Below are 57,386 nucleotides of genomic sequence, written 5' to 3'. Positions count from 1 at the left end.
TCGGCAGCCTGTCGCCGCGCCTGACGATCCGCAGCCTGATCACCGAACCCTACCGCATCCAGGGCATGAAAGACCGCGATCTGGACGCCGAAGCCAAACGCCTTCTGGAGATGGTGAACCTGCCTGCGCATTTCGCCGACCGCTATCCCTATCAGCTGTCCGGCGGGCAGGCACGGCGGGTGGGCGTGGCCCGGGCACTGGCGCTGGAGCCCAAGCTGATCCTGGCGGATGAACCCACTGCGGGGCTGGACGTGTCGGTGCAGGGGGAGCTTCTGAACCTGATGAACGACCTGCGCGAACGGCTGGGGCTGGCGATGGTGATTATCACCCACAACCTGAACGTCGTGCGCCACGTGGCCGACCGGATGGGCATCATGTACCTGGGCCGGCTGGTCGAGGAAGGCACCACCGAGGCCATCTTCAAGGAGCCGCGCCATCCCTACACCCGGTGCCTGTTGTCGGCGAACCCGGAACCCGACCCCGATGCCCGGCTGGAGCGCATCGCGCTGAAAGGCGAGCCGCCCAGCCTGCTGCGCCGACCCAAGGGCTGCGAGTTCCGCGAACGCTGTCCCTTCGCGCAGGAGGTCTGCAGTCAAACCCCGCAATGGGAGGTCGAAAACGGCCACGGGTTGCGCTGCCTTGCGCCCTTGAGCTGACGGCTCTCCGCCCGAAACCCCTCAACACCTGAAAGACCATGACCAGCACATTGTACTTCAACGGCGCTGTCCTGACGATGGACGCGGCCAATTCCTGCGCCCAGGCGGTGCTGACCGAAGGCGAGATCATCCGCGCTGTTGGCCCTGAGGCGGACCTGCGCGCGCAGATGCCTGCGGGCACCGATGAAGTGGATTTGAGGGGCCAGACCCTGATCCCCGCCTTCATCGACCCGCACGGGCATTTCCCCGATCCCGGCTTCATCCGGCTGTTCCGGGTCAACCTGGCCTCTGCCCCCAGCGGCGACTGCCCGGATATCCCCACCGCGCTGGACCGGCTGCGGGCCAAGGCAGCCGAAACCCCTGCCGGGGAATGGGTGATGGGGGTGCTGTTTGACAATACCGCCATTGCCGAGGGCCGAATGCCGACACGCGCCGAGCTGGACAGTGTCTCAACTGAGCATCCCGTCTGGGTCATTCATGCCTCCGGCCACAACGGCGCGGCCAATTCGCTGGCGCTGGAGCGCCGCGGTGTCAACCGCGACACGCCCGATCCCTTGGGCGGCCGCTTTGGCCGCGACCCTGATACAGGCGCGCTGACCGGGCTGATCGAAGGCCTGTCAGCGATGGGGGAGATGGGCGATACCGATTTTCTGATTGACCGCGACCGCTTCTGGGCCGGGTTCAACAGCTGCCGCGACGAGTACCTGGCGCATGGCGTCACCTACGCCCAGAACGCCTGGGCCACGCGGGATATGCTGGAGCATTTCGCCTCGCTGCCCGCTGATCAGGACCCCGGATATGACCTGATGCTGCTGCCGATCGGGAAACTGGAACCAGCGCTGAGCAAAGGCCCCGATGCGCTGGACTGGCCCGGCAACCCGCATTTCACCCTTGGGCCGCGCAAGCTGTTCACCGACGGGGCGTTCCAATTGCAGACCGCCTTGCTCAGCGCGCCGTACCACAAGCCGGTGGATCCGGCGCACCCCTGCGGAATGTCTTATGCGGATACCGCCGAACACCGCCGCGAAGTGAAGAAGCTGCATGATCTGGGCTTCCAGATCCACTGCCATTGCAACGGCGATGCCGGGGCTCAGATGTTCATCGACGCGGTGGCGGCGGCGCTGCAAGACAATCCGCGCGCCGATCACCGCCACACCATCATCCACGGGCAAGCCTTGCGTGACGACCAATTGCAGCAGATGGCAAAGCTCGGCATGACCGTCAGCTTCTTCCCGGCGCATGTGCATTTCTGGGGCGACCGCCATTACGACACCTTCCTGGGGCCTGAGCGGGCAGAACGGATTTCCCCTTGCGCGTCGGCAGAGCGGTTTGGCGTGCGCTACACTATCCATAATGATGCCTCGGTAACGCCGACGCGGCCCATCCACCTGGCCCATTGCGCGGTGAACCGGCTGACCGCCAGCGGGCGGCGGCTGGGCGAGGCGCAGCGGATCAGCGTTCTGTCAGCTCTGCGCGCCCAGACAATCGACGCCGCCTGGCAGGTGTTTCAGGAAGGCACCCGCGGCTCCATCGAACCGGGCAAGCTGGCGGATTTCGCAATACTGAACCGCAATCCGCTGGAGGACCCGGACGCCATCGAAACCACCAAAGTCGCCCGCACCATCCGCCGCGGGCAGACTGTCTGGGGGCAGGAACAGGCATGATGCAGGCCAAACCGCGGATCGCCATTGCGGGCTTTCAGCATGAAACCAATTGCTTCGGCACCACCAAGGCCGGGCTGGCAGAGTTCGAGATGGCGGATTCCTGGCCAGCCATGCTGCGTGGCGACGCGGTAATCGCCGAGACCCGCGGCATGAACCTGCCCATCGCAGGCTTTGCCAGCGCGGCAGAGGAGGCGGGTATGGAACTGGCCCCGATCCTGTGGTGCGCGGCGGAACCCTCGGCGCATGTGACCGATCACGCCTTTGACACCATTTGCGGCATGATCCTGGACGGGCTGCGTGCCGCCGGGCCGCTCGATGGCATCTTCCTCGACCTGCACGGCGCGATGGTGAGTGAAAGCCACCCCGACGGCGAGGGCGAAATCCTGCGGCGGCTGCGCGCCTGGGCTGGGCCGGAACTGCCCATCGCGGTCAGCCTCGACCTGCACGCCAATATTTCGCCTGCCACCGTGGAGCTGGCGGACTACATCGCGATCTACCGCACCTACCCGCACCTCGACATGGGTGAAACCGGCGCCCGCTGTGTCCCGGTCCTGCAGCACCTGCTGGCGGGTGGCACGCTGCACAAGGCGTTCCGGCAGATGGATTATCTGATCCCGCTGCATGCGCAGTACACCAGCGCTGCACCGGGGCGGGAGCTGTATGCCGTGCTGCCGCCGCTGGAGCAGGCAGGCGTGCTGGCGGACATCGCGCTGGGATTCACCGCGGCGGATTTCCCGGACACACGACCCTCCTGCGTGGCTTATGCCCGGACTGCCGGGGCCGCTGCGCAGGCCGCGGACCATATTGCCGGCCTGTTCGCCAGGCTGGAGCGGCAGTCCAGCCACCCGATGCTGACGCCGGAGCAAGCGGCGGAACTCGCCTGCCAGCCGCACAGGGGCAAACCGGTGGTGCTGGCGGATGTGCAGGACAATCCGGGCGCAGGCGGCACATCCGACACCACCGGCCTGCTGGCCGCGCTGGCCCGGGCCGGGGCGCAGCGCGTGCTGATGGGGCTGTTTCATGACCCCGCGGCCGCCGCGGCTGCACATGAGGCGGGGCAGGGCGGCAAATTCCGCACAGCACTTGGCGGACGCTCAGGCGCGGCAGGCGACCAGCCCTTTGACGCGGAATTTCAGGTTCTCGCGCTTGGCGACGGCCGCTGCCGCTATACCGGAGAGATGTACGGCGGCGGGGTGGCCGCGCTTGGCCCGACGGCGGCGCTGCGGCTGCTGGGGACCGGGGCGGACATCACGCTGGTGGTGACCAGCCTTCGCAACCAGTGCCTGGATCTGGCGCATTTCACCCATATCGGGCTGGAGCCTGCAGAATACCGCACCGTCTGCGTCAAAAGCACCGCCCATTTCCGCGCCGATTTCGAGCCGCTCGCCAGCGCCGTCCACCCGGTTGCCGCACCGGGAGTATTCCCCTGCGATCTGCGCACGGTGCCCTACAGAAACCTGCACCCGGAGGTCCGGACCGCTCCAAAGTGAAACCTGGCGCGGCCCGGATCACAGTATATCGAGCGAAACCTTGACCCGGTCCATCACCACCGAGGAGGTGAACCGGCTGACATTGGATTCATCAAAGAAGTATTCCTGCGTGAAGGTCTCGTATTCCTTGATGTCCTTGACGATGACCACCAGGATAAAATCCGCCTCGCCGGTGGTGTAATAGCACTGCTGGACCTGCGGCGCCTGCCGCATCTTGCGCTTGAAGGCATCCAGGTGCATCCGGCTTTCGCGCTCCAGCACCACCTGCACGATCACCGTCATCTCGCGGCCCAGCTTAGCGGGCGACAGGACGGCGATTTCCTTCGCGATCACGCCGGTATCGCGCAGCTTCTTCAGCCGCTTCTGCACCGCAGGCGCCGACAGGCCAACCTCCTGGCTGATCGCCTCGGCGGTCAGTTGCGCATTCGACTGGATCAGCCGCAGGATGTCGTGGTCTTTTTTGTCCATGGCTGATTTTTGGTCCGGTTTGGCGGGAATGACAACGTGAAAACCCGCCGCAGGCGCCGCCAGGCAGCCGCCGCGGCTTGCTTTTGCGGAAACTTCACTGATGTGAAGTCACCGAATGTGAACACGGCCCAGCCTGCCGGTTTGCGTCAGCCCCGGCGCCCGCGAACCAGGATCCATTGGGCAGAATAGCCTTAGCGTAAAGGGCTTGCTGCCAAGAAACCGCCGCCCCGAGGCACGATTCAAATTTGCGGCATCATTTCCGCGGAAATTCCGGAAAACTTCATTTGCGGGCCGTTCACGGTACACACTTTCTTCAGGACTTTCCGGGTTAAGTCTCCTCAAGGCCCCGGTCTGCCCGGGCGCCAAAGACCGCAGGAGACCCTGGCCAATGCCCCGACTGACGAAACTGCCGCTGAAACTGAAACTGCCGCTGATCATGGTGGCGCTGACGGGTGTCTTCCTGGTCACCGTGTCGGTGCTGGTCTATTCCATGGCAGAGCGCAGCATCCGGGAAAACGCCTTTGCCGCCCAGGAGATCGAGGCCAAGTCCGGCGCCCAGGCGCTGGCGTTCCTGATCAAGGCCGCGCGCTCGGATGTGTCCAGCCTGGCAGGCCAGCCCGCGGTTTTCCGCGCGATCAGCAATTTCGAACGGGTGATCGGCATGGTCGAGGAAGAGGACCCCATCGCCTATCTGAAACAGACCTATGCCGCTGGCAACCCCAACCCCGCAGACCAGCGGGAGGAGCTGACGGATGCGGGCGACGGCTCCTATTACAACCAGTCGCATGTCACCTACCACCCGACCTTCCTGCAAAGCCTGCGCTTGAACGGCTATCAGGACCTTTACCTGATCACCCCCAAGGGGCAGGTGGTCTACTCGGTCAAGAAGCAGGGGGATTTTTTGACCGGCATAGAAGAATCCCCGGGCAGCGGCCTTGCGCAGGTGTTCCAGACGGCGCTGGAGGCTGAGGCAGGCAGCGTCGCGGTGGCGGACTTTGCCGCCTACAGCCACAGCGCGGATGCTGCCGCCTTCATGGCCGCGCCGGTGTTCGCCAAGAATGGCAAAATCGCCGGGGTGATTGCCATCCAGCTGGGCAGTGCGGGCATCATCAAGGCGCTGACCAGCAACCTGTCGGGCGGCACCCACCAGAACATCTATGTGGTCAGCAGCGACGGGCTGGCCCGCAGCCCGTCCTCTGTCGGCGGGCTGTTCCCGGTGCTGCAGCAGATGCCTAACACGCCGCAGATCCAGGCTGCCAAGGCGCGTGAAGCAGGCCAGTTTGCGGGGGTTGCCTCCTCGCTGGGGGAACGCGCCATTGCCCAGGTGATGCCGCTGGACCTGCCGGGTTTCGACTGGTCGCTGGTGCTGGAAACCGATGAGCACACCGCCTTTGCCGTGGTGGAGCGCATCCGCATGATCGCGGCCGCGATGATCGGCGCCGCGCTCCTGGCGGCGGTTGGCGTCTCCTGGCTGGCGGCGCGCAGCGTGACCCGCCCGATCCACGCCCTGCGCGAGGCCACCAATGCGCTGGCCGACGCCGATTACGACACCGGAATCCAAGGCCTCGCCCGCGGCGATGAGCTGGGCGACCTGGCGCGCAGCCTCGACACGTTCCGCGGCAAGCTGAAAGAGGCGGATGAGGCCGCCGCCCGCGAGGTGGAGGCCGCCCGCCACACCGCCGCCGTGGTCGAAAGCATGAGCGCGGCCCTGTCGGAACTGCAGCGCGGCAACCTGGCCTGCGATATCCAGGCACCGTTCGACGGCCACTACGAAACCCTACGGGAGAACTTCAACCGCAGCCTGGAGCGGCTGCGCGGCTCCATGGCTGAGGTGGTCGGCGCCGCCGGAAACGTCGGCCGCTTCTCCGAGGAGCAGCGCGGCGCCGCCACCGAGATGGCGCACCGCACCGAAAGCCAGGCCGCCACGCTGGAGGAAACCGCAGGTGCCATCCGCGAGCTGACCGGCGGCATCCGCGACACCGCCGACCGCGCAGGCCGGATGGACGAAACCATGCGCGGCGCCCGCAGCGAGGCGGAGCAGAGCACCGACGTCGTGACTTCCGCCGTGGAGGCCATGGACCAGATCCAGCAGGCCTCGGCGGAGATTTCCAAGATCATCAACATGATCGACGACATCGCCTTCCAGACCAACCTCTTGGCGCTGAACGCAGGCGTCGAGGCCGCCCGCGCAGGCCCCGCCGGCGCAGGCTTCGCCGTGGTTGCCTCCGAGGTGCGGGCGCTGGCGCAGCGCGCGTCCAACGCCGCCGGCCAGATCAAGGGGCTGACCTCCGCCAGCGAGGAGCATGTCGCCAACGGCGTGGCCATGGTGGGCCGCGCAGGCGATGCGCTGACCAGCATCATCGAGCAGGTTTCGGCGGTGTCCGGGCTGGTGACGGAAATTGCCGACGGCGTGCGCGCGCAGTCGCGCGGGCTGGAAAAGATCGACGGCGCCATGCATCAGCTGGACAGCATGACCCAGCAGAACGCCGCCATGTCGGAAGAGGCTGCCGCCGCCAGCCAGCTGCTGCAGAACGAATCGCAAAGCCTGACCGACATCGTCGGCCGCTTCGATCTGGGCGGCGCCGGAGCTGCTCCGGTTCACGGGTTCCAAGGCGAACCGCACCGCCTGACCGCCTGAAGACGCATTCCCCCGGCGCCTGCCGGGGGAAACCGCTCAGCAGAACCCGGCGTTAATTTTACATAAGTCTGATTACAGGCCGCATTCCTTTTTCCTGATCCGCTGCGTACTCTTTCGGAATGCCGCAAGATTGGGGCGGGTCTTTCATCGCCGCAGAATACGCCTGCGGCCACGCTCTGCTCTCGCTCTATGAAATTGGTTTATTGTCCGCTGGACAGCGCACCTGAATCTTCGCTCTGCGGTGCGCTGGCGGCTGTCCTCAAAGAGACAAAGATGCCCGCGGGGCCGTCAACCAAGATCAATGGCAGCAACTAAATAATTGCAAATGCATATTGTTGGACTGGCAGCGGGGTGCCCAAAGGGCAGCGCTGCTCGCACATGAAAACTAGAATCCGCACCCTGGAAGCCGCGGAAACCTAACCAAGCGCACATCTTTTAAAGAATTTTCGAGCCTGTTCGCCTGCTACGCGGCCCAGTCCGGGCACCCGCTGCTAGCCGCAAACAATGCATCCACAACCAAGGCCACGCTGCGGCCCCGGGAATTAAACCTCTTGGAAATTTGCAAATACATGTATATTCCTCGTGGAAGTGCTTCACCAAAAGCACGAAGCGGCGTTCAGACCGCGCGCAACAGGAGAGAGAACATGACTGCAGCCAATGCACTGGACGGACTGGGCGCGATGATCCTGTCGGGAGAAGTCGAAGTGGTGGACTGCTCCGGCACCTTGGGGCCCGAGACGCCGATCCTGCGCCTGCCGGAGGATTTCGCCAAAAACACGCCCAGGGTCGAGATCCACAAGATCAGCGAATATGACGAGGACGGCCCGTTCTTTGCCTGGAACTGGATGGTCTTGGGTGAGCACTCGGGCACCCATTTCGACGCCCCGCACCACTGGATCACCGGCAAGGATCACAGCGACGGCTACACCGATACGCTGGACGTGCAGCGCCTGGTGGCGCCGGTCAATGTGATCGATTGCTCCAAGGAGAGCAGCGAAAACCCCGATTTCCTGCTGACCGCCGGCCACATCAAGGCCTGGGAGGCGGAACACGGCGACATCGACGCCGGCGAATGGGTGGTGATGCGCACCGACTGGGACAAGCGCGCGCATGACGAGGACGCCTTTCTGAACGCGGATGAAACCGGCCCGCACAGCCCCGGGCCGACGCCGGATGCGGTGGAATATCTGCTGTCGAAGAACATCGCCGGCTGGGGCAGCCAGTGCATCGGCACCGACGCAGGCCAGGCCGGCGCGATGGAGCCGCCCTACCCGGCCCACAACCGGCTGCACCGAGACAACTGTTTCGGCCTTGCCTCGCTTGCCAATCTGGACAAGCTGCCGCCCAAGGGCGCGCTGCTGATTGCCGCGCCGCTCAAAATCAAGCGCGGCACCGGCAGCCCGATCCGGGCCCTGGCCCTGGTACCGCGGACCTGAGGCTGGCAGAAAGGACAGATGCATGACGGCAGACAAAACCGCAGCCCCGCACACACCTGCAGAAGAGAACAAACCCTTGCCGCGGCTGGGGGAAATCGGGCTGGAAAACTTCCCGCCCTACCTGATGAACCGCATCATGGGCCGCTACAACGCCGCGCTGCGCGCGGAAATGGCCGCGCATGGGCTGACCACCGCCAAGATGCGGACGCTGGCGGTTCTCTCGGTGCTGGACGGGCTGCTGATCCGCGACCTGTCCGTCTATGCTGTGGTGGAGCAATCCACCCTCAGCCGCGCGCTTGACGCACTGGAACGCGACGGGCTGATCGAGCGAAAAACCGATCCCGACGACAGCCGCGCCACCCGCATCTTCATGACCCGGCAAGGCCGGGAAACCCACGAGGAGCTGTGGCCGCATGTGGCGTCCGCCAGCGCGCAGATGTTCGACGGCATCAGCCCGGACGAACAGCGCTCCTTTACCGCCACGCTGCAGAAGATCCTGCGCAACGTGCGTGTGAACCCGTTCTGACCCCGGAAACATTGCTCCGGCACATCCAAGGAGGCGCCGATGGCCGAAAGATCATTCAAGGCTGAGGTCGAGCATCTGCGGAAGGGTGCGGGCAGCACCTTCACCGGCGAGGGCATTCTGGCCATCACCAAGGCGCTTCTGGAAAACGGTGTCGGCTACGTCGGCGGCTATCAGGGGGCGCCGATCTCGCATCTGATGGATGTGCTGGCCGATGCCGAGGACCTGCTGGGTGAACTCGGCGTGCGGTTCGAGGCCAATGCCTCCGAAGCGGCTGCCGCAGCGATGCTGGCCGCCTCGGTCCATTATCCGATCCGCGGCGCGGTCACCTTCAAGGGCTCTGTCGGGGTCAACGTCGCCTCCGACGCGCTTGCCAACCTGGCCTCCTCCGGCGTCAATGGCGGCGCCATCATCATCGTCGGCGAAGATTACGGCGAAGGCTCCTCGATCATGCAGGAGCGGTCCTATGCCTTTGCGATGAAATCGCAATTCTGGCTGCTCGACCCGCGCCCGAACCTGCCCTCCATCGTCAAGTCGGTTGGCGACAGCTTTGCGCTGTCGGAGGCCTCGAACACGCCGGTGATGCTGATGGTGCGGATCCGCTCCTGCCATGTGACAGGCAGCTTCGCGTGCCGCGACAACCAGCGCCCGCCGCTGACCGTGCGCCAGGCGCTGGCGAACCCGCAGCGCGATTTCAGCCGCGTGGTGCTGCCGCCGATGTCCTATCAGCACGAGTGTGACAAGATCGAAAACCGCTGGCCCGCGGCGGAGAAGTTTATCCAGGAGCAGGGGCTGAACGAACGCTTCGGCCCGCCGGAGGGCAAGGCCGGGCTGATCTGCCTGGGCGGCATGTACAACAGCGTAATCCGCGCCCTGCAGCGGCTGGGCCTCGCCGATGTCAGCGGCAACACCGATGTGCCGCTTTATGTGATGAACGTGGCCTACCCGCTGGTGCAAAGCGATCTCCTGGATTTCTGCGAGGGCAAGGAGGCGGTGCTGATGATCGAGGAGGGCCAGCCCGAGTTCATCGAGCAGCAGCTTGGCGCCATGCTGTTCAAGGCGGGCAGCCGCACCAGGCTGGAGGGCAAGGGCATCTTTCCCAAGGCCGGCGAATACACCGGCCAGGTGATGCTGGACGGGCTGGACGGCTTCTTCCGCAAATACGCCGCCCACCTGCTGCCCGGCCAGGTGCGGGCGCCGAATGTGCCGCGCCCCGAAATCCCCGACCTCAGCCAGACCGTGCCGATCCGCCCGCCGGGGTTCTGCACCGGCTGCCCGGAGCGGCCGATCTTTGCCTCGATGAAGCTGGTCGAGCAGGAACTGGGCAAGCATCAGATATCCGCCGATATCGGCTGCCACCTGTTTGCCGCGCTGCCGCCGTTTGAAATCGGCGGGCAGACGATGGGCTACGGGCTGGGTCCTGCCTCGAACGCGGCCTTCGACGGCGGCGGCGACAAGCGCGCGATCTCGATCATCGGCGACGGCGGCTTTTGGCACAACGGGCTCAGCAGCTCGATCGGCAACATGGTGTTCAACAAATCCGACAGCGTCGCGATCATCGTCGATAACTACTATTCGGCGGCGACCGGCGGACAGGACATCCCGTCGAGCCGGGCAAAGAACGCCACCAAATCCACCAACAACACGATCACCAAGGCGCTGGAAGGCGCCGGCGTCAAATGGATCCGGCACATCGACCGCACCTATGACGTCCCCAGGATGCGCGCGGCCATCCGCGAGGCGCTGACCACCGGTTACGGCGGCCCCAAGGTGATCGTCGCCTCCTCGGAATGCATGCTGAACCGGCAGCGCCGCGAAAAGCCGCTGCGCAGCCAAGCGGTGAAGGACGGGGCGCGGGTGGAAATCCCCCGCTTCGGCGTCGATGAGGACGTCTGCACCGGCGATCACGCCTGCATCCGGCTGTCGGGCTGCCCCTCCCTGTCGCTAAAGAAGCTGGATGATCCGCTGCGCGACGACCCGGTGGCCCATATCGACCAGTCCTGCGTCGGCTGCGGCAACTGCGGCGAGGTCGCGGATGCCGCGATCCTCTGCCCCTCCTTCTTTGAGGCCCGCGTGGTGCATAACCCGGGCGGGTTTGAACGCTGGGCGGCCGGTGTCCGCCGCCGCCTGATTTCCTGGCTGCAGGCCCGCCGCGCGGCGCGGCGCCTCAGTTTTACCGGCGCAGCACCCAAGGAGACTGCCTGATGTCCATCGAACTTCCGGTCACCGCGGGGGGCAAACTCCTCGTCCAGGACAGCGTAATCAAGCTCGCCATTCTCGCTGTGGGCGGCCAGGGCGGCGGGGTGCTGACCAACTGGATCGAGTCCCTAGCCCGCAGCCAGGGCTACAGCGCCCAGGCCACATCGGTGGCCGGCGTGGCGCAGCGCACCGGCGCCACCATCTATTATGTCGAAATGGCGCCAGGCGATGTGCCGCATCCGGTGTTCTCGCTGGCGCCGGCCCAGGGCGACGTGGACATCATGATCGCCGCCGAGATGATGGAAGCGGGCCGCGCCATCATGCGCGGCTTCGTGACCCCGGACCGCACCACGCTGATCGCCTCGACCCACCGGGCGCTGGCAGTTTCTGAGAAGATGGTGCCCGGGGATGGCATGGCGGACGCGGAGGAGGTGCGCGCCGCCGCGGAGACCGCAGCGAAAAAGCTAGTGATGGCGGATATGGAAAGCGCTGCGCTGCAGTCGGGGTCAGTGATCTCCGCCTCGCTGTTCGGTGCCCTGGCAGGCTCAGGCGCCCTGCCCTTCCCGCGCGCGGCGTTTGAGGACGCGGTCCGCGCAGGCGGCAAGGGGGTCGAAGCCAGTCTGCGGGCCTTTGCCGCCGGGTTCGAGCTGGCAGAGCATGGCGAACGGCCGCAGCCCGCCCCCGCCGAAGAAGCACCGGCAGAGCCTGCCGGCCCGGACAAGGCTTTGCGCGCTTGGGGCGATCTGATGGAACGGGTGTCCAAGTTCCCGGCCAGGGTCCAGGACATGGCTGTGCCGGGGCTGCGCAGGGTGGTGGACTTTCAGGACACGGCCTACGGGGCCGAATATCTGGACCGGTTGCAGAACGTGCTGGACCGCGACAGCGCCGACAAGGGGTATGAGCTGTCCCGCGAGGCGGCGAAATACATTGCCGTTGCAATGGCCTATGATGACGTGATCCGGGTGGCCGATCTCAAGACCCGCAGCAGCCGCCTTGGCCGCATAGAGCTGCAGATGGGGTCGCAGGGCAAATTGATGACGCTCACCGACTACCTGCATCCCCGCGCCGAGGAGATCGCGGGCCTGCTCCCCGCCCGCCTGGGCGCGCGGGTGGAAAACAGCCCGAAATGGATGGCCCGCCTCGACCGGCTGTTCAGCAACGGCCGCCGCATCCGGACGGACAGTTTGCGCGGGTTTGTGCTGCTCTTTGTTCTCGGCGGTTTGCGCAGCTGGCGCCGCCGCAGCCTGCGCCACGCGCAAGAGCAGGCGCATCTGGACGCATGGCTAGCCGCAGCACTCGGCTACCTGCCGCAGAGCTATGGCATGGCGGTTGAGGTGATCCGCTGCCGCCGCCTGATCAAGGGCTATTCGGACACGCACGCCCGCGGCCTTTCCAAATTCGACAAGGTGATGCAGGGCGCCCGTATGGTGGCAGCCCGCGAAGACGGCCCGCAATGGGTGGCCCGCCTGCGCGAGGCCGCTCTCAAGGACGAAAAGGGAGAGATGCTGGACGGCGCGCTCAAGACCATCCAGAGCTTCACCGCCTGACCGGCCCAGCCGCCCCGCTGAACCTGTTTCCGCGGCAAGCTGCGGCGTCCGTTATCAGCCCTGCGCAAGCTGCACCGGGCAGCGCTGAGACGTGCGCGCAACAGGCTCAGGCAAGCGTCTGGCCCGCCCTCCGCAAGCCGTCCGATGGTGGGGAAAACCCGAATCACCCGGCCTGCCAGCCGCTCAAAACAGCAGCGCTTGAAACTTTTTTATGCGTTTGCATATAAACTTACTTGAAGCCTAAAACTTCGTGCTTGAAGGTAAACCGACCTGAACCTAGGCTTTTTCTCAGGTGTCCGGAAAAACAAGGGACTGCAAACCACCCGGTCCGGACGCCGCCACACATCCAGGGAGAACGACATGACCATTCGCACGATTGCCGCCGCCGCCCTTCTGGGGGCCGCCACGCTCGCCGCCGCTTCAGCCCAGGCCGGGGAGGTCACGCTGAAGGCGGTGACCGCCTTTGCCACCGGGACAACTTTTTCCCGCGATTTCGAGGCTTTCGTTGACTGGGTGAACGAAAACGGCGTAGGCGTCGTGCAGATCGACCTGCTCGGCGGGCCTGAAGCTGTGCCGCCCTTTGAACTGGGCAATGCGGTGCAGGCGGGGATCGTGGACATCGCCAACAACACCACTGCCTACTATCCGAACCTGCTGCCCGCAGGCGATGCGCTGCACCTGGCGCAGAACACCATTCAGGACCAGCGCGCCAATGGCTGCTACGAGTTGATCGACCAGGTCCACCAGGACCAGATGGGTGTCAAATACCTCGCCCGCGTCGGCGATCACATGAATTATCATCTATATCTGACGAAGCCGCTGGAGGGGCCGGATCTGAGTGGCCTGACCATCCGCACCACACCGGTCTACCGCGCCATGTTCGAAAAACTGGGCGCCACGCTGGTGCGCACGGCGCCGGGCGAAGTCTATACCGCGCTGGAGCGCGGCGCGATCGACGGCTACGGCTGGCCCAGCCAGGGGGTGCTGGACCTCGGCTGGCACGAGCAAACCGCCTACCGCGTTGACCCGGGCTTCTATCAGGTCGACGTGAACTTCCTGGTAAACCTCGACAGCTGGAACGGGCTCAGCGGCGACCAGCGCGCCCTGCTGGAGAAAGGCGCCGCCTGGATCGAGGCCCAGAACGCCGAAAACATCGCCCGCAACCAGGCCGAGGCCAAAGCCCAGGCCGAGGCCGGGATCAAGACCATCACACTGGACGGCGAGAACGGCAAACTGTGGAGCGCCACCGCGCAAACCGAAGGCTGGGGCGAAGTGATGAAGACAGACCCGCAGCTTGGCGAAAAGCTGCAGGCCTGCCTGCTGAAGTGATGGAACCGGGGCGGCCCGGCGCCGCCCCGCATTTCTGCCCATGAACCGTTTTGACCGCAGTTTCGGCGCACTGCTCACCGGCCTGGCCGTGCTCAGCGCAGCCATCCTCGCCGCCATTACCCTGGTGATCCCGCTCAATGTTCTGATGCGCAACCTCGGCCTGCCGGTGATCTACGGCGCGCTCGACGCCATTGAATACGGGCTGTTGGCGGCGGCCTTCCTCGGCGCCCCCTGGGTGCTGCGCCTGAATGCCCATGTGCAGGTGGACCTGATCACCCAGGGGCTGCCGCCGCGCGCCCGCCGCCGGGTTGCCCTGGCGGCCTGCCTTTTGGGCGCCGCCACCTGCGCTGCCCTCGGATGGGCCGGCGCGCAGGCGCTGATGCAATCCCTTGCCCGCGGATCCATGGTGCGCACCGCCTTCACCTTCCCGGAATGGTGGACCCTTACCGTGCTGCCGCTGTCGATGGCGCTGTGCACGTTTGAATTTCTGCTCAGGATTTTCCGCCCCGCCGCGGATGATGCGCCGCTCACCGGCCTTTGAAAGGACCGCCCATGGACTGGATTCTCACCCTTTCGCTGATGCTCGGCGGCCTGGCGGCGCTGCTGCTGATCGGCCTGCCGGTGGCCTTTGCCTTCATCACCATCACCATGATCGGCGCCTATGAGGTGCTGGGCGGCGACCGCGGCCTGCTGCAGCTGGCACGCAACGCAACCCAGTCGGTGGCCAATTTCCAGATGGCGCCGATCCCCCTGTTCATCCTGATGGGGGAAATCCTGTTCCAGACCGGCATCGCCCACCGCGCCATCGACGCGATCGAGCGGGTGGTCACGCGGGTGCCCGGGCGGCTTTCGGTGGTCACCGTGTTCGGCGGCACCATCTTTGCCGCCTTGTCCGGATCGACCATCGCCAATACCGCCATGCTGGGATCCACCTTGATGCCCGGGATGCTGCAGCGGGGTTATCACCCAACCATGGCGATGGGGCCGATCATGGCTTCGGGCGCCATCGCCATGCTGATCCCGCCGTCAGCGCTGGCGGTGCTGGTCGGCAGTCTTGCCGGGATTTCCATTGCAGGCCTGCTGGTGGCAGGCGTCATGCCCGCGCTGCTGCTGGCGGCGGCCTTTGTGATCTATATCGTGGCCCGCAGCCTGCTTGACCCCAAGGCCGCGCCGCCCGACGATCTGCCGCAAATGACCGTGGGGGAACGCTGGCGCCCCTTCTTGATCTATGTGGCGCCGCTGTCGGTGCTGTTCGCGGTGGTGATCGGCAGCCTGTTGCTGGGCTTTGCCACCCCAACCGAATCCGCGGCGCTCGGCTGCCTGGCCGCGCTTGGCACCGGAGCGGCCTACCGTTCACTGTCACTGGACAAGATCGGCAAGGCGCTGATGGAAACCGTGAAGCTGTCGGTGATGATCCTGTTCATCATGGCCGCCAGCCAGACCTTTGCCCAGGTGCTGTCCTTCAGCGGCGCCACCAACGGGCTGATCAAGGCGATCAACGCGGTGGACCCGACCCCCACCATGGTGCTGGCCGGCATGATCGTGATCCTGCTGCTGCTCGGCTGCTTCGTCGATCAGGTCTCGATGCTGATGGTAACGGTGCCGGTGTTTGTGCCGCTGGCGGCACAGATGGGGATCAACGAGCTGGTGCTGGGCGTGGTCTATCTGCTGACCATGGAGATCGGCCTGCTGACCCCGCCCTTCGGGCTTTTGCTCTTTGTGATGCGCGGGGTCGCCCCCGAGGGCATCGGGATGAAGCACATCTATGCAGCGGTCACCCCTTTCCTGCTGATCAAGCTGGCGGTGCTGGTGCTGGTTGTCTGGCAGCCCGCCGTGGGCACCTGGCTGCCGGGGCTGATGGCGAAATGAGCGTCCGCCCGCAGGCCGGGACGCTTGTCATGCCAGCAGGCAGGCATTGTGCCGGCCTGCGGCTTAAGTCAGCTCATCATCGCCGCAGCGCCAGATCATGCATCTCCCGCCAGGCTTGGCAGGCTGCAGCCGCGACCTAGACCCCAAGGAACCGGTCCGCGACTTCCGCAGGCAACTCTGCAATCCGGCCCTCCCAGGCATTGCTGCCCTTGTTCAGGATCACCGCGCGGTCGGCGATGGCCGAAAGCTCCTTCAGCGATTTGTCGACCACCAGGATCGACAGCCCCGCCTCGCGTTTCAGCCGGGCAATCGCTGCCCAGATTTCCTGCCGCACCACCGGCGCCAGCCCCTCGGTCGCCTCGTCCAGAATGAGCAGCCGCGGGTTGGTCATCAGAGCGCGGCCGATGGTCAGCATCTGCTGCTCGCCGCCCGACAGCGACCCGGCGGCCTGCGTCCGGCGCTCTTCCAGCCGGGGGAACAGTTCTGCCACCTTGGCCATGTCCCAAGGGCCGGGGCGGGCCGCGGCGATCAGGTTTTCCTCTACCGTCAGCGGCGCAAAGCAGCGCCGCCCCTCGGGCACCAGACCGACCCCCAGCCGCGCGATCTTGTGCGACGGCAGCTGGCGCAGGTCGTGGCCGTCGAACCGCAACTCCCCCTTGGAGGCCGCCAGCATCCCGCAGATCGTCTTGATGGTGGTGGATTTGCCCATGCCGTTGCGGCCCATCAGCGCCACCACCTCGCCCTCGCCGATCTCCAGGCTGACGCCGAACAGCGCTTGCGCCGGTCCGTACGACGCCTCAACCCCTTGCAATGACAGCAGGCTCATGCGGCGTCCTCCTCTCCCAGATAGGCGCGGCGCACCTCGGCGTTGGCGCGGATGTCATCCGCGGTGCCGGTGGCAATGATCTGGCCGTAGACCAGCACGCTGATCCGGTCCGCCAGGGCAAAGACCGCGTCCATGTCGTGTTCCACCAGCAGGATCGGCGCCTCTTGCCGAAGCCCGTCGAGGAAACCGGTCAGCGCCTTGGACCCGGCAGTGCCAAGCCCCGCCATCGGCTCATCCATCAGGAACAGCTTCGGCTTCAGCGTCAGCGCCACCGCCACCTCCAGCTGGCGGCGCTGGCCGTGCGACAGATCCGCGGTGCGGCGGTTTGCGTCCTGTGTCAGGCCGACCCGCTCCAATGCGGTGCGGGCGGTCTCCAGCAACTCCGCGTCCTTCATCACGTTGCGGAAAAAATGGAACGGGCGGCCCCGCCCGCCAAGCGCCCCCAGCACCGCGTTCTGCAGCACCGTGTATTCCATCGCCAGCGCAGAAATCTGGAACGTCCGCCCCAGCCCCATCCGGGCCCGTGCCACCGTGTCCAGCGCGGTCACATCCTGCCCCAGCAGCTCCACCGTGCCGCTGTCCGGCACCAGGTTGCCTGCAATCTGCTTGATCAGGGTGGACTTGCCCGCGCCATTGGGACCGATCAGCGCGTGGATTTCACCGGACCGCAGGTCCAGCGAGACGTCGCGGCTTGCCTGCAATGCGCCAAAGCTCTTGTTCAGGGCTTGTGTTTTCAGGACCACATCAGCCATGCGCCTTCTCCCGTCCTGCAATGGCCCCGATCAGCCCGCCGCGGGCAAACAGCACGATGAGCAGCAGCAGCACGCCAAGGAAGATCTGCCAGTAATCGCTGATGCCGCCCAGAAGATGCTCCAGCAGGATATAAAGCGCGGCACCCGCCACGGGCCCGTAAAGCCGCCCCACCCCGCCGAGGATCACAAAGATCATGATCTCGCCGCTGGTGTGCCAGCTAAGCATGGTCGGGCTGACGAACCGGTTCAGATCGGCAAACAGGGCCCCCGCCAGCCCGGTGATGGCACCGGAAATCACAAAGGCCGTCAGCCGCAGGGTAAATGGCGTAAGACCTACCGCCTGCACCCGGTCCTCATTCTGCCGCGCCGCCGCCAGTGCCAGCCCGAAGGGTGAGCGCGCCAGCCGCGCCGCGAAAACCAGCGCCAGGCAGAGGATGACATAGGCAATGGCAAAGAATTGGATCGGATCCAGCGTGTTGAGGCCGGGGAATTCATTCCGCACCCAGATCGACAGCCCGTCCTCGCCGCCATAAGCGCTCCAGCTGATCGCGAAGTAATACAGCATCTGCCCGAACGCCAAGGTGATCATGATGAAATAGACGCCGGAAGTGCGTAAGCTCAGCGCGCCGATTACCAGCGCCGCAAGCGCGCTGAAAACAACTGCCACCAGCCAGATCAGCGGCATCTGGTTGCTGCCCTCAAACAGGAACGGCCATTCGAACAGCGGCTCATAGTTCTGGGCGTGGGCGGCCAGGATGCCCATGGCATAGCCGCCGATCCCAAAAAACGCCGCATGGCCCAGGCTGATCAGCCCGCCAAGGCCGAGGGCGATGTTCAGCCCCACCCCGGCCAGCGCCAGGATCGCCGCCTTGGTCGCCAGCGTGATGATAAAAGGCTCGTCCAGGCTCCAGGCCGCCAGCGGCACGATCAGCAGCGCCGCAATCATCGCCCAGTTGAGAAGGCTTTCACGGGTCAGCATCATGCGCTCCCTCCATACAGGCCAGAGGGGCGCACCAAGAGGATTGCCGCCATCAGAATGTAGATCAGCATCGAGGCCAGCGACGCCCCGGCAGAGGCCGCGCTGGCCGGGTCCATGAAAACTGCAAACAGCTGCGGCAGGAACACACCGCCCAGCGTGTCGGTCATCCCCACCAGAAGCGCACCCGCCAAGGCGCCCTTGATGGAACCGATGCCGCCAATGACAATCACCACAAAGGCCAGGATCAGCACCGGCTCGCCCATGCCGACCTGCACCGACTGGATCGCGCCGACCAGCGCGCCGGCCAGCCCGGCCAGCGCCGCGCCAAGGGCAAAGACCAGCGTGTAGAGCTTGGAAATATCAACGCCAAGCGCGGCAATCATCTCGCGGTCGGCTTCGCCCGCGCGGATCTGGATGCCGATGCGGGTGCGGGCAATCAGCAGGAACAGCCCGGCGGCGATTGCCAATCCGATCAGGATGATGGTCAGCCGGTACAGCGGGTATTCGATGCCGCCCGGCAGGCTCACCGGCCCCGACAGATAAGACGGCACATCCAGAAACAGCGGGAAGGAGCCGAACAGCCAGCGGGTGCCTTCGGAAAAAATCAGGATCAGCGCAAAGGTCGCCAGCACCTGGTCCAGGTGGTCGCGCCGGTAGAGGCGCCGGATCACCACCAGCTCCATCAGCGCGCCCGCGGCGGCAGCGGCGGCCAGGCTTGCGATCAGCGCCAGCAGGAACGATCCGGTCCAGCCCGCCACTGCGGCAGCTGCAAAGGCGCCCACCATATAGAGCGAGCCGTGGGCCAAGTTGATCAGCCCCATCACCCCGAACACCAGCGTCAGGCCAGCCGCCATCAGGAACAGCATGATGCCAAGCTGCAGCCCGTTCAGGATCTGCTCCAGAACTAGAATATACGTCATTTGATTTTCCGAAGGGGAAGTCTTGCCGTGTGCGGGGGCGCCTCAGACGCCCCCGCCCGAGTCAGGTCTTACATCTTGCACTCGCCCGCATAGGCGTCGGCGTGATCGCTCAGCCCGGTGGCGATGATTTTGTTGGTGAAGACGTCGCCTTCCTTGATCACTTCACGGACATAGATGTCCTGGATCGGGTGGTGGTTGTCACCGAATTTGAAATCGCCGCGGACCGATGCGAACTCTGCCGCTTTCAGCGCCGCGCGGAAGGCATCCGCGTCCGAAGCCTCAGACTTGTCCAGCGCGCTCAGGATCAGGTTGGCGGTGTCGAACCCCTGGCTTGCATACAGCGACGGCAGGCGGCCGTATTTCTCCTGGAAAGAGGCGACAAAGGCTGCGTTGGCCTCATTGTCGATGTCCTTGTTCCACTGCGAGGTGTTCTTCACCCCCAGCGCGGCGTCGCCCACCGCCTGCAGGATGCCCTGGTCAAACGAGAACGCAGGACCAACCACCGGCAGGTCCACGCCGCTGCCCGCATATTGCTTGAGGAAGGAAATCCCCATGCCGCCGGGCAGGAAGAAATAGACCGAGTCGGCACCCGAGGCGCGGATCTGCGCGATTTCGGCGGCATAGTCGGTCTGACCCAGCTTGGTGTAGATCTCACCGGCAAGCTCGCCGCCGTACATCCGCTTGTAGCCAGTCAGCGCGTCCTTGCCCGCCGGGTAGTTCGGCGCCAGGATGAAGCTGTTCTTCAGCCCAGCCTCGTTGGCATAGGCGCCCGCGGCCTCATGCAGGTTGTCGTTCTGCCAGGCGACGTTGAAATAATTCGGATGGCAGCGCTTGCCGGCCAGGGCCGAGGGGCCGGCGTTCGGGGACAGGTAGAACACGCCCTGCGCGGTTGCCGCAGGCACCACCGCCATTGCCAGGTTCGACCAGATGATGCCGGTCAGGATGTCCACCTTCTCGGACTGGATCATCCGGTCGGCGATCTGCACCGCAACGTCCGGTTTGCGCTGATCGTCCTCGATCACCACCTCGACACCCTCGCGGCCGTCCTGTTCGATCGCCAGCATGAAGCCGTCGCGCACATCCACGCCCAGCCCCGCGCCGCCGCCGGACAGGGTGGTGATCATGCCGATCTTGGTGTCGGCCTGGGCCGCAGCCGCCAGCGCCGGAACCGCCGCTGCCATGGCGAGCATCCGAATGGTCTTCATTACGTCTTTCCTCCCAGAATAGGCCCCGGCCCGAAGCCGGGGTTCTTGATCAAATGCTTGCGACTTTAACGCCGCCCCGGCAGAAGCCAAGACCCGCCGCAGCCCGCATCTCCCCGGCTGATCTCGCGCCAGCCCTCAGGACAAGCCTACGCAGGCTTGAACATATATTTCAAGCATAAAATAAATAGGGCAATATTGTTGCCCCAATTGGGCCTGCGCCTTTCCAGCGGCGGCATGCAAGGATGCGAGGGGCCGGCCCCTCGCGCTCCCCGGAGTATTTGGGGAAAGATGAAACAGCGCCTTGACCCCCTGCCTGCGGCACCGGGTCAGCCCGGCCCGAAACAGCCCGCCATATGGCCGATCAGCGCCCTGATCCGCGCCGTCAGATGACGGCTGGACGGATAGACGGCATACAGCGTCGTGGGATCGGTTTCCTGTTTTTCGAAAAGCACTTGCAGCCTGCCGTCGCGCAGAAACGGCAGCGCGGTGTAATGCGGGCAGCGGGCGATGCCGAGGCCGCTGGCGGCCATATGCGCCACCGCCCGGGGCGAGTTGGCCCGGAAGCTGCCGCCGACGGATACCGTCCTCAGCGCACCGCCCTTGCCAAAGGCCCAGGCGTCCGGCTGCGGCGATGTCATCTGCAGCAGGCAGTTGTGGGTGGCCAGCGCCTCCGGCTCCGCCGGTTCGCCCTGTGCCGCCAGATAGCCTGGCGAGGCCACCACCACCAGCCGCATATCGCAGAGCTTGCGGGCGACCAGCGTCGAATCCTTCAAGGCGCCGAACCGGACCGCCAGATCAACCCCCTCCTCCAGCATCGGCAGGTGGCGGTCGGACAGCACCAGCTCCACCTCCACCTTGGGGTGCGCCTGCTGAAAGGGCTGCAGCGCCTCCACCAGTTCGCGGCTGCCGAAACCGGTGGGCGCAGTGATGCGGATGGGGCCAGCCAGCTCCTGCTGGCGCAGCTGCACCACGTCCTCCAGCTCGTCGAACTGGTCCAAGAGCGGCAGGCAGCGCTCCAGATAGGCGCGGCCGGTATCGGTCAGCGTCACCTTGCGGGTGGTGCGGTTCAAGAGCTGCGCGCCCAGCTGCTCCTCCAGCCGGGCGACATATTTGCTGGCCAGCTTAGTGCTGATCCCCAGCTGCCGGGCGCCGGAGGTAAAGGAGCTTTGCGCCGCCACGGCGGCAAAGGCGCGCATGCAGTCCAGCTTGTCCATCCCAGGGCCTCCGGCATCAGTTATGAACAAAATGTACATAATCATTCCATGAATTGGAATATTATCGCCATGTTCGGCACGGTGTATCTACCGGGTGTCTTCAGAAAACAGCGGCCCCTGCCGCAGCAAAGGACCCCAGACATGGCACATCAGATCCGCATCCACAGCTTCCCCCTCTCCGGCCACGCCCACCGGGTGGAGCTGTTCGCCAGCCTCACCGGCATCGCCCATGAGGTGGTGAACGTCGACCTCGCCGCCGGTGAGCACAAACAGCCGCCCTTCCTGGCGCTGAACCCCGCAGGCCAGGTGCCGGTGATAGAGGACGGCGAAGCAGTGATCAGCGATTCCAATGCCATCCTGGTTTACCTGGCCCGCAAATACGCGCCGTCCTGGCTGCCGTCCGACCCGGTTCTTGAGGCCGAGGTGCAGAAGTTTCTGACCCTGGCGGCCGGCGAGATCGCCTTCGGCCCGGCCGCGGCACGGCTGATCAACGTCTTCAACGCGCCGCTGGACGCAGAGTTTTGCGCCACCGTCGCGGCACGCGTGCTGGGCAAGATCGACGCCCACATGGAGGGCCGCCGTTTCCTGGTCGGCGACGCCCCCACCGTCGCCGACGTGGCCGCCTATTCCTACATCGCCCACGCGCCGGAGGGCGGCATCTCGCTGGAGCCTTACCCCAACGTCCGCGCCCTGCTGGCGAATATCGAAGCCTTGAAGGGCTTCAAGCCGATGCCCGCCACCAAGGTCGGCCTCGCAGCCTGATCCCGCAGGCGGCGGTCCACCGGGCCGCCGCCGCATCGCTCCAGCTAAAGGAGGCTCCAATGCCCCATGACCCAGAAGGCCCCTCGCCCTTCCACGCAGGCGAACAGGAAATGCAGCGCCGCGCGGGCAAGCGCGACATGGCAGAGACCCTGGGCCGCCGGATGATCCGCCCCTTCATGCCTGAGGAGCACCGGGAATTCTTCGCCCAGCTGCCGTTCCTGGCCGCTGGTGCCGTGGACGCGGACGGCTGGCCCTGGGCCAGCCTGCTCAGCGGCCCGCCCGGCTTTGCCGTCTCGCCCGACCCGGAGCACCTGCAGATAGCGCTGAACAGAACGCCCGGGGATCCGGTCCATGCCGCCATCCGCGAGGGCGCACCGCTGGGTCTCCTGGGGATCGAGCTGCACAGCCGCCGCCGCAACCGGCTGAACGGGCGGGTCGCTGCAGCAGGCCGCGATGGCTTCACCCTGCGGGTGGACCAGTCCTTTGGCAATTGCCCGCAGTATATCCAGGAGCGCGATCTGATCCCCGCCGATGACGTGCCCGCCGCGCCCCCGCAGACCTTTGCAGACCTGCCGCCGGAGCACAGCGCGCGGATCGCACAGGCCGATACCTTCTTTGTTGCCAGCCACATCCCCGCCGCCGCGGACCCGGAACGCGAAGGCGTCGATGTCTCCCACCGCGGCGGGCGGCCCGGCTTTGTCCGGGTGGCGGGTAAGACCCTCACCATCCCGGATTTTCGCGGCAACAACCACTTCAACACGCTGGGAAATTTCCTGCTGAACCCGCGCGCGGGCCTGGCCTTCCCGGACTTCGAAAGCGGCAGCCTTCTGCTGCTGACCGGCACGGTGGAGCTGCTGGAGGAGGACCACCCGGACCTGGCAGGCTTTGACGGCGCGCAGCGCGGCTGGCAGGTCAGCCTGCGCAAGGGCCTGTGGCTGGAATCCGCCCTGCCCTGGCGCACCGGCCCCGGCGCGTTTGCCCCGCAAACCCTGCGCACGGGCACCTGGGCAGAAGCCGAGGCCCGCGCCGCAGCACCCGGCTCGTAACGCAGCCCGCGGCAAGCTCTCGCAAATTTATCTGGACAAGACTGTCCAGGATCGCCGATGAATTGGACAGAAATGTCCAAAGCGAAGATTCGGGGCTGCTCCCCGAAAGTTCCGCAGCGGCAGACAGGGAGCAAAGCCATGAAGTCGCACTATCGTGCCGTTGTTATCGGGGGCGGCGTTGTCGGCGCCTCCGTCCTCTATCACCTGGCGAAATTCGGCTGGACCGATGTCTGCCTGATCGAACGCTCGGTGCTGACAGCAGGGTCCAGCTGGCACGCGGCAGGCGGCTTCCACGCACTGAACGCCGACCCCAACATCGCCTCGCTGCAGGCCTATACCATCGACCTCCTGTCCGAGATCGAACAGGAATCCGGCCAGTCCGTCGGCATGCATATGACCGGCGGCATGACGCTGGCGGGCACCCCGGACCGCTGGGAATGGCTGCAATCGGCCTACCGCACCTTCCAGTCGATCGGCATCGACGACTGCCGCCTGATCACCCCGCAGGAGGCAGGAGAGCTCTGCCCGATCATGTCCACCGAGGGCATCCTCGGCGGCATGTGGGCCGACCGCGAGGGTTATGTCGACACCACCGGCACCGTGCACGCCTATGCCGGAGCGGCAAAGAAACGCGGCGCCGAGGTGATCGAGCACAACCGGGTGTTAGAACTGCACCAGGTGGAGGGCGGCTGGCAGGTCGTGACCGAGAAGGGCACCATCCATGCCGAACATGTGGTCAATGCCGCGGGCCTCTGGGCCAAGCAGGTGGGCCGGATGGCAGGCGTAGAACTGCCGGTTTCGCCGCTCAACCACCACTACCTGATTTCTGACACCATCCCCGCGCTGGAACAGCTGGATTTCGAGGTGCCGATGACCGTGGACCTCGAAGGCTTCACCTACATGCGGCAGGACCAGAAGGGCATTCTGCTCGGCATCTACGAGATTGACCACCAGCACTGGATGATGGACGGCGCCCCCTGGGAATACGGGTTCGAGCTGCAGCAGGAAGACCCCGACCGGATTGAGCGCGAACTGACACTGGGGTTCGAACGCTACCCGGCACTGCAAACCACCGGCGTCAAGACCTGGGTCAACGGCGCCTTCACCTTTGCCCCGGACGGCAACCCGCTGGTCGGCCCGGTGCGCGGCAAGCCCGGCTACTGGTGCGCCTGCGGCGTGATGGCGGGTTTCCTGCAGGGCGGCGGCGTCGGCAAATCGCTGGCCGAATGGATGATCCACGGCGAGCCGGAGGCGGATGTCTTTGGCATGGATGTCGCGCGTTTCGGCGACTACGCCCAGAACAAGCGGTTCATCAAGGAAACCACCGGCCAATTCTACACCCGCCGCTTCGTGATGACCTACCCGAACGAGCAGCTGCCCGCAGGCCGTCCGCTGAAAAAGGCACCCGCCTATGACGGCATGACAGCCGCTGGCTGCCGCTGGGGCGCCAGTTACGGGCTGGAGATCCCGCTCTATTTCGCCCCGTCGGAAGACTTCACCGAAACCCCGACCCTGAAACGCTCCAACGCCTTTGAAATCGTCGCAGAGGAATGCAAGGCAGTGCGCGAGGCGGTGGGATTGCTGGATATCTCCGCCTTCTCACGGTTTGAGGTCACGGGCGCCGGCGCCGAGGCCTGGCTCGACCGTATCCTGGCCTCGAAACTGCCGAAACCGGGCCGCGCCAAGCTGGCGCCGATGCTGTCGCCTGAGGGCCGTCTCAAGGGCGACCTCACGGTCTTTAACTGGGGGGACGGCACCTGGTGGATCATGGGCAGCTACTATCTGCGCGAATGGCACATGCGCTGGTTCCAGGACCACATGGGCGAGGACGTCGGGGTGCGCGACGTGACCGATGCGATAACCGGCTTCAGCCTCTCCGGCCCGAACAGCCGCAAGGTGCTGGAAAAGCTGACGGACGGCCCCATCGCAGACCTGCCCTTCATGGGCTGCGGCACCTTCGACATCGGCATGCTGCGCCTCAAGGCGGGGCGCCTCTCGGTTGCGGGTGAGCTGGGCTTTGAACTCCATTGCTCAGCCGCCGAGCACATCACGCTGCGCGAAACCCTGCTGGAGGCCGGTGCGGACCTCGGCATCCGCGAGGTCGGCTTCAACGCGCTGCTGAGCCTGCGGCTGGAAAAAAGCTTTGGCATCTGGAGCGCTGAATTCACCCAAGGCTACACCGCAGCGCAAACCGGCATGGACCGCTGGATCGACTGGGACAAGGATTTCATCGGCCGCGCTGCCGCGCTCAAGGAACGCGGCGCGGGCGGCCCGGCGCAGGTTATTGCGACCTTGGAAGTGGACGCCGCGGACGCCGATGCCAGCGGTTACGAACCGGTCTGGCAGGGCGAAACCCGCGTCGGCTTTGTCACCTCCGGCGGCTATGGCCACACCACGGGCAAGTCGCTGGCGCTGGCAATGGTGGACCGTGCGGCAGCTGCGGAAGGCACGGAACTGACGGTTCATATTGTCGGGCAGGAGCGTGCCGCGCGGGTGATCGCAGCTTCCCCCTACGACCCATCCGGCAAAGCGATGAGAGGTTAAGGCCATGACCATCGAAAACGACAGCGCCGCCCGCGGACGCCGGCGGCGGGGGCGCGGGGGCGAAACCGCCCCGGCCCCGCAGCGCATCACAAACTACCGCCAGCTGAAAAACCCCTTCCCGCTGATGGAGGTCTTCCCGGCGCATCAGATCGCGGACATGCATGAAACCGCTCTGAAGATGCTTGAGGAACTGGGCATGAAGGTGCTGCTCCCCGAGGCACGCCGGCTCTTTGCCAAGGGCGGTGCGCGCGTCGATGAAGACAGCGAAATGGTCTATATCGGCCGTGACATGGTGGAGGCGGCGCTGGCCTCTGCCCCCCGCTCGATCACCTGCCGGGCGGGCAGCCGTGAGCGCGACATCACGCTGGAGCTGGGCAGCCTGGTGTTCCAGGCGGGTGCAGGCGCGCCAAATGCCACCGATCTGGAACGCGGCCGCCGCCCCGGCTCAGCCCGGGATTATTTGGAATATCTGCAGCTCACCCACCATTTTGACGTCTTCCACATGATCTCCCCCCAGGTGGAGCCGCAGGACGTCCCCATCCATCTGCGCCACTATTTCACCACCGAAGCGCAGATGACCCGGACCGACAAGTTCCCCTTCATCTTCTCGCGCGGCACGCCGCAGGTGATGGACTGCTTCGAGATGATCCGCGACTTCCGCGGGTTGTCTGACGCGGAATTCCGGTCTGAGCCGCGCTGCTACACCATCATCAACACCAACAGCCCGCGCACGCTGGACATTCCGATGGCGCAGGGGCTGATCGACTTTGCCCGCCACGGGCAGGTCTCGATCATCACGCCGTTCACCCTGATGGGGGCAATGGCGCCGATCACCGTCGCGGGCGCCATCACCCTCAGCCACGCGGAGGTGCTGGCCGCCCTCACTCTCACCCAGCTGGCCAATCCCGGCGCGCCAGTGTGCTACGGCACCTTCACCTCCAACGTGGACATGAAGTCCGGCGCACCAGCCTTCGGCACGCCCGCGCATTTCCAGGCTTCGCTGGCCGCAGGCCAGCTGGCGCGGCACCTCGGGCTGCCCTGGCGCTCTGCAGCAGGGTCTGCGTCAAATTGCAATGACGTGCAGGCGGCCAATGAAAACCAGATGGGCCTCTGGGGCTGCCTGATGGCCGGCGCCACCGTGATCATCCACTCGGCCGGCTGGCTGGAGGGCGGGCTTTCGGTCTCCTATGAGAAACTGATCACCGACGCCGAAGTGCTGAACATGATTGCCGAACTTTGCGCAGGCGCCCAGGCCGGCACGGACGAAATCGGCTATGCAACCGCGCTGACACAGGTGGAGCCGCAGGGGCATTTCTTTGCCGCCCCCCAGACCATGGACCGTTACAGCACGGAATTCTATGAGCCTGTGGTGCATGACTACGCCAATTTCGGCACTTGGACAGAACGCGGTGCATTGGACGCCAGCCAGCGTGCCACCCGGGTCTGGCAGGAGATCCTGGCCCGTGATAACCGGCCCGCAACGGATGAAACCCGCGCTGAAGCGCTTAGACGATTCATTGCCAAGCGCACCGCAGAAGGCGGCGCCCCGCCGGAGAGCTGACATGGCCAGACGCGCCGCCCCGGTGCTGCACCGGGACAACCCCGACAAGGAACCCCTCAGCGGCCATGTGAAGGTCACGCCGGAGGACTGGCTGAACGTGGCCCGCGACCTTCTGGTCAGCGAAGGGGTGGCCGGGGTCAAGGTGCTGGCGATCGGCGAACGGCTCGGTGTTTCGCGCTCCAGCTTCTACTGGTACTTCAAAAGCCGCAAACACCTGCTGGAGGCGCTGCTGGACGATTGGGAGGCGCGCAACACGGCGCCCATTCTTGACCATTGCAACCTGCCCGCCGCCAATATCTCTTGGGCGGTCTGCAACTTCTTCCGCTGCTTTGTCGACCCGGACCTGTTTGATGCCAGCCTTGATTTCGCGGTCCGCGAATGGTCGCGCCGCGACGGCAAGGTGCGCAACCGGATCGACGCGGCGGATGCGCAGCGGCTTGCGGCGGTGACGGCCATGTATGAGCGCCACGGCTACTCCGCCTATGAAGCAGAGGCCCGCGCCCGGATTCTCTATTTCATGCAGTGCGGCTACCACGCGCTGGAAGTGCGCGAGCCGATGCAGGCCCGCACCGCCCGGCTGGAGGGATACCTGCTGGGCTTCACCGGGGTTGAGCCGGACCCGGAGGCAGTGGCCGCCGCCCGCGCCTTTGCGCAAGGAAAGATGCCCCGCTGACAGCAAGCGCATTTCCGCGCCGACCGCATCCGCATCGGCTTGCGGCTCTTGCCTGACTGCGCCTCAGGCTGGACAACTTTCCCCGCCTTGCCGCAGTATCCCCGGCAGGGCCGCGCCGGGCGGAACCTTTGCGGGCTGCTGCACGTTGCCACTGGACAGCAGTCCGCCCGCGCCCGCGGCTCCCACGGTTGTGACCGCTCCGTGACTGCGAATCCCGCCGCAATGGCGCAGTCTTCAGGAGCAGAAGCCAGGCCCGCACGCGGCCCGGCCCCAAAGGAGCGAAGGAACCCATGTCCCAGCTATCCAGCACCGTCCTGGCGCTGCTCGAGATCCTGTCCTACACCTTCATCTTTGCCATCGGCGCGGGCCTGCTGCTGGTTGTTGCGCTCTACATCCGCGACAAGACCCAGACCGCCAGCACCCTGCGCCGCAACTACCCGGTGATCGCCCGCTTCCGCTATCTGTTCGAGCATCTGGGCGAATTCTTCCGGCAGTATTTCTTTGCGCTGGACCGCGAAGAGATGCCGTTCAACCGCGCCGAACGCTCCTGGGTCTACCGGGCGGCCAAGAATGCGGACTCCACCGTCGCCTTCGGCTCCACCCGCGATCTGCGCCCGGCCGGAACCGTCTATTTTGCCAACGCCCCGTTCCCGGAGCTGGAGCACGCCGTAACCCCGCCCGCCGCGGTCACCATCGGCCCCTATGCGCACCAGCCCTATACCACCTCATCTGCCTTCAACATCTCCGGCATGAGCTTCGGCGCCATCTCCGTTCCGGCTGTGCGGGCGCTGTCGCATGGCGCCAAGAAGGCCGGGATCTGGCTCAACACCGGCGAAGGCGGCCTGTCGCCCTACCACCTGGAAGGCGGCGCCGACATCGTGTTCCAGATCGGCACCGGCAAATTCGGCGTGCGCAAGCCGGAGGGCGGCTTTGACGAGGACAAGCTGCGCGCAGTGGCGGCGCATGAAACCGTGCGCATGTTCGAACTGAAGCTCAGCCAGGGCGCCAAGCCCGGCAAGGGCGGCATCCTGCCCGGCGCCAAGGTGACAGAGGAAATCGCCGCCATCCGCGGCCTGACGCCGGGCAAGGACGCGATCAGCCCCAACCGCCACCCGGAAGCCGCCACCGTGGGCGAGCTGCTCGATCTGATCGCCTATGTGCGCGGGGTGACGGGCAAGCCGGTGGGGTTCAAGGCGGTGCTCGGCGCCTATGGCTTCCTCGAGGGCCTGTGCCAGGAGATCCTGGTGCGCGGAGCAGAAAGCGCGCCGGATTTCATCACCATCGACAGCGCCGACGGCGGCACCGGCGCCGCCCCGATGAGCCTGATCGACAACATGGGAATGCCGCTGCGCGAAAGCCTGCCGCTGGCGGTGGATGTCCTCACCCGCTATGGCCTGCGCGACCGCATCAAGGTCTGCGCCAGCGGCAAGCTGATCAACCCGTCCGAGGTCGCCTGGGCGTTCTGTGCCGGGGCCGATTTCGTTGTCTCCGCCCGCGGCTTCATGTTCGCGCTCGGCTGCATCCAGGCGCTGCAGTGCAACAAGAACACCTGCCCCACCGGCATCACCACCCACGACCCCAAGCTGCAATTCGGCCTCGACCCCTTCAGCAAGGCCGACCGTGTCGCCGCTTATGCCAAGAACATGGTCAAGGAGATCACCACTATCGCGCACAGCTGCGGCGTGGCTGAGCCGCGGCTGCTGAAACGCTACCACGCGCGCATCGTGCTGGACACGGGGCGGTCGGTCTCGATGGCGGAGCTGTTCCCGGAACAGGCGGCCCAGCAGTACGCCGCGCAATGACCCCCGACCCGAACCTGACAGGAGCCCCCATGCCAGACTCTGCACGCCCCGCCAAAGCCTCCGATCTTCTTGTCGCCGCGCTGGAGGCCGAAGGCGTCGAATATGTCTTTGGCGTTCCGGGCGAGGAGAACCTCGATCTGCTGGAATCGCTGCGCACCTCGAACATCCAGCTGGTGCTGACCCGCCACGAACAGGGCGCCGGTTTCATGGCGGCGACCTATGGCCGCCTCACCGGTAAACCGGGCGTCTGCATGGCCACCCTCGGCCCCGGCGCCACTAACCTGGCGACACCCGCGGCCTATGCCCACCTGGGGGCGATGCCGCTGATCATGATCACCGGGCAAAAACCGATCAAGAAATCGAAACAGGGCCGGTTCCAGATCATCGACGTGGTCAACCTCTTTGATCCGGTCTGCAAGATGTCCCGCCAGATCGTGCACGGCAACACCATCCCCGCCCTGATCCGCGAGGCTTTCCGCGTGGCAGAGGAGGAACGCCCCGGCGCGGTGCTGCTGGAGCTGCCGGAGGACATTGCGGCAGAGGAGACCGATGCCGCTGTCATTCCTCCCCACCCGCGCCATTACGCGGTGCCGGACGAAACCGTGCTGGCGGAAGCCGCAGAGATGATCCGCGCCGCCAAAATGCCGCTGGTACTGGTCGGCGCCGGGGCCAACCGCCGCAAGGCGCGCTCGGCGCTGAGTGATTTCATCGAACAGGTCCGGATTCCCTTCTTCAACACCCAGATGGGCAAGGGCGTGATCGACGAAAGCTCCGGCCTGTTCCTGGGCACCGCGGCGCTGTCGGACGGCGATTACCTGCACTGCGCCATCGAACGCGCCGACCTGATCATCAACGTGGGCCACGACGTGGTGGAAAAACCGCCCTTCTTCATGACCGAGGGCGGCACCAAGGTGATCCATGTGAACTACAAGGCGGCGCAGGTCGACCAGGTCTATTTCCCGCAGGTGGAGGTGGTCGGCGATCTGGCCCAGACCATCATCCGGCTGGGGCAGATCCTCGGCGGGCCGCTGGACTTCGACCGCAGCTTTTTCGTGCGCATGAAGGCGGAGACCGACACGCACATCGCCGAGCGGGCAGATGATCCGCGCTTCCCTGTGATCCCGCAGCGGCTGGTCGCGGACACCCGCAAGGTGATGGATGACTGCGATATCATCGCGCTCGACAATGGCATCTACAAGCTCTGGTACGCCCGCAACTACAAGGCCTTTCACCCCAACACCGTGCTTCTGGACAACGCGCTGGCGACGATGGGCGCGGGCCTGCCCTCGGCGATGATGGCGGCGCAGCTGAACCCGGGCCGCCGGGTGATGGCGATCTGCGGCGACGGCGGCTTCATGATGAACAGCCAGGAACTGGAAACCGCGGTGCGGCTGGGCCTCAACCTGGTGGTCACGGTGCTGAACGACAGCGCTTACGGCATGATCCGCTGGAAACAGGCGCATGTCGGCTTTGCCGACTGGGGACTGGAGTTCAACAACCCGGATTTCGTGCAATACGCCGCCAGCTACGGCGCCACCGGCCACCGCATAACCCGCACTGAGGACCTGGCGCCAACGTTTGAAAAAGCCTTTGCCGCGGGCGGCGTGCATCTGGTCGACGTGCCGGTCGACTACAGCGAAAACCAGCGGGTGCTGATTGATGAGCTGGCCGCCAAGACCTGCCTGATCTGACCCCGCCGCAGGCTGCGGCCGGTGCACAGGGGGTGCACGGGGGGTGTACGTATGCTGTCCCGTGCCTACAGCAGGCCCATCGCAACCGCAGACTGCGGCGTGATCCCGAGATCATTGAACCCCGCCATCCCCTCGCCCGCGGTATTGTCCTGCCGCATCAGCGCAACCTGCGCCGGGGTGAGCGGCGGGCGCGGCAGCGGCGCCAGCAGCGCCGCCGCAATCCGCCACAGAACAAAGGGCACCGGCAGCAGCAGGCGGCGGCGGCCGCTGCGGGCCGCCAGCCGCTGCAGGATTTCGCGGTAGGTGAAGACGTCCGGCCCGCCCAGCTCGAACACCTTGCGCTGCGCGCGGGGGCCGTCCAGCACACGGGCCACCGCCTCAGCCACGTCGCAGGCCCAGACCGGCTGCAGGCGGGTGCGGCCGGTGCCGAACAGGGGGATCACCGGCAGATGCTCAACAATCTTCTGCAGATCCCCGAAAAAGGCGCCGTCACGGCTGAACATGACGCTGGGGCGCAGGATCACCGCATCAGGGCAGGCGCTGCGCACCGCCACCTCGCCTTCGGCACGGGCCCGCACATAGGCAGAGGGCGAATGCAGGCTGGCGCCGATCCCGGAGATATGCACCAGCCGCTGGCCGGGGGTCTGCTGCACCAGCCGGGCAATCCTGCGGGCGCCCGCCAGATGCACGTCCTGAAAGCTCTGCTGCCGGGTCTCGGTGTAGAACCCGATGCAGTTTATCACCCATCCGTTGCCGTTCAGGGCGCGGGCCATGACGCTCTGGTCCGCCAGGTCCAGCGCCACCTGCGCCACCCCCGGCTCCCACTCCGTTGGGGCTGCGGCCCCGGGCGTGCGGGTGCCGGCGCTGACGCTGCACCCAAGCCGCTGCAGCCGCCGCACCACCCGGCGGCCGAGAAATCCCGTGCCGCCCAGCACAATCACACGCCGGGAACTGTTCTGCATCTGGCCGCGCTCCCCTTCCGGGTCTGCGCCACCAGATAGCACGCCTTCCCCGCTGCGCCACTTGCAGCGGGACCGTCAGCGCCCTGCCGGTCAGCTTAGCCGGTCAGTCCAGCCGGAACCCGATCTTGAGCCCGACCTGGTAATGCGCAACCTTGCCGTCCTCGACATGGCCGCGGATCTCGCCGACCTCGAACCAGCCGATGTGCTCGATAGTCTTGGACGCCCGGGCAATCGCCCCGCTGATGGCATCCTCGATGCTGGACTGCGAGCTGCCCACCACATCCACCGTCTTGTAAACCGCGTCACTCATAACACACCTCCTCACACTGCGGGGTCTGTCACGTTAACCGCTTTGGACCAGGAAACCTACAGAATCCGTATCCTGGCCGCGCCGCACAGCAACACCGGCCTTTCAGGACAGCGGTCCCGCCGGCAGCCATGCGATGGGTCGAACTGGTTATTCGGGCAGATATTTCTCCGACCAGCTATCACCTGCCGCACCGCTTGCGGCCATTGCCGCGGCCTCCGCTTCGGAGTACCCGAGCCGTTCCAGGATGGCCCTGGTGTGCTGGCCGTATTTCGGCATTGGGCCCGGAATGGCAATCCGGCCTGCCTGCGGGCGCACGGCATTGGGGGCCACCAGATCGCACCACCGGCCCATCGGGTGCCGGTCATGGCGGATCACGCGGAAAGTGGCCTGGTTCAGGTCGATACCGCCCTGGCTTTCCAGCTGCAGCGCCGCATCGCGGGTTTCATGCAGCGACGACAGCGGCACCGCGGCAGCGGAGGTTCCGGCAAAAGCCGCCCGCCAGTGCGACAGCGGCTGGGCGGCGAAGCGTGCCTGCAAGGCATCGTGCAGCTGGTCCTCCGGCAGCTCTGCCAGGTCCGCCAGCTCCGGCACCCGCGCCAGCGCCGCACCGCGCTCGGTGGGGGCTGCAAAGAAGAACCAGCCGCCGGCGGCCTGATAGCAATGGTAGAACGGCCCCCATCCCAAGGCTTCGCGCCCCGAAGGTTCGTCAAAGGGCGCCCTGCCCTTAAAATCATACATGAACTGCGACTGGATCAAGTTGCCGGCCGCCGCAAGCGAGGCGCGCGCCACCCCGCCCTTGCCGGTGTCCTCCAGCCGCAGCAGCGCGCCGCCGAGCGCCACGCAGGCGCAGAAGCCGGTCAGCACGTCGATGGTTCCGAAATGCGCGTGCTCCTCGGGTGTTTCCATGCCGCCGCCAAAGCGCAGCATCACACCAGTCGCCGCCTGCGCCAGATCGTCATAGCCCAGGTGGCCGGATTTCGGCCCCCGCATCGGGCCGCCGAAGGCATCGAGCTGCACCAGGATCAGGCGCGGATTGATCTCTGCCAGCCGCTCCGGCGACAGCCCCAGCCGGTCGCGCTGCTGATCGGTGCCGTTCATGGTGATGACGTCAGCTTCGGCAATCAGCCGGGCCAGCGCCTCCTGCCCCTCGTCGCTGCGCAGGTTCAACAGGATGCTCTCCTTGCCGCGCTGCGCGTGGATGCCGAAGACAACCGTGTTCCAGGGGTCCACCGAGGGCTCCACCGGCTGCACCAGCGTCACCTTTGCACCGAAGCGCGCCAGGGTCGAGCCGATGGTCGGCCCGGCAATCACATTGGTCAGGTCCAAGACCTTGAGCCCGTCGAGCCAGCCCTTGCCCGCCCGCCCGCTGGCACCGCCGCGTTCCGGTTCCGCCAGCAGCGCCGCCAGATCCGCCTCCACCGCACTGGATTTCCGTACCGCGCCCGCGTCGCCGGACAGCCAGGCGACATTGCCCATCTGATGCATGATCCCGTGTTTGCTATCCTCCACTTGAAGGATCAGCCCGGACGCCAGCGCGTGCGGGTCGTGCAGCCACTCCGAGGTGAAACGCTGCGCGGTCGCGGGCGCCTTGGCGGCGCCGAACAAATCCTCCCACTCATGCGCTGGCTTGGTCAGAAAGGCGGCCTTCATTGCCGAGGACACCCGCTCCCGGTCGGAAGCCCCGACCGGGTAGTTGCGCATCGACCATTCGGCGGGCCAGTCTTTGGTGTCCAGATAGGCAGAGAAATCCGGCAGCCCGTCTGCCAGCTCCTTCAGCCCCAGTGTCTCCAGCACCCGCCGCGGATGGGTGGCGACAGAGCCGCTCACCACATAGAACCCGCGCCCATCGGCGCAGGTATAGGTGCGGTAGAAGGGATCGAGGAATTCGGACAGCTCCTCGAACCGCAGGTTCATCGGCAGTCCTTGCGCTTGGCGCCGGTCCAGCTCCACCTCGCGCGGGGACTTGTAGCGCTCCGGGTAATCCTCAATCTGCTCGCAGTTATAGACCAGCCCTTCCAGCAGCGCGGCGGCCAGCGGCACCTCGATATGATCGCCGCCGTTTTCGCGGCGGGCATTCAGCGCAAACAGCACCGACATGGCGCCAAAGCTGGCGCCATAGGCCGACGCCAGGGCCAGCGGCGAGAACGACGGGTTGATGCCCATCAGGCGGCGGTTCAGCCCCATGTCGGTGAACTGGCCGGTATAGGCGGCAATCACCGCCTCCCAGGCGGGCAGGCCTGCCAGTTCCGCGTCAGTGGAGGCAAAGCCGGGCAGCGACAGATAGACCAGCTGGGCGTTGGCAGCCCGCAGCACATCCGGCCCCAGGCCCAGGCGGTCCATCACCCCGGGGCGGAAGTTTTCGATCACCACATCGGCGCGTCTGGCAAGCGCGATGGCAGTGGCGCGGCCAGCTTCCGATTTCAGGTCCAGCTCCAGCGTCTGCTTGCCGCGTGACAGCATGTCAAAGGCCGGTCCGTCTAGGCCGGTGCCGCCGGGCCGGGTGATACGGATCACCTCTGCCCCCATGTCGGCCAGCATCATGCCGGTCAGCGGGCCGGCCAGATAGTGGCCGAAGTCGAGGACGCGGATGTGGGAAAGGGGGCGCTGCGGCATTGCGGGGGAACCTGTCTGTTGCAATCAAATCCTGGTTCGCCCCAGGTTATCTTTGCGCCGCGCAATATCCACTGGCCAAAAATGCATGGTCTCCCTAACATTTTTCTATGGAACGCTCGATACGCCCCACCGCCGGGTCGCTGAATTCCCTGCTGGTTCTGGAAGTGGCCGTGCGCCACGCCAGCCTGTCGCGCGCGGCCATTGAACTGGGGCTGAGCCAGCCTGCAGTCTCGCGCCATATCGCCACGCTGGAGGACCGGCTGCGGCAGCCATTGTTTGAGCGCAACAACAACCGGATCACCCCCACCGCCAATGCAACCCGGCTGGCGGATGCGGTGGCGCTGGGGCTGGGCCATGTGGACCAGGCCTGGAGCGAGGTCCTGGCAGCGCCGGAAACGGATGAGGTGACGCTCGCGTGCACCTTCGGCTTTGCCGACCAATGGCTGATGCCGCGGCATTCGGATCTGCGGGCCAGCCTGGGCGGCACAAGGGTCCGGGTGGTGACCACCGACCAGCTGGGGGATATCGACCTTTCGCGCCTGGATGCGGCGGTGGTCTGGGATCCATCGCGGATGCCCGAGCGCCCGTATTTCCCGCTGATCCCGGCGGAGACCTTTCCGGTTTGCACCCCTGGCTTTCTGGCAGATCACCCGGAGGCAGCTGACGGCCTTTCCGCTCTGCCGCCGGAGTCTTTCCTGCACTTCGACACCGGCAGCTCCGGTTTTCTGACCTGGCCGGGCTGGTTCGAGCAGGCCGGGCTGCCGCTGCCGCGCTTTGGCAAGGCGCCGGAATTTGATGCCTATCCGTTCCTTCTGCAGGCGGTTCTGGACGGCGAGGGCATAGCGCTCGGCTGGCTTGGACTGGTCGATCAGCTGCTGGAGAATGGCCGCCTGGTCCGTGCGGGCCCCAGCGTTTTCAGCCGCGAAACCGCCTATTATGTACAGCATCGGCCGGTCCTGGACGAAACCGGTGCGCTGGCGCGTCTGCTGGCCTGGTTCCAGGCCCAAGCGCCTCACCGCTGATGATACGCGGAACGAACAATGCCCATGCCAGGCGCTGCCGCGCCGGGGTGGCGGCGTCAATGGCTCCTGCCCCTAGGATCTGCCGCCTTTGCCCTGTGCGGCACGGTCCCACGGTTTTTCCTGCCCCCGCGCCTCGCGGATGGTCCTGCCGTAATGCCCGCTGAACGACCGCCCGAGTGAGGAAGCAGAGGAAAACCCGCACCGGAGGGCAATCTGCTCCAGGCTCAGATGGGTCTCTTCCGACAGGTAGCGGGCGTGCTGGAGCCGCAGCATCTTGTAGTATTTGCCCGGCGTCATGCCCAGTTCACGCTGGAACGCGCGGGCCAGCGTGCGTTCGGACAGCGACACCCGTTTGGCCAGCGCCGCCGTGCTCATCGGGGTTTCGATGGTTTCGGCCATCAGGTTCGCCGCCTTCAGGATCTTGGGCGAGCCCTTCTGCTCCAGCCGCGCGGCGCCGCGGTTCAGCTCCGACTGGCGCGACGGGTCGTAGACAAACATGGTCGAGGCGCCAAAGGCCGCGGCGGATCCGTAAAGATCCTGAATGAGGCTCAGCATCATGTCGAGCGCGGTGCTGGCGCCGCCGCAGGTGAGGAACGCGCCGGACCGGACAAACCGCGCTGTGGAAACCTCGACCTTGGGAAAGGTCTCGGCAAAGGCCTCCAGCTCCTGCCAGTGGATCGTCGCGGTATGGCCGTCCAGAACCCCTGCCGCGGCCAGCAGCCAGGCAGCAGTATCAAGTGCCAGCACCAGCTCTGCCCGACGCACTGCGCCGCGCAGCCGCGCCAGCAGCGCGGGCGTCACCTGCCCGCGCACATGATAACCTGCAACCAGCACCAGGGTGCGGTTGTCCCCGCCGTCGTCGAATGCCCCGTCAGGGGTGATCTGCAGGCCGCTGGAACTGGTGACCGGCGCGCCATCAAGGGTGCTGACCCGCCAGCCGGCAATCTCCTGGCCGGAGTTCATCCGCACGTCGCGCAGCGGCTCCATGGCGCTGGCCAGCACCATGTTGGAAAACCCGTCGAACAGCAGGAATTCGAATATCGGCGGCGGTTTTGACGGCATCTGTATAGTATTTGACCGAAACTGTATAAACGTTACGTCATTTCCTGCGCTAATCACGCTGCAAGTCAAGTCTCTTGACCCGATCCGAACCGACGCGCAGACGACCTCTAAGCCCGCTCTCTAGCCACTGAGACTTCCATGACCACCGCTCCCCTTCTCTGGCAGCCGGATCTTTCGGCGCGCCGCAAACCTCTGCTGTCCGACTTCCTGGCGCAGTCCGCGAAGGCTGCCGGAACCGCTCTGGACAGCTTCGCCGATTTGCACGTCTGGTCGGTTGCGCAGCCGCAGGAATTCTGGCCGCTGGCCTGGGATTTTTGCGGTCTGATGGGGGACAAGGGCACGGTGCCGTTGCTGTCGCATCAGGACCCGATGCAGGTCCGCTTCTTCCCTGAAGCGCGGCTGAACGTCGTGGAGACATTCCTGAAGAACGCGGATGGGCGCGAGGCGATTGTCTTCATCGGCGAAGACGGGCACCGCACGGCCTGGACCCGCGCCGGGCTGAAGCGCGAGGTGGAAATGCTTGCGGCCGCCCTGCGGGATGCCGGGATCGGGGCGGGCGATCATGTCGCGGGCTATGTGCCGAACATGCCGCAAACCGTGGCGGCGATGCTGGCCACGGCTTCGCTGGGCGCGGTCTGGTCCTCCTGCGCGCCGGAAAGCGGGCCGGATGTGGTGGTCGACCGCTTCGGCCAGATCGAACCCAAGCTGATGTTCGCCGCTGACGGCTATTTCTACAACGGCAAGACGTTTGAGACCCGCGCGGCGATTGCCGAAGTCGCCGCCCGCGTGCCGTCGATCCAGCAGATCGTGGTCTGGCCCTATGCGGGCGATGCCGCGGATTTGCCCGCGGGCATGACTGCCTATGAAGCTTTCAAGCAGGCGGACGCCCCGGTGCTGGACTGCCGTCCCATGGGCTTCCGCGATCCGCTCTATGTGATGTTTTCCTCCGGCACCACCGGCAAGCCGAAATGCATCGAGCATTCCGGCGGCGGGACCCTCCTGCGGATGCTGGTGGAGCAGCAGCTGCACTGCGATCTGCACCCGGGCGACCGGATGTTCTATTACACCACCTGCAACTGGATGATGTGGAACTGGCAGGTGGCGGCGCTGGCCTCCGAGGCCGTGATCGTGCTGTTTGACGGCAACCCGATGTATCCGGGCATGCGCCGGCTGTTCGATCTGGCCGAGGCGGAGAAGGTCACCCATTTCGGCATTTCCGCCAAATACATCGATGCCTCGCTGAAGCGCCGCAACCGGCCTGCGGACAGTCATGACCTGGCTTCGCTGCGGGTGGTTCTGTCCACCGGCTCGCCGCTGTCGCCCGAGGGCTTTGCCCATGTCTATGCGGACTGGAAGGCGGATGTGCAGCTGGCTTCGATCTGCGGCGGCACCGATATTCTGGGCTGTTTCATCGGCGGCTGCCCGGTGCTGCCGGTGTATCAGGGCGAGATCCAGGCGCCGATGCTGGGGCTGGATGTGGCGACCCTGAACGATCAGGGCGAACCGGTTGAGGGCACGGCGGGGGAGCTGGTCTGCCGCAATGCGCATCCGTCGATGCCGACCCGGTTCCTGAACGACCCCGGCGATGCCCGCTACCGCGCCAGCTATTTCGAGACCTATCCCAATATCTGGCGGCAGGGCGATTTCACCATCCGCACGGAACAGGGCGGCTATGTGGTGCTGGGCCGCTCGGACGCGACGCTGAACCCCGGCGGCGTGCGGATCGGCACGGCGGAAATCTACCGGCAGCTCGACAAGATAGACGAGGTCGCGGATGCGGTGGTGGTCGGCCAGAGCATCGACAACGACGTGCGGGTGGTGCTGTTTGTGGTTCCCGCCGAGGGCGCAGCGCTGGATGATGCGCTAACTACTCGGATCAAAACGGAAATCCGCAAAAATGCCTCGCCGCGCCACGTGCCCGCGAAAATCATCGCCGTCGCTGACATCCCGCGCACCAAATCCGGCAAGACCGCCGAGCTGGCGGTCCGCGATGTGGTGAACAAACACCCTGTCCGCAACCTCTCCGGCATCGCCAACCCGCAGGCGCTGGCGCTGTTTGCCGATCACCCCGAATTGCAAGTCTAACCCCAAAGGAGCGAGACCATGCCCCTGACCATGAACCGAGACGTCTTCATCACTGCCGCCGTGACCGGCTCCGGCGGCACCCAGGACAAATCCCCCCATGTGCCGCGCTCGCCCAAGCAGATCGCCGAGTCCGCGATCGCGGCGGCCAAGGCTGGCGCGGCGGTGGTCCACTGCCATGTGCGCGACCCGGAGACCGGTGCGCCGAGCCGTGATCTGGCGCTGTACCGCGAGCTTACCGACCGGATCCGCGATTCTGAGGTGGACGTGGTGCTGAACCTGACCGCGGGCATGGGCGGCGACATCGTGTTCGGCTCGACCGAAGCGCCGCTGCCGGTGAACGAGGCGGCAACCGACATGATTGGCGCCACCGAACGGATGGCCCATATCGCCGAATGCCTGCCGGAAATCTGCACCCTGGACTGCGGCACCATGAACTTTGCCGAGGCCGATTACGTCATGACCAACACCCCCGGCATGCTGCGGGCGATGGGCCAGATGATGACCGACCTGGGCGTGAAGCCGGAGATCGAGGCGTTCGATACCGGCCACCTGTGGTTTGCCAAGCAGCTGGTAAAAGAGGGAATTCTGGAGCCGAACGCGCTGGTGCAGCTGTGCATGGGGGTTCCGTGGGGCGCGCCGAACGACCTCAACACCTTTATGGCGATGGTCAACAATGTGCCGTCGGACTGGACCTGGTCGGCGTTCTCCCTGGGCCGCGATCAGATGCCCTATGCGGCGCAGTCGGTGCTGGCGGGCGGCAACGTGCGGGTGGGCCTCGAGGACAACCTGTTCCTGGACAAGGGCGTGCTGGCCACCAACGCGCAGCTGGTGGAACGCGCCGTCACCGTGATCGAAAACATGGGCGCCCGGATCATCGGCCCGGAGGCGGTCCGTGAAAAGCTGGGCCTGACCAAGCGCGCGCCGGTGGCGAAATAAGCCGAAATGCGGGGGTGACATGCGTGCACCCCCTGTACACCCCCTGTGCACCGGCGGGCGCACAGGGAGGGCGATCAGAGGATAGATCATGAAAACAGCAGCAATCATCGGCGGCGGGGTTATTGGCGGCGGCTGGGCCGCGCGGTTTCTTTTGAACGGCTGGAACGTGCGGGTGTTCGACCCGGACCCGGAAGCGGAACGCAAGATCGGCGAGGTGCTGGCCAACGCCCGCCGCTCGCTGCCATCGCTTTATGACAAGGCGCTGCCGGCCGAAGGCGAACTGACCTTCCATGCGGACATGGCGGAGGCGGTGGCGGATGCCGCCTGGATCCAGGAGAGCGTGCCGGAGCGGCTGGACCTGAAACACAAGATCCACGCGCAGATCCAGGCGCACGCGCCGGCAAGCGCGGTGATCGGCTCTTCGACATCCGGCTTCAAGCCGTCGGAGCTGAACGCAGCAGGAGCGCGTGCCGTGGTCGCGCATCCCTTCAACCCGGTCTACCTCTTGCCGCTGGTCGAGCTGGTGGGCGATGCGGACACCTGCGCGCAGGCCGCGGGCCTGCTGCGGTCTGTCGGCATGTACCCGCTGACCGTGCGCAAGGAGATCGACGCGCATATCGCCGACCGTCTGCTGGAAGCGGTCTGGCGCGAGGGCCTGTGGCTGATCAAGGACGGCATCTGCACCACTGAGGAGCTGGACGAGTCGATCCGCATGGGCTTTGGCCTGCGGTGGGCGCAGATGGGCCTGTTCGAGACCTACCGGATTGCCGGCGGCGAAGCGGGCATGAAGCATTTCATGGCGCAGTTCGGGCCGGCGCTGGAATGGCCCTGGACCAAGCTGATGGATGTGCCGGAGTTCACCGAGGAACTGGTGGACCTGATCGCGGGCCAGTCCGACGCGCAGTCCGGCCACATGCCGATCCGCGCGCTGGAGCGGCTGCGGGACGACAACCTGGTCGGCATGATGCGGGCGCTGAAGAAATCCGGCAGCGGTGCCGGCGGTGTCATCAACACCCATGAGGCAACGCTGCCCGTGCCGGACGCGGTGGAGCTGCCGGTCACCGTCAGCCGCCCGGTGCCGCAGAGCTGGACCGACTACAACGGCCACATGAACGAGGCGCATTACACCGAGGCCTCGGCGCAGGCGACCGACCGGTTCATGGAGATGATCGGCGCGGATGCAGACTACATCGCCGCGGGCGGCAGCTATTTCACCGTCGAGAACCATGTGCGCTTCCTGGATGAGCTGCACGAGGGCGACGCGCTGACTGTGACCACCCAGGTGCTGCAGGGCGAAGGCAAGAAGATGCACCTGTTTCACCGCCTGTTTGGCCCCGAGGGTAAGCTGGCGGCAACGGTGGAAACGCTGCTCTTGCACATGGACCTGAACGCGCGCGGCACCTCGCTGCCGTCGCCGGAGGTGGCGGACAAGCTGGCGTCCTATGCCGCCGCGCACGCGGGCCTGCCGCTGCCCGAAGGCGTCGGGCGCCACGTCGGCCAGCGCGGATGACTTGGAAACCCGGCGGCTCGCGCGCTGCCGGGTTTCTTTTGCGGGCCGGATCTCCTCCCCGATCCGGCCCGTTTTTTGAAGGTGTGCTGCTGCGGATGCAGCGGCAGGGGGAGGGCCAAGCCGGAGCGCGGCGGGGATGGCTTCACCCCGTCAGGGTGTTCCGATCAGTTTCCTGAGCACGGAGGGCTCCAGGAGCTGAATGACCATAAACCTATGGGAGGACCAAATGTCAGAAAGCAATTCCAACGGCCATCTGGTGGCGAAGTCCGGTTTCTTTACCGGTCTGCATCCGGGGATGGGCATGGCATCCAAGGCAATGATTGCCGCCTTCGTTATCTTCACCGTTCTGAACGTCGAGTTTGCAGGCGGTCTGTACAAGTCCATCCGCAGCTGGATCGAGGGCGGCCTCAGCTGGTACTACATCTCGGTTCTGGCCGGGATCATGTTCTTCTGCTTTTTTCTGATGTTCTCCAAGTTCGGCAGCCTGCGGCTGGGCGATGACGACGCGCGCCCCGAATTCAGCAACTTCAGCTGGTTTGCGATGCTGTTCTCCGCAGGCATCGGCATCGGCATCCTGTTCTTCGGCGTCGCGGAGCCGATCTTCTACTTCGACAACTCGGCGGTCTGGGGCTACCCGAACAACCCCCATGCAGAGCTGGCGGGCCATTCGGAAATGAACATGCAGCGCGCCATCGACGCGATGCGGGTGACCTATTTCCACTGGGGGTTCCACGGCTGGGCGCTCTATGTGATCGTCGGGCTGTGCCTGGCCTATTTCGGCTTCCGCAAGAAGCTGCCGCTGACCATGCGGTCGGCGCTCTATCCGCTGATCGGCGAGCGGATCTATGGCCCCTGGGGGCACTGCGTCGACCTGCTGGCGGTGTTCGGATCGGTGTTTGGCATCGCGACCTCGCTGGGGCTGGGCACCAGCCAGATGGCAACCGGCCTCAATGTGCTGTTCGGCATGGAGCCGACCCTGACGCTGAAGATCGCGCTGATCGTGATCGTGACCATCATTGCCACCGCCTCCACCGTATCGGGCGTGGGCAAGGGCATCCGTCTGATTTCCGAGTGGAACATCTGGCTGTCGATGTTCCTGCTGGCCGCCTTTGTGGTGATCGGGCCGGTCAAATGGCTGCTGGGCTTCTATGTGACCACGCTGGGCGATTACATCTGGAACTTCATCCCGATGGGTTTCTGGACCGCGAGCTCTGAGGAAAACATCGCCTGGCAGGGCGGCTGGACCATCTTCTACTGGGGCTGGTGGATCGCCTGGGCGCCGATGGTTGGCATGTTCATCGCCCGCATCTCGCGCGGGCGCACCATCCGCGAGTTCATGATCGGGGTGCTGTTCGTGCCGACCGCGATTGCGTTCTTCTGGCTGTGCATGTTCGGCGGCAACGCCATCTGGCAGGAACTGAACATGGCTGGCGGCCCGGGAGCCGACGGCGGCGCGGGGGTGATCCAGACCGTGCGCGACTGGGATCTGCCAGCGGCGCTTTACGGCACCATCGGCAACCTGGGTGCCACGTCCTGGCTGGGCGACCTCAGCTGGACCGCCTGGCCGCTGTCGGCGCTGGCGACGCTGCTGCTGTTCTCGTGGTTCGTGACCTCGGCGGACTCCGGCACGCTGGTGATTACCACCATGCTGTCGATGGGGGACGACAACCCGCCGAAGAAGTTCCGCATCATCTGGGGCGCAGGCATCGGCGCAACCGCAATCGTGCTGCTGATGGCGGGCGGGCTTGGCGCCTTGCAGACCGCGTCGATTGCGGCGGCCTTCCCGATTTCCTTTGTGATCATCGCGATGACCGTGGGGCTGTACAAATCGCTGAAGAGCGACCCCTCGGCTGCGCCGATCAGCGAAAGCGGCGCCGCACCGGATGGGACGCGGATCACACAGGATCTGCACGCCTGAGACGGGCAAGCACAGAACTGAGAAATGCGCCGGGCCCCTTTCGGGGCCCGGTACGCTGACGCTTCTGCTGTTGTGCCGCTCCTTCGGTGACGTGAGCGGCGGTGCCCTTTGCGCACTGCCTTGCAGTAAGCCGCGGGCCCTAGCGCATCACAAAGGGATCCGGGATCGGATCATCGCTGGTGCGCAGCCAGACCGCCTTGACCTTGGTGTAATCCAGCGCCGCCTGCAGCCCGCCCTCGCGCCCGTGGCCGGACAACCCGTGGCCACCGAACGGCGCAATCGGGCTGACGGCGCGGTAGGTGTTGACCCAGACGATACCGGCCCGGATGCCCCGGATCATCCGGTGCGCACGGGTGAGGTTCTGGGTGAAGACGCCCGAGGCCAGGCCGAAGGCGGTGTTGTTGGCGATCTCCAGGGCCTCTGCCTCGGTCTCGAAATCGACTACCGACAGGACCGGGCCGAAGAATTCGTTCGACAGGCAGGGCGCCTCCGGCGCACCGGAGCAATCCAGAACCGTGGGCGGGAAGAAGAACCCCTCCCCTTCCGGCACGGTGCCGCCGGTGACCAGCTTGGCACCGGCCGCAACCGAAGCTTCGATCAGCCGCAGCGCGTGGTCGCGCTGTTTCAGGGTGCAGAGCGGCCCGACCTCGGTTGCCATGTCATCCGGCGCGCCGATCACCACCGCTTCGGCTTTCTCCTTGAGCCGCTTGAGGAAGGCGTCCTTGATGCCCTTTTGGATCACCAGCCGCGATCCGGCGACGCAGCTTTGCCCGGTGGCGGCGAAGATGCCGGAGACCTGCGCGTTCACCGCGCTTTCCAGATCCGCGTCGTCGAACACGATGAAGGGCGACTTGCCGCCCAGTTCCAGCGAAGTGGAGGCGAGATTTTCCGCCGAGTTGCGCACTATATGGCGCGCGGTCTCCGGCCCGCCGGTGAAGGCCACATGGGCGACCGACGCGTGGCTGGTCAGCGCCGCACCCGCCTCCGGCCCGCCGGTGATCACGTTCAGCACGCCGGGCGGGAAGCCCGCCTGATCAAAGATCCGGGCAAATTCCAGCATCGGCGCCGGGCCTTCCTCGGAGGCCTTCAAGACCACCGTGCAGCCCGCCGCCAGCGCCGGGCCGATTTTGACAGCGGACAGGAACAGCTGCGAATTCCACGGCACGATGGCGGCCACCACCCCCACCGGCTCGCGCCGCAGCCAGACCTCCATGTCCGGCTTGTCGATCGGCAGATGCGCGCCTTCGATCTTGTCGGCCAGCCCTGCGTAATAGCGGTAGTATTCCGCCACATAGGCGATCTGGGCCGAGGTCTCGCGGATGATCTTGCCGGTGTCGCGGGTTTCAAGCTCCGCCAGCCGGGGTGCGTTCTCCGCAACCAGATCGGCCAGCCGCATCAGCAGCTTGCCGCGCTGGGTGGCACTCATCCCGGCCCATTCAGGGGAGAAGAATGCAGCCTCCGCGGCCCGAACCGCCCGGTCCACATCCACCGCCGAAGCGGCAGGCATCTGCGCCCAGGGTTTGCCGGTGGCCGGATCGAGGCTCTCGAAGGTCTCGCTCGCGTCCTCGAACGCTCCGCCAATGTACTGCTGGAAAGACTGCATTCTCAGGTTCCTTTACTGAAACGCCGGCATCACCTCGGTGATGAACCGCTCAAGCGAGGCTTTCTTGCGCTCGAAACTCATGCTGCTGTCGATCCAGAACGAGTATTCATCATACCCCAGCGCCTCGTATTTCTTCAGCCGCTCGATCACCGCCGCCGGTTCGCCGATCACCAGATCGCGCTCCATCGCCTCGGGGCTGTAGAACGGATGCTCGGCAATCTCCTCGTCGCTCAGCGGGTCAATCAACCCCTGGCTGACGTCGCGCTTGTTCATGAACCAGGCGCCGAAGTAGCAGTAGAAGCGATTGAGCTCCTCCGCCCCGCGTTTCACATCCTCGGCGCTGTCCGCGACATAGGTGTGCTGAAGCAGCATGATCTTGGGCCGCGGCACATCGGCGTGCTTGGCGCAGGCATCGTTGAACTTGCCCATCAGGTCGGTGATTTCCTCGTCCCCCTTCCACAATGGCGTCACCTGCACATTGCAGCCATTGGCCACGGCAAATTCATGGCTGTTCGGATCACGCGCCGCCACCCAGACCGGCGGGCCGTCCTGCTGCAGCGGCTTCGGCGAGGAAGTGGTTTTCGGGAAGGAGTGGAACTCCCCCTCCTGCGCGTAATCGCCCTGCCACAGGCCCTGCACCGCCGGGATCAGCTCCCGCATCCGCTGGCCCGCCTCCCAGGCGTCCATGCCGGGCATCATCCGCTCGTATTCAAACGAATAGGCGCCACGGGCGATGCCCAGGTCCAGGCGGCCATTGGTGATGATATCGGTCATCGCCGCCTCGCCCGCCAGCCGGATCGGATGCCAGAACGGCGCAATCACCGTCCCCGTGCCCAGCCGCACGTTCTTGGTGTGCCGCGCCACGTCGATCAGGTTCAGGAACGGGTTCGGCGAGATGGTGAAATTCATCCCGTGGTGTTCGCCGGTCCAGACCGCGTGCATACCGCCGTCATCGGCGATTTTGCACAGCTGGATGAACTCGTCATAAAGCTGCTTCTGGTCGTCGGCTTCCGAAATCCGCTCCATATGCGCAAAGAGGGAAAATTTCATGCGCCCTTGCTCCCTTTCGCCACGGGGCGGACCTGCCCGGTGGTCTGATTGCCATAATACACCCCGAAATTGCCCATCCGGCTTTCACTGGCGAACCGTTCCAGCATGGTGCAGACCGCCGCATCGGCGATGTCCATCAGCGTGGATTGGGTCAGGGCCGTGAAAACCCCCTTGGCCGGTGTGCCGCCGGCCGATTGGCACAGGAACGAGATGTGCTGATGTTCGCGCGCTTCGTCTTCAAAGACTGAATAGATGAACCCCGGCTCCGCCTCGACGCCGGTTTCCGCAATCAGGCGGGCCAGGGCGGCTGAGGCGCCCTCCTTGCCCACCCGGGTTTCCGGCAGCGTCAGCTTGCCCTGATCGTTGCCCATGAGCAGCACCTTGCCCTCGTGCTCGATCAATGCCGAGACGATCAGCTTGGCGCCCTGGCTGAGAGCCTCGGCCTCGGCAGCCGCCGTCACATAGGCGCCGCGGGCGTACCCCAGCCCCGGTGCGGGCGAGGTCTCGAACGCCTCCACCCGGCCGATCAGGATCAGGTGGTCGCCCGCCTCCACCCGGTTGTGCATGGAGCAGTCGAACCAGGCGGAAACGCCCGCGAACACCGGGCTGCCCTGCGGCCCTTTTTGCCAGTTCACAGCGGCAAAGCGGTCGTCCACGGGCCGGGCGAAAGTGTTGGAGACGTCCTTCTGATCCTCTGCCAGCACGTTGACGGCAAAGCCCTCGGTCTGCTCGAACGCGGCGTAGTTGCTGGAGGAATTGGCGATGCACACCAGCACCAGCGGCGGGTCCAGCGACACGGAGGTGAATGAGTTGGCGGTAAAGCCGATGGGGTTCCCGTCCGGATCGTGCGTTGTCACCACGGTGACGCCGGTCATGAAGGTGCCAAAGGCATTGCGTAAGGATCTCGGGTCGATATCGCTCATGACGTCGCTCCTTCGGTGTTCAGCCAGGCGCGCAGGGCGGCGTTGACCTCTGCGGGCGCAGTCAGGTTGACCATATGCCGGTGGCCTTCGATGACAACCGCCCTGCCTTGCTGCGCGGCGGTGGCCATCATCTGCGCCATTTCCGGCGTAGAGTTCGGATCGCCGTCGCCGGTCAACGCCAGCAGCGGGCAGCGGATGCCCGCAAAGCCGTCCGCATAGGTGCTGTCGCCGCGGGCAAAGGCGGTATAGGCGGCGGCGTAGCCCGCCAGGTTCACGCCCGACAGCCATTCACCCACCTGCGCCCGGGCCTGTTGGTCGGCGGGGCTGTCCCCGAACCAGCGCGCCAGCGGCGTTTCCAGGTCAAAGCTGCCCGCGCGGATTTCCGCGGCGCGCGCCTCAACTGCCTGCCGCGCCCCGGCAGAGCGGCGGAACACCCCGTTCAGCAGCGCCACGCGGGCCACGCTCTCAGGATGGCAGACCGCATAGCCGCCTGCAATCAGCGCGCCCATGGAATGGCCCGCCAGGCTGACCGGCCCCAGATCCAGCGCCTGCAGCACGGCATGCAGCCAAGCCACATAGTCCGGCAGCTCGGCGCCCTCCGGCAGCAGCGCGCTGCCGCCGTGGCCGGGCATGTCCAGCGCAATCACCTGATGGGCCAGGCTCAGCGCCTCAATCTGCGGCCCCCAGGCCGCCGATTGCATGCCAACCCCGTGGATCAGCACCACCGGATCGCCGCGCCCTGCCCGCTGGCAGGTGACGGCGCCGTAAGGCTCAGACAGCTGCAGGGTTGCTGACGTCATGACCCAGTTCCTTCAGGTCCTGATAGCGGTCGCCGATGCGGTGATGCGGCCGTCCGCCGATGGAGGCGCCAAGCGCGATCACGATCTCATCCGGGCCCGGCGCATCGGCCACCGACAGCTGGATGGTCAGGTAATGGCTGCGCCGCCCGCCGTCGTTCTTGTCCATCAGCGGGATCTGCAGGGGCGCGTTTGCCGGCCCGCGGGTGTTGGTGAAGGCGAGGTAGGACTTTGCCCCCACCGCCTCGCGGAAGTGGTTGCCGAAACGCAGCGTGTGGATGAGGGCAGAGGCATGCTCCACCTCGCCATTGACGCCGACGATGGCGGATTTGCCGTAGCCCTCCACCCGGTCGCCGCCGCCTGCGGCCTCCAGGATCATCGCGGTCAGCTTCTCGCCCAGCCCCGGCGCGCAGTCATGGATCGCCGGGCGCAGGTCCTCGACAAAGCCCTGCCCGGCCCAGGGGTTTTTGATCACCGCCACCGCGGCAATCATCTTGAGCGGGGTTTCCGCTGCCTTGCCGCCCTCGATCAGGGTCTCTTCGACATGCAGCAGCGTCTTGCGGATTTCGGCGGGCATGAGCGGGTCTTTCCTGTCTGATTCCAGTTGCCGTAATATGGTATACCATCATACAGTATGTCAATGCAGACTTGTTCCGCCCTGCCCCGGTTGCTATCGGAAGAAACATGACCAGCCCCATCATGAGCAAAATCAACCACCAGCCGCAGACCCTGCGCGACATCGTGCAGGAGCGGATGCGCGAGGCGATCATCTCCGGCCAGTTTGCCCCCGGCGAACGGCTGGTGGAGCGGCCCCTGTGCGATCAGCTCGGCGTCAGCCGCACCGTGGTGCGGGAAACGATCCGGTACTTGGAGGCGGAGGGGCTGGTGGAGATCCTGCCCGGCAAGGGGCCGATTGTGGCGCAGCTCACTTGGGCCGACGCGCGGCAGATCTACGACATCCGCCAGATGCTGGAGACCGCAGCCGCCACTGAATGCGCCCGCAACATCACGCCGCAGCTGGCAGAGCAGCTGAAGACGGCGCTGCAGAGCCTGCAAGAGGCCGTTGTGGCCGGCGTTCCCACTCCGATGCTGCGCGCCACGACGGAGTTTTACCGGATCATCTTCGACGGCGCCGGCCACAACGTCGCCTGGGAAATCGCCCAGCGTCTGAACGGCCGCATCAGCCGGCTGCGGGCGGTGACGCTGTCGACCGCAGAGCGCCAGAAGCCCGGCCCCGCCCATATGCAGGACATCTGCGAGGCGATTGTGTCAGGGGACGCAAAGGCTGCGCAGGCCGCCATCGAACAGCACCTGAGCGACGCCAAAGATACCGCAGAGCGCCTGTTGCAAGAAAAATAGCCGGTCTCCTCACAGGAAACCGGCTACCCAGGTTTGTTTGGCGGGCTGAATTATCAGCCCAGGATGCCGGGCAGGTTCAGCCCGTGTTCGCGCGCGCAGTCCTTGGCGATGTCATAGCCCGCGTCCGCGTGGCGCATCACGCCGGTCGCCGGGTCGTTCCACAGCACGCGGCCGATGCGGCGGTCGGCGTCCTCGGTGCCGTCGCAGCAGATCACCACACCGGAATGCTGCGAGAAGCCCATGCCAACGCCGCCGCCGTGGTGCAGCGACACCCAGGTGGCGCCGGAAGCGGTGTTCAGGAGCGCGTTCAGCAGCGGCCAGTCGGAAACCGCATCGGAACCGTCCATCATCGCCTCGGTCTCGCGGTTGGGCGAGGCCACCGAGCCCGAGTCCAGATGGTCGCGGCCAATCACCACCGGCGCCGAAAGCTCGCCGTTGCGCACCATCTCGTTGAAGGCGAGGCCGGCCTTGTGGCGGTCGCCGAGGCCGATCCAGCAGATCCGCGCGGGCAGGCCCTGGAAGGCGATGCGTTCCTGCGCCATGTCCAGCCAGCGGTGCAGGTGCTCATTCTCCGGGAACAGCTCCTTCATCTTGGCGTCGGTCTTGCGGATATCCTCCGGGTCGCCCGACAGCGCGCACCAGCGGAACGGGCCGATGCCCTTGCAGAACAGCGGGCGGATATAGGCGGGCACGAAGCCGGGGAAGTCAAAGGCGTTCTCCAGCCCCTCTTCCAGCGCCATCTGGCGGATGTTGTTGCCGTAATCGACGGTGGGGATGCCCATTGCATGGAAGTCGCACATCGCCTTCACCTGCACGCGCATGCTGGCGCGGGCGGCTTTTTCCACTGCTTTAGGCTCTGATACCCGGCGCTCCTTCCACTCGCCCATGGTCCAGCCCAGCGGCAGGTAGCCGTTGACCGGATCGTGGGCGGAGGTCTGGTCGGTCACGATATCGGGGCGGATGCCGCCTGCCTCAGCGCGCTTCACCAGTTCCGGGAAGATCTCAGCCGCGTTGCCCAGCAGGCCCACGGATTTCGCCTCGCCAGCAGCGGTCCAGCGCTCGATCATCTCCAGCGCTTCGTCCAGAGTTTCGGCCTTCTCGTCCAGGTATTTGGTGCGCAGGCGGAAGTCGATCGAGTCCGGGTTGCACTCCACCGCCAGGCAGCAGGCGCCGGCGAACACCGCCGCCAGCGGCTGAGCGCCGCCCATGCCGCCAAGACCGCCGGTCAGGATCCACTTGCCCTTGAGGTCGCCGCCGTAATGCTGGCGGCCGGCCTCAGCAAAGGTCTCATAGGTGCCCTGCACGATGCCCTGCGTGCCGATATAGATCCAGGAGCCGGCCGTCATCTGGCCGTACATCATCAGGCCCTTCTTATCGAGCTCGTTGAAGTGGTCCCAGTTGGCCCAATGCGGCACCAGGTTGGAGTTCGCGATCAGCACCCGCGGCGCGTCCTTGTGGGTCTGGAACACGCCGACCGGCTTGCCGGATTGCACCATCAGGGTCTGGTCCTCGTCGAGGTTCTTCAGGGTCTCGACGATCAGGTCGAAGTCCTTCCAGGTGCGCGCGGCGCGGCCGATGCCGCCGTACACCACCAGCTCATGCGGGTTTTCCGCAACGTCGGGGTGCAGGTTGTTCATCATCATCCGCATCGGCGCCTCGGTCATCCAGGACTTGGCGGTGATTTCCGGGCCGGTGGGCGGGAAGATGTCGCGGGTGTTCTTGCGGGGATCGCTCATGCCGAGGGCCTCCAGTTTTTGAGATCAGTCAGAATGTTGGTGAGATGGGCGCGCAGTTGTTCCGCGCGCTCCGGCAGATAGGTCCAGGGCGGGCTTTCCTGGCAGTAGGTCGCCTGCGCCAGTTCCATCTGGATCGCGTGGTAGCCTTCCGCAGGGCGCCCGTAATGGCGGGTGGTCCAGCCGCCCTTGAAGCGCCCGTTGAGGGTGGAGGTATAGCCCTCCGCCGCCTCGCAATGGGCCACGGTCAGCGCCTCGATCGACGCGTCGCAGGTTTCGCCCATGTTGGTGCCGACGTTGAAATCCGGCAGGCGGCCTTCGAACAGGAACGGAATGTCGCCGCGGATCGAATGGCAGTCATAGAGGATGGCAAAGCCGTGGATCGCCTTTACCCGCTGCAGCTCCGCCATCAGCGCCGCGTGATAGGGCGCATGATAAGCGTCGCGGCGGCGGGTGATTTCCGCCTCATCGGGTTCCTTGCCCTCCTGCCAGATCGGCAGCCCGTCAAAATCCGTGAGCGGCACCAAAGTAGTGGTGTTTTGCCCTGGATAGAGACTGATACCACCCGGATCGCGGTTCACGTCGATCACATAGCGGTGGATCGGCGTGCGGACGGTTGTGATGTCCCCTGCCAGCCCGGCATAGAGGTCGTGGATATGCCAGTCTGTGTCCGCCAGCGCCCGGCCCGTCTCATTGAGGCGGTCCCAGATTTCCGGCGGCACATCGGTGCCGGTGTGGGGCAGCCCCAGCACCAGCGGCGAGGCGCCTTGGGTCACTTCGATCATGCCGCCACCTTCACGCCTGCGGCATCCGCAACCCGGCCCGCGCGGACCATGGCGCTTGCAGCCTCGATGTCGGGCGCCAGATAGCGGTCCTCTGCCAGCGAGGGGATATCGGCGCGCAACATTGCCAGCACGTCCTGCAGGCGCGTTGAGGTTTGCAGCGGCGCACGCGCCTCCACCCCTTGCGCGGCACAGAGCATTTCAACGCCCAGGATCACCGACAGGTTGGCGTTCATCTTCGCCAGACGCAGCGCACCATGGGCGGCCATCGACACGTGGTCCTCCTGGTTGGCCGACGTGGGCGTCGAGTCGGTCACGCAGGGGTTGGCCAGATGCTTGTTCTCGCTCATTAGCGCGGCGGTGGTCACCTCGGCGATCATGAAGCCGGAGTTCAGACCCGGATCCGGCGTCAGGAACGGCGGCAGGTCGTGGCTCAGGGTCGGGTCCACCATCAGCGCCACCCGGCGCTGCGCGATGGCGCCGATTTCGGCCACCGCCAGCGCGATCTGGTCAGCGGCAAAGCCCACATATTCAGCGTGGAAGTTGCCGCCCGAAACGATCCGCCCCTCATTCACCAGCACCAGCGGGTTGTCGGTGACGGCGTTGGCCTCGATCTCCAGCGTCTTGGCGGCCATCCGCAGCACGTCCAGCGCCGCGCCCACCACCTGCGGCTGGCAGCGGATGCAGTACGGGTCCTGTACGCGCGTGTCGCCCTCGCGGTGGCTTTCGCGGATTTCCGATCCGTCCATGATGCCGCGCATTTCGCGGGCCACATCGATCTGCCCGGCATGACCGCGCAGGGAGTGGATGTCGGCCACCAGCGGCGCGGTGGAGCCCATGATGGCGTCGGTGGTGAGCGAGGCAATCGCCATCGACGCCTCAGCCATGCGCCAGGCGTCGAACAGCCCACCCAGCGCGCAGGCGGTCGAGAACTGAGTGCCGTTGATCAGCCCCAGGCCCTCCTTGGGACCCAACACAATAGGCTCTAACCCGGCTTTTTTCAGCGCTTCCGCGCTGGACATGCGGGTGCCTTCGAACGTGGCCTCCCCTGCCCCGATCATCGCCGCCGCCATATGCGCCAGCGGCGCCAGGTCGCCGGAGGCCCCAACGGAGCCCTGCGACGGGATCACCGGCACCACGCCGCGCTCCAGCATCTGTTCGATCTGCTCGATCACCAGCCAGCGCACGCCCGACGCGCCGCGGCCCATCGACAGGAGTTTCAGCGTCATCATCAGCCGGGTCTTGTCCTCCGGCAGCGCCTCCCCTACCCCGCAGCAATGGCTGAGGATCAGGTTGCGCTGCAGGGTGGCGGTGTCGGCCGGTGCGATCTTGGTTGAGGCCAGCTTGCCGAAACCGGTGTTGATGCCATAGACGGCTTCCTCACCCGCCGCGGCATCCGCCACCATCTGGGCCGCGGCCTCCACTGGTTCGCGGGCAGAGGCATCCAGCCTAGCCGGGGTCAGGTTGCGGTAGATATCTTCCAGCGTGGACAGCGTCACCGTGCCGGGGATCATCTCGATCATTGTTTGCCCTCATAGATACGGGTGTAAAGCGGGTTGAAGCCGATGCGGTAGGCCAGCTCGCCGGGCGCTTCCACGTCCCAGACCGCCAGATCGGCGCGCATACCGGCGGCAATCTGGCCGCGGTCCGTCAGCCCCAGCGCGCGGGCGGCGTGCTGTGTGACGCCTGCCAGCGCCTCCTCCGGGGTCATCCGGAACAGGGTGCAGCCCATGTTCATCGTCAAGAGCAGCGAGGTCAGCGGCGAGGAGCCGGGGTTGCAGTCGGTCGCCAGCGCCATCGGCACGCCGAGGGTGCGGAAGTGCTCGATCGGCGGCATTTGCGTTTCGCGGATGGTATAGAAGGCACCGGGCAGGATCACCGCAACAGAACCCGCGGCGGCCATCGCCCTGGCGTCGTCTTCGGTGGCGTATTCCACGTGGTCGACCGACAGCGCGCCGTACTGCGCCGCCAGCGCGGTGCCGCCCTGGTGGCTCAGCTGCTCGGCGTGCAGCTTCACCGGCAGGCCCAGCTCCTGCGCCGCCTTGAACACGCGTTCGATCTGGGCAGGCGCAAAGGCGATGTTTTCGCAGAAGCCGTCGACCGCATCCACCAGCCCCTCCGCATGGGCGGCGCGCAGGGCGGGGATGCAGACCTCGTCGATGTAGTCATCGTCGCGGCCCTTGTATTCGCCGGGGGTGGCATGGGCGCCGAGGAAGGTGGTTTTCACCGTGACCGGGCGCAGCTCGCCCAGGCGGCGGGCGGCGCGCAGCATGTTCAGCTCAGTTTTCAGGTCCAGCCCGTAGCCGGATTTCACTTCCACCACCGCTGTGCCCTCGGCAATCAACGCATCCAGACGCGGCAGCGCATCCTGCACCAGCTGCTCCAGAGACGCCTCGCGGGTGGCGGACACAGTGGAGACGATGCCGCCCCCTGCCCTGGCGACCTCCTCATAGGAGGCGCCGTTGAGGCGCATCTCGAACTCCATCGCCCGGTTGCCGCCAAAGACGATATGGGTGTGACAGTCGATCAGACCCGGTGTGACCAGCCGTCCGGCCAGATCGACGTGCTTCCAGGGAAAGTTGTCAGCTGACAATTCCTGCCGCGGCCCGGCCCAGACGATTTTTCCGTCCGAGACAGCAACCGCGCCGTCCTCAATCATCCCGTATGGCGTGTCCGTTCCGGCCATCGTGGCCAGCCGGGCGCCTGTCAGCACGTAGTTCCCTGTCACGGAATCCCCCCGAGTCGCGTTATTGCCGGTTTCGCAATAACCTACTCATTTAGAGGATTATGTCTAGTCATAAAATGATTAAACCGTACCCGGCCCCCGGCGATCCAGGATGGCGTCTTATTGCGGCAGCCGCGGGTGCAGATCGTCGATGATGATCGGATGCGCATGCGGGTGGCCGCCCTGCAGATGCGGGTGGTCCGGCGGCAGCTCCGGGTGGCTGTGCGCAACCGGGGCTGCGCTGTCCCGCGGCCACAAAAGCTGCGCGGCGGCCAGCCCGGCCGCGGCCAGCAGTGCCAGCGCCAGCATCGCGGCCCCTGCCCCCCAGGCCGCCATCAGCCAGGCCGACAGCGGATAGAAGACCAACCAGCAGGCATGCGACAGGGTGAACTGCGCGGCAAAGATCGCCGGCCGGTCCGCCGCATGGGCCGAGCGCGCCAACAGCCGCCCAGAGGGGGTCATCACCGCGGAGTAGCCGAGGCCGATCACGAACCAGGCGATTGCCAGCCGTGCAAACCCCAGCGGCTGCATCAGCGTGGACAGCGCCAGCAGCAGCAGCGCAGCACTCCCCAGGGCGCCGCCTGCCAGCATCACGCTGCGGTCCGGCAGACGCTCCAGCAGGCGCGGCAGCAGCATCGCCGACAGCATCGAGCCGCCACCGAAACAGGCCAGCGCCAGTGCCACTGTGCTTTCGCCCTGCCCCATGCCGCCGCGCACCAGCACCACCGTGTTGACCAGCACCATCGCGGCCATCGCCGAAACCACCCAGTTGAGCGCCAGCAGCCCGCGCAGCCGCGGTGTCCGCAGATAGTTGCGGATGCCGCGGGTGGTGCGCTGCCAGATGGGCCGGGGCGCCTTGGGTTCCGGCGACGGCAGGACAATGGACACGAGCAGCAAGGCGGAGGCGGCAAAACCCGCCGCAGTGCCCCAGAACAGTGTCGAGGAACTGACCAGAACCAGCAGCGCCGCTGCCAGCATCGGGCTGACCAGGCTTTCCAGCTCATAAGCCAGCCGCGACAGCGACAGCGCCTGGGTATAGTCCCTCTCCTGCGTCAGCACATCGGGGATCGTGGCCTGGAAGGCGGGTGTGAAACCGGCGGAGGCCGATTGCAGCAGGAAAATCAGCACATAGACCTGCCAGACCTCACTGACAAACGGCAGGCAGACGGCCACTGCCATCCGCACCATGTCCAGCGCGATCAGCATCCGGCGCCGGTCCACCTGCTCGGCCCAGGCGGCGGCGATCGGGGCCACGGTGACATAGGCCACCATCTTGATCGTCAGCGCGGTGCCCAGCACCAGCCCGGCGCGGTCGCCCGCCAGGTCAAAGGCCAGAAGCCCCAGCGCCACGGTGGCGAGGCCAGTGCCGCTGAGCGCCACGATCTGGGCCAGGAACAGATGGCGGTAGGTCCGGTTGCGCAGGATGGAAAGCATGGGGGCCGCGTCCTTTGACAAGGGGTATCGCCGCCACTGTGGCCGTCTGGCGGCGGCAAAGGCAATGGCCTGACGGACAGAAACGCAACGGCAAAGCATGTGATTGTCAGCTGACAATTTTGTTCTGCCAACCCAAAACGGCGCCGGATATGCGGTGGCTTCCGGCCCGGTCTGTTTGCCCTTGTTCGTCCCGCAGCGGGTCGCCAGGGTCCAGTTGACGGCTGTTGAGACCCGCATGTGGGGCTCAGTTGTCAGCTGACAATTTCAGAAACCGCGGCTCGTGTCTGCCGCCGAAACCTCGGACCGGCCCCGGCAATAACCAGCCCGGCCAGCCCGCGCCGGGTGAAAATTGTCAGCTGGCAATTTCCGCCCGGGGTCCTGTCTGCAGCAGCGCATTCAGCATCGGCGCGGTGGAGAACTGGCCTGCGCGCGCCTTTTGCGCCAGCCGCCTGAGGTAGGCGCCGGGGCTGCGGATGGTGGAAAGCTTCTCCAGCATGCACATCACCGCTGTTGCCGCGTCCTTGCGGCCCATGGCAGCGCGTGCGTCGCTCAGCACCGGCATCTCGATCCCCATCATCGGCGACAGGGTTTCGGCAATGCGGTCGGCGTCCTGCCAGCTGCGCAGCGCGCCGGGGTAATAGGTCTGCACCTCGGGGCAGGCGCGCAAAACGGTGGCCAGATCATTGGCATTCTCAGCCTTTCCGGGGTTCGCGTCTGAATTCTGCGGCTGAGGGCAGGGTGTTTCGGCCTGCGCCGCTTCAGAGTCAG

46 protein-coding genes (2 of these 46 only partly in view) are annotated in these 57,386 nt (G+C 65.8%); 24 read left to right on the top strand and 22 right to left on the bottom strand.

Going from position 1 to position 57,386, the window contains the following annotated elements; all coding sequences use genetic code 11:
• The 3 genes in view from LHL23_RS15675 to LHL23_RS15665 are tightly spaced (at most 38 nt apart) and all read left to right on the top strand, a layout consistent with a single transcriptional unit that may run on beyond the window.
• Nucleotides 1-656 carry the 3' portion of an ABC transporter ATP-binding protein gene (locus tag LHL23_RS15675; RefSeq protein WP_222482153.1) on the top strand. It extends 268 nt beyond the left edge of the window, so only the last 656 of its 924 coding nucleotides appear in the window; the start codon falls outside the window, past its left edge; its stop codon occupies nucleotides 654-656.
• A 38-nt stretch (nucleotides 657-694) separates the two neighbouring features.
• Nucleotides 695-2,320 carry an amidohydrolase gene (locus tag LHL23_RS15670; RefSeq protein ID WP_226430588.1) on the top strand — a complete coding sequence of 542 codons (1,626 nt, stop codon included), beginning with the start codon at nucleotides 695-697 and terminating at the stop codon, nucleotides 2,318-2,320.
• Nucleotides 2,317-3,810 (top strand): M81 family metallopeptidase, encoded by a 1,494-nt coding sequence (locus LHL23_RS15665; protein ID WP_413229480.1) that lies wholly within the window; start codon nucleotides 2,317-2,319, stop codon nucleotides 3,808-3,810. The genes LHL23_RS15670 and LHL23_RS15665 overlap by 4 nt, the downstream gene beginning before the upstream one ends.
• An 18-nt stretch (nucleotides 3,811-3,828) precedes the next feature.
• On the opposite strand, the gene LHL23_RS15660 is transcribed toward LHL23_RS15665, so the two are convergent.
• Nucleotides 3,829-4,278 (bottom strand): Lrp/AsnC family transcriptional regulator, encoded by a 450-nt coding sequence (locus LHL23_RS15660; RefSeq protein ID WP_222482156.1) that lies wholly within the window; start codon nucleotides 4,276-4,278, stop codon nucleotides 3,829-3,831.
• A 388-nt stretch (nucleotides 4,279-4,666) separates the two neighbouring features.
• On the opposite strand from LHL23_RS15660, the gene LHL23_RS15655 reads away from it, so the two are divergent.
• The 8 genes from LHL23_RS15655 to LHL23_RS15620 all read left to right on the top strand — a co-directional run bounded on the left by LHL23_RS15655 (nucleotide 4,667) and on the right by LHL23_RS15620 (nucleotide 15,819).
• Nucleotides 4,667-6,916 carry a methyl-accepting chemotaxis protein gene (locus tag LHL23_RS15655; protein WP_226430586.1) on the top strand — a complete coding sequence of 750 codons (2,250 nt, stop codon included), beginning with the start codon at nucleotides 4,667-4,669 and terminating at the stop codon, nucleotides 6,914-6,916.
• 644 nt (nucleotides 6,917-7,560) lie between these two features.
• Nucleotides 7,561-8,352, top strand: coding sequence for a cyclase family protein (locus LHL23_RS15650; RefSeq protein ID WP_226430585.1), 792 nt, complete (start codon nucleotides 7,561-7,563; stop codon nucleotides 8,350-8,352).
• A 22-nt stretch (nucleotides 8,353-8,374) separates the two neighbouring features.
• Nucleotides 8,375-8,878 carry a MarR family winged helix-turn-helix transcriptional regulator gene (locus tag LHL23_RS15645; protein WP_226430584.1) on the top strand — a complete coding sequence of 168 codons (504 nt, stop codon included), beginning with the start codon at nucleotides 8,375-8,377 and terminating at the stop codon, nucleotides 8,876-8,878.
• Nucleotides 8,879-8,917: 39 nt separating this feature from the next.
• Nucleotides 8,918-11,080 carry a thiamine pyrophosphate-dependent enzyme gene (locus tag LHL23_RS15640; protein WP_226430583.1) on the top strand — a complete coding sequence of 721 codons (2,163 nt, stop codon included), beginning with the start codon at nucleotides 8,918-8,920 and terminating at the stop codon, nucleotides 11,078-11,080.
• Nucleotides 11,080-12,621, top strand: a complete 1,542-nt coding sequence (locus LHL23_RS15635; RefSeq protein ID WP_226430582.1) for an indolepyruvate oxidoreductase subunit beta family protein — start codon at nucleotides 11,080-11,082, stop codon at nucleotides 12,619-12,621. The genes LHL23_RS15640 and LHL23_RS15635 overlap by 1 nt, the downstream gene beginning before the upstream one ends.
• A 360-nt stretch (nucleotides 12,622-12,981) precedes the next feature.
• Nucleotides 12,982-13,950, top strand: a complete 969-nt coding sequence (gene dctP, locus LHL23_RS15630) for a TRAP transporter substrate-binding protein DctP (protein WP_226430581.1) — start codon at nucleotides 12,982-12,984, stop codon at nucleotides 13,948-13,950.
• A 40-nt stretch (nucleotides 13,951-13,990) separates the two neighbouring features.
• Nucleotides 13,991-14,491 (top strand): TRAP transporter small permease, encoded by a 501-nt coding sequence (locus LHL23_RS15625; protein ID WP_226430580.1) that lies wholly within the window; start codon nucleotides 13,991-13,993, stop codon nucleotides 14,489-14,491.
• Between the two features lie 11 nt (nucleotides 14,492-14,502).
• Nucleotides 14,503-15,819 carry a TRAP transporter large permease gene (locus LHL23_RS15620; RefSeq protein ID WP_226430579.1) on the top strand — a complete coding sequence of 439 codons (1,317 nt, stop codon included), beginning with the start codon at nucleotides 14,503-14,505 and terminating at the stop codon, nucleotides 15,817-15,819.
• 136 nt (nucleotides 15,820-15,955) lie between these two features.
• Here the strand turns inward: LHL23_RS15620 and LHL23_RS15615 are convergent, their stop codons facing one another.
• From LHL23_RS15615 to LHL23_RS15590, 6 genes are all read right to left on the bottom strand, one after another.
• Entirely contained in the window at nucleotides 15,956-16,645 is a 690-nt protein-coding gene (locus LHL23_RS15615) for an ABC transporter ATP-binding protein (protein WP_226430578.1), read from the bottom strand.
• Nucleotides 16,642-17,397 (bottom strand): ABC transporter ATP-binding protein, encoded by a 756-nt coding sequence (locus tag LHL23_RS15610; RefSeq protein ID WP_226430577.1) that lies wholly within the window; start codon nucleotides 17,395-17,397, stop codon nucleotides 16,642-16,644. The genes LHL23_RS15615 and LHL23_RS15610 overlap by 4 nt, the downstream gene beginning before the upstream one ends.
• Nucleotides 17,390-18,379 carry a branched-chain amino acid ABC transporter permease gene (locus LHL23_RS15605; protein WP_413229479.1) on the bottom strand — a complete coding sequence of 330 codons (990 nt, stop codon included), beginning with the start codon at nucleotides 18,377-18,379 and terminating at the stop codon, nucleotides 17,390-17,392. Before LHL23_RS15605 ends, LHL23_RS15610 begins: the two co-directional genes overlap by 8 nt.
• Nucleotides 18,376-19,296, bottom strand: coding sequence for a branched-chain amino acid ABC transporter permease (locus LHL23_RS15600; protein ID WP_226430576.1), 921 nt, complete (start codon nucleotides 19,294-19,296; stop codon nucleotides 18,376-18,378). Before LHL23_RS15600 ends, LHL23_RS15605 begins: the two co-directional genes overlap by 4 nt.
• Nucleotides 19,297-19,364: 68 nt before the next feature.
• Complete coding sequence (locus tag LHL23_RS15595; protein WP_226430575.1) at nucleotides 19,365-20,501, bottom strand: ABC transporter substrate-binding protein; 1,137 nt, start codon at nucleotides 20,499-20,501, stop codon at nucleotides 19,365-19,367.
• A gap of 326 nt (nucleotides 20,502-20,827) precedes the next feature.
• Complete coding sequence (locus LHL23_RS15590; RefSeq protein WP_226430574.1) at nucleotides 20,828-21,715, bottom strand: LysR family transcriptional regulator; 888 nt, start codon at nucleotides 21,713-21,715, stop codon at nucleotides 20,828-20,830.
• Between the two features lie 141 nt (nucleotides 21,716-21,856).
• Between LHL23_RS15590 and LHL23_RS15585 the strand changes: the two genes are divergently transcribed.
• From LHL23_RS15585 to LHL23_RS15555, 7 genes are all read left to right on the top strand, one after another.
• Nucleotides 21,857-22,477, top strand: a complete 621-nt coding sequence (locus tag LHL23_RS15585) for a glutathione S-transferase family protein (RefSeq protein ID WP_226430573.1) — start codon at nucleotides 21,857-21,859, stop codon at nucleotides 22,475-22,477.
• Nucleotides 22,478-22,536: 59 nt separating this feature from the next.
• Nucleotides 22,537-23,523, top strand: a complete 987-nt coding sequence (locus LHL23_RS15580; RefSeq protein ID WP_226430572.1) for a pyridoxamine 5'-phosphate oxidase family protein — start codon at nucleotides 22,537-22,539, stop codon at nucleotides 23,521-23,523.
• 138 nt (nucleotides 23,524-23,661) lie between these two features.
• Nucleotides 23,662-26,067: a GcvT family protein gene (locus LHL23_RS15575; RefSeq protein WP_226430571.1), complete on the top strand. Its 2,406-nt coding sequence runs from the start codon at nucleotides 23,662-23,664 to the stop codon at nucleotides 26,065-26,067.
• Nucleotides 26,068-26,071: 4 nt separating this feature from the next.
• Nucleotides 26,072-27,628 (top strand): trimethylamine methyltransferase family protein, encoded by a 1,557-nt coding sequence (locus tag LHL23_RS15570; RefSeq protein ID WP_226430570.1) that lies wholly within the window; start codon nucleotides 26,072-26,074, stop codon nucleotides 27,626-27,628.
• A gap of 1 nt (nucleotide 27,629) precedes the next feature.
• Nucleotides 27,630-28,301: a TetR/AcrR family transcriptional regulator gene (locus LHL23_RS15565; protein WP_226430569.1), complete on the top strand. Its 672-nt coding sequence runs from the start codon at nucleotides 27,630-27,632 to the stop codon at nucleotides 28,299-28,301.
• Nucleotides 28,302-28,591: 290 nt separating this feature from the next.
• Nucleotides 28,592-30,103, top strand: a complete 1,512-nt coding sequence (locus LHL23_RS15560) for an FMN-binding glutamate synthase family protein (RefSeq protein WP_226430568.1) — start codon at nucleotides 28,592-28,594, stop codon at nucleotides 30,101-30,103.
• 29 nt (nucleotides 30,104-30,132) lie between these two features.
• A complete protein-coding gene (locus LHL23_RS15555) occupies nucleotides 30,133-31,794 on the top strand; it encodes an acetolactate synthase large subunit (protein ID WP_226430567.1) in 1,662 nt (553 codons plus the stop codon).
• A gap of 65 nt (nucleotides 31,795-31,859) precedes the next feature.
• Here LHL23_RS15555 and LHL23_RS15550 read toward each other — a convergent pair whose 3' ends face one another.
• The 3 genes from LHL23_RS15550 to LHL23_RS15540 form a co-directional block, all read right to left on the bottom strand.
• Nucleotides 31,860-32,756, bottom strand: coding sequence for a complex I NDUFA9 subunit family protein (locus LHL23_RS15550; RefSeq protein ID WP_226430566.1), 897 nt, complete (start codon nucleotides 32,754-32,756; stop codon nucleotides 31,860-31,862).
• Nucleotides 32,757-32,859: 103 nt separating this feature from the next.
• Nucleotides 32,860-33,066 carry a dodecin gene (locus tag LHL23_RS15545; RefSeq protein WP_222482178.1) on the bottom strand — a complete coding sequence of 69 codons (207 nt, stop codon included), beginning with the start codon at nucleotides 33,064-33,066 and terminating at the stop codon, nucleotides 32,860-32,862.
• 147 nt (nucleotides 33,067-33,213) lie between these two features.
• Nucleotides 33,214-35,679 carry a CoA transferase gene (locus LHL23_RS15540; protein WP_226430565.1) on the bottom strand — a complete coding sequence of 822 codons (2,466 nt, stop codon included), beginning with the start codon at nucleotides 35,677-35,679 and terminating at the stop codon, nucleotides 33,214-33,216.
• 107 nt (nucleotides 35,680-35,786) lie between these two features.
• Between LHL23_RS15540 and LHL23_RS15535 the strand changes: the two genes are divergently transcribed.
• Nucleotides 35,787-36,701, top strand: a complete 915-nt coding sequence (locus LHL23_RS15535; RefSeq protein ID WP_226430564.1) for a LysR substrate-binding domain-containing protein — start codon at nucleotides 35,787-35,789, stop codon at nucleotides 36,699-36,701.
• Between the two features lie 72 nt (nucleotides 36,702-36,773).
• Here the strand turns inward: LHL23_RS15535 and LHL23_RS15530 are convergent, their stop codons facing one another.
• Nucleotides 36,774-37,763: a GlxA family transcriptional regulator gene (locus tag LHL23_RS15530; protein ID WP_226430563.1), complete on the bottom strand. Its 990-nt coding sequence runs from the start codon at nucleotides 37,761-37,763 to the stop codon at nucleotides 36,774-36,776.
• A gap of 138 nt (nucleotides 37,764-37,901) precedes the next feature.
• Here LHL23_RS15530 and LHL23_RS15525 point away from each other — a divergent pair, with 138 nt between their 5' ends.
• From LHL23_RS15525 to LHL23_RS15510, 4 genes are all read left to right on the top strand, one after another.
• Complete coding sequence (locus tag LHL23_RS15525) at nucleotides 37,902-39,848, top strand: acetoacetate--CoA ligase (protein ID WP_226430562.1); 1,947 nt, start codon at nucleotides 37,902-37,904, stop codon at nucleotides 39,846-39,848.
• An 18-nt stretch (nucleotides 39,849-39,866) separates the two neighbouring features.
• Nucleotides 39,867-40,784, top strand: a complete 918-nt coding sequence (locus LHL23_RS15520; RefSeq protein WP_226430561.1) for a 3-keto-5-aminohexanoate cleavage protein — start codon at nucleotides 39,867-39,869, stop codon at nucleotides 40,782-40,784.
• Between the two features lie 88 nt (nucleotides 40,785-40,872).
• A complete protein-coding gene (locus LHL23_RS15515; RefSeq protein ID WP_226430560.1) occupies nucleotides 40,873-42,294 on the top strand; it encodes a carnitine 3-dehydrogenase in 1,422 nt (473 codons plus the stop codon).
• A gap of 226 nt (nucleotides 42,295-42,520) precedes the next feature.
• Nucleotides 42,521-44,212, top strand: coding sequence for a BCCT family transporter (locus tag LHL23_RS15510; RefSeq protein ID WP_226430559.1), 1,692 nt, complete (start codon nucleotides 42,521-42,523; stop codon nucleotides 44,210-44,212).
• Between the two features lie 139 nt (nucleotides 44,213-44,351).
• Here LHL23_RS15510 and LHL23_RS15505 read toward each other — a convergent pair whose 3' ends face one another.
• From LHL23_RS15505 to LHL23_RS15485, 5 genes are read right to left on the bottom strand one after another with little or no spacing between them, the layout of a single operon-like run.
• Entirely contained in the window at nucleotides 44,352-45,815 is a 1,464-nt protein-coding gene (locus LHL23_RS15505) for an aldehyde dehydrogenase (RefSeq protein ID WP_226430558.1), read from the bottom strand.
• A gap of 12 nt (nucleotides 45,816-45,827) precedes the next feature.
• Nucleotides 45,828-46,865, bottom strand: a complete 1,038-nt coding sequence (locus LHL23_RS15500) for an LLM class flavin-dependent oxidoreductase (RefSeq protein ID WP_226430557.1) — start codon at nucleotides 46,863-46,865, stop codon at nucleotides 45,828-45,830.
• Nucleotides 46,862-47,788: a flavin reductase gene (locus LHL23_RS15495; protein ID WP_226430556.1), complete on the bottom strand. Its 927-nt coding sequence runs from the start codon at nucleotides 47,786-47,788 to the stop codon at nucleotides 46,862-46,864. Before LHL23_RS15495 ends, LHL23_RS15500 begins: the two co-directional genes overlap by 4 nt.
• The gene (locus LHL23_RS15490) at nucleotides 47,785-48,588 is read right to left on the bottom strand and encodes an alpha/beta fold hydrolase (RefSeq protein WP_226430555.1); all 804 of its coding nucleotides are present in this window, start codon (nucleotides 48,586-48,588) and stop codon (nucleotides 47,785-47,787) included. The genes LHL23_RS15495 and LHL23_RS15490 overlap by 4 nt, the downstream gene beginning before the upstream one ends.
• The gene (locus LHL23_RS15485) at nucleotides 48,560-49,162 is read right to left on the bottom strand and encodes an amino acid synthesis family protein (RefSeq protein ID WP_226430554.1); all 603 of its coding nucleotides are present in this window, start codon (nucleotides 49,160-49,162) and stop codon (nucleotides 48,560-48,562) included. Before LHL23_RS15485 ends, LHL23_RS15490 begins: the two co-directional genes overlap by 29 nt.
• A 107-nt stretch (nucleotides 49,163-49,269) precedes the next feature.
• Between LHL23_RS15485 and LHL23_RS15480 the strand changes: the two genes are divergently transcribed.
• The gene (locus LHL23_RS15480) at nucleotides 49,270-49,944 is read left to right on the top strand and encodes a GntR family transcriptional regulator (RefSeq protein ID WP_226430553.1); all 675 of its coding nucleotides are present in this window, start codon (nucleotides 49,270-49,272) and stop codon (nucleotides 49,942-49,944) included.
• 53 nt (nucleotides 49,945-49,997) lie between these two features.
• On the opposite strand, the gene hutU is transcribed toward LHL23_RS15480, so the two are convergent.
• The 6 genes from hutU to repC all read right to left on the bottom strand — a co-directional run.
• On the bottom strand, nucleotides 49,998-51,680 hold the full coding sequence (gene hutU / locus LHL23_RS15475; protein WP_222482192.1) for a urocanate hydratase: 1,683 nt from the start codon (nucleotides 51,678-51,680) through the stop codon (nucleotides 49,998-50,000).
• Nucleotides 51,677-52,462: an N-formylglutamate deformylase gene (gene hutG / locus LHL23_RS15470; protein ID WP_222482193.1), complete on the bottom strand. Its 786-nt coding sequence runs from the start codon at nucleotides 52,460-52,462 to the stop codon at nucleotides 51,677-51,679. The genes hutU and hutG overlap by 4 nt, the downstream gene beginning before the upstream one ends.
• The gene (hutH, locus tag LHL23_RS15465) at nucleotides 52,459-53,982 is read right to left on the bottom strand and encodes a histidine ammonia-lyase (protein ID WP_226430552.1); all 1,524 of its coding nucleotides are present in this window, start codon (nucleotides 53,980-53,982) and stop codon (nucleotides 52,459-52,461) included. Before hutH ends, hutG begins: the two co-directional genes overlap by 4 nt.
• Entirely contained in the window at nucleotides 53,979-55,187 is a 1,209-nt protein-coding gene (gene hutI, locus LHL23_RS15460; protein WP_226430551.1) for an imidazolonepropionase, read from the bottom strand. The genes hutH and hutI overlap by 4 nt, the downstream gene beginning before the upstream one ends.
• A gap of 117 nt (nucleotides 55,188-55,304) precedes the next feature.
• Nucleotides 55,305-56,618 carry an MFS transporter gene (locus LHL23_RS15455; RefSeq protein ID WP_226430550.1) on the bottom strand — a complete coding sequence of 438 codons (1,314 nt, stop codon included), beginning with the start codon at nucleotides 56,616-56,618 and terminating at the stop codon, nucleotides 55,305-55,307.
• Nucleotides 56,619-56,970: 352 nt separating this feature from the next.
• Nucleotides 56,971-57,386 carry the end of a plasmid replication protein RepC gene (repC, locus tag LHL23_RS15450; RefSeq protein WP_226430549.1) on the bottom strand. Its footprint extends 727 nt past the window's final position, so only the last 416 of its 1,143 coding nucleotides appear in the window; its start codon lies off the right edge, out of view; it ends in the stop codon at nucleotides 56,971-56,973.

Source organism: Leisingera sp. McT4-56, assembly GCF_020514995.1.
Lineage (GTDB): Bacteria > Pseudomonadota > Alphaproteobacteria > Rhodobacterales > Rhodobacteraceae > Leisingera > Leisingera aquaemixtae_A.
The sequence above is the reverse complement of the archived record's forward strand: the minus strand, read 5'-3'. Positions and strand labels throughout refer to the sequence as shown.

Coding starts and splice junctions, on each gene's coding strand:
- LHL23_RS15620 (WP_226430579.1), top strand. CDS start 14,503: ATGGACTGGATTCTCACCCTTTCGCTGATGCTCGGCGGCCTGGCGGCG.
- LHL23_RS15520 (WP_226430561.1), top strand. CDS start 39,867: ATGCCCCTGACCATGAACCGAGACGTCTTCATCACTGCCGCCGTGACC.
- LHL23_RS15510 (WP_226430559.1), top strand. CDS start 42,521: ATGTCAGAAAGCAATTCCAACGGCCATCTGGTGGCGAAGTCCGGTTTC.
- hutH (WP_226430552.1), bottom strand. CDS start 53,982: ATGATCGAGATGATCCCCGGCACGGTGACGCTGTCCACGCTGGAAGAT.
- LHL23_RS15610 (WP_226430577.1), bottom strand. CDS start 17,397: ATGGCTGATGTGGTCCTGAAAACACAAGCCCTGAACAAGAGCTTTGGC.
- LHL23_RS15590 (WP_226430574.1), bottom strand. CDS start 21,715: ATGGACAAGCTGGACTGCATGCGCGCCTTTGCCGCCGTGGCGGCGCAA.
- LHL23_RS15480 (WP_226430553.1), top strand. CDS start 49,270: ATGACCAGCCCCATCATGAGCAAAATCAACCACCAGCCGCAGACCCTG.
- LHL23_RS15650 (WP_226430585.1), top strand. CDS start 7,561: ATGACTGCAGCCAATGCACTGGACGGACTGGGCGCGATGATCCTGTCG.
- dctP (WP_226430581.1), top strand. CDS start 12,982: ATGACCATTCGCACGATTGCCGCCGCCGCCCTTCTGGGGGCCGCCACG.
- LHL23_RS15565 (WP_226430569.1), top strand. CDS start 27,630: ATGGCCAGACGCGCCGCCCCGGTGCTGCACCGGGACAACCCCGACAAG.
- LHL23_RS15540 (WP_226430565.1), bottom strand. CDS start 35,679: ATGCCGCAGCGCCCCCTTTCCCACATCCGCGTCCTCGACTTCGGCCAC.
- LHL23_RS15580 (WP_226430572.1), top strand. CDS start 22,537: ATGCCCCATGACCCAGAAGGCCCCTCGCCCTTCCACGCAGGCGAACAG.
- LHL23_RS15575 (WP_226430571.1), top strand. CDS start 23,662: ATGAAGTCGCACTATCGTGCCGTTGTTATCGGGGGCGGCGTTGTCGGC.
- LHL23_RS15665 (WP_413229480.1), top strand. CDS start 2,317: ATGATGCAGGCCAAACCGCGGATCGCCATTGCGGGCTTTCAGCATGAA.
- LHL23_RS15555 (WP_226430567.1), top strand. CDS start 30,133: ATGCCAGACTCTGCACGCCCCGCCAAAGCCTCCGATCTTCTTGTCGCC.
- LHL23_RS15595 (WP_226430575.1), bottom strand. CDS start 20,501: ATGAAGACCATTCGGATGCTCGCCATGGCAGCGGCGGTTCCGGCGCTG.
- LHL23_RS15670 (WP_226430588.1), top strand. CDS start 695: ATGACCAGCACATTGTACTTCAACGGCGCTGTCCTGACGATGGACGCG.
- LHL23_RS15660 (WP_222482156.1), bottom strand. CDS start 4,278: ATGGACAAAAAAGACCACGACATCCTGCGGCTGATCCAGTCGAATGCG.
- LHL23_RS15495 (WP_226430556.1), bottom strand. CDS start 47,788: ATGAGCGATATCGACCCGAGATCCTTACGCAATGCCTTTGGCACCTTC.
- LHL23_RS15635 (WP_226430582.1), top strand. CDS start 11,080: ATGTCCATCGAACTTCCGGTCACCGCGGGGGGCAAACTCCTCGTCCAG.
- LHL23_RS15455 (WP_226430550.1), bottom strand. CDS start 56,618: ATGCTTTCCATCCTGCGCAACCGGACCTACCGCCATCTGTTCCTGGCC.
- LHL23_RS15625 (WP_226430580.1), top strand. CDS start 13,991: ATGAACCGTTTTGACCGCAGTTTCGGCGCACTGCTCACCGGCCTGGCC.
- LHL23_RS15570 (WP_226430570.1), top strand. CDS start 26,072: ATGACCATCGAAAACGACAGCGCCGCCCGCGGACGCCGGCGGCGGGGG.
- LHL23_RS15530 (WP_226430563.1), bottom strand. CDS start 37,763: ATGCCGTCAAAACCGCCGCCGATATTCGAATTCCTGCTGTTCGACGGG.
- LHL23_RS15560 (WP_226430568.1), top strand. CDS start 28,592: ATGTCCCAGCTATCCAGCACCGTCCTGGCGCTGCTCGAGATCCTGTCC.
- LHL23_RS15640 (WP_226430583.1), top strand. CDS start 8,918: ATGGCCGAAAGATCATTCAAGGCTGAGGTCGAGCATCTGCGGAAGGGT.
- LHL23_RS15545 (WP_222482178.1), bottom strand. CDS start 33,066: ATGAGTGACGCGGTTTACAAGACGGTGGATGTGGTGGGCAGCTCGCAG.
- LHL23_RS15655 (WP_226430586.1), top strand. CDS start 4,667: ATGCCCCGACTGACGAAACTGCCGCTGAAACTGAAACTGCCGCTGATC.
- LHL23_RS15505 (WP_226430558.1), bottom strand. CDS start 45,815: ATGCAGTCTTTCCAGCAGTACATTGGCGGAGCGTTCGAGGACGCGAGC.
- LHL23_RS15585 (WP_226430573.1), top strand. CDS start 21,857: ATGGCACATCAGATCCGCATCCACAGCTTCCCCCTCTCCGGCCACGCC.
- LHL23_RS15500 (WP_226430557.1), bottom strand. CDS start 46,865: ATGAAATTTTCCCTCTTTGCGCATATGGAGCGGATTTCGGAAGCCGAC.
- LHL23_RS15490 (WP_226430555.1), bottom strand. CDS start 48,588: ATGACGTCAGCAACCCTGCAGCTGTCTGAGCCTTACGGCGCCGTCACC.
- LHL23_RS15600 (WP_226430576.1), bottom strand. CDS start 19,296: ATGACGTATATTCTAGTTCTGGAGCAGATCCTGAACGGGCTGCAGCTT.
- LHL23_RS15645 (WP_226430584.1), top strand. CDS start 8,375: ATGACGGCAGACAAAACCGCAGCCCCGCACACACCTGCAGAAGAGAAC.
- LHL23_RS15605 (WP_413229479.1), bottom strand. CDS start 18,379: ATGATGCTGACCCGTGAAAGCCTTCTCAACTGGGCGATGATTGCGGCG.
- LHL23_RS15485 (WP_226430554.1), bottom strand. CDS start 49,162: ATGCCCGCCGAAATCCGCAAGACGCTGCTGCATGTCGAAGAGACCCTG.
- LHL23_RS15550 (WP_226430566.1), bottom strand. CDS start 32,756: ATGCAGAACAGTTCCCGGCGTGTGATTGTGCTGGGCGGCACGGGATTT.
- hutU (WP_222482192.1), bottom strand. CDS start 51,680: ATGAGCGATCCCCGCAAGAACACCCGCGACATCTTCCCGCCCACCGGC.
- LHL23_RS15515 (WP_226430560.1), top strand. CDS start 40,873: ATGAAAACAGCAGCAATCATCGGCGGCGGGGTTATTGGCGGCGGCTGG.
- LHL23_RS15535 (WP_226430564.1), top strand. CDS start 35,787: ATGGAACGCTCGATACGCCCCACCGCCGGGTCGCTGAATTCCCTGCTG.
- LHL23_RS15525 (WP_226430562.1), top strand. CDS start 37,902: ATGACCACCGCTCCCCTTCTCTGGCAGCCGGATCTTTCGGCGCGCCGC.
- LHL23_RS15615 (WP_226430578.1), bottom strand. CDS start 16,645: ATGAGCCTGCTGTCATTGCAAGGGGTTGAGGCGTCGTACGGACCGGCG.
- hutG (WP_222482193.1), bottom strand. CDS start 52,462: ATGATCGAAGTGACCCAAGGCGCCTCGCCGCTGGTGCTGGGGCTGCCC.